The following is a 57,671-nucleotide window of genomic DNA, read 5'->3' as shown; positions in this document are numbered from 1 at the left end:
TAAGTCAATCTTGTTAATTACGGGCAAAATTTCAAGATTATTTTCCATAGCAATATATACATTTGCGATTGTTTGTGCTTCCACACCTTGACTTGCATCTACCACAAGTAAAGCTCCCTCGCAAGATGTCAATGAACGTGATACTTCATAGCTAAAATCCACGTGTCCAGGTGTATCAATGAGATTCAGCGTATAAATTTGTCCTTTATAAAGATAGCTTAGGCGCACAGATTGTGCTTTAATAGTAATGCCTCGCTCTTTTTCAATATCCATAGTATCCATAATTTGTGCAGTCATTTCACGCTCACTCACTGCTCCACATTCTTGTATAAGCCTATCTGCAAGCGTAGATTTGCCGTGGTCAATATGAGCGATAATTGAAAAATTGCGTATATATTCTTGTGGCGTATTTAAAGCTTCCATCGCTTTCCTTATTTACTCACTTTATAGAATCTTAGAGTGTTTAAATGTGTGATTGTATCACACTCGTAGGTATTTGTCTATATGCGATATTCTCTAAGAACCTCATTCGATGCCCTATTTTTTAGATTTTACTCTATTTAAAGGAAAATATCTTTTTATAACGCTCCTCTTGCGTTACATCACCCATAAGCCCACCGGAGAGAATAAACACAATGTCCCTGTGTCTAAATACTTCCAAATGCTTTTGTAAAACACAAAATGCAGGGCTATCATAGATTAAATCACAAGCTACACCCTTACTTGCAAGATACGCTCTCATCTCCCATATCTCTCTATATGGCTTAGCAAATTTAAAAGGAGATTGCAGAATCCGCATATGCTCCACATTATGAACCTTGCTTTTAGCCTTTAGTTCGCTTCCTGCGCAATCAATAGCAACTAAATCAGCTTGTGGAAAAAACCTATCCAAAGCCTTTTGAAGAGCAATCACCCCTACACCACTCCCACTTGTATAAAAAATCACAGGCTTACCACCAATACTTTGAGCTAACTCCATAGCAAGGGAATTCATACCTTCCAAAGCACCATCAATAATACCACCTTGCGGAATAAAAAGACTATTCTCATCGATGAGTTTTTTGGCATAAGATTCTAAACTTAAGCAATTACTCCCTGTTGGCAAAGTATAGGTTTGCATACCCCATTGAAGTGATGAGGCAAGATTCCCAACGAGTAAATCTTGATTGGTATGTAAGGAAGGAAGAGAAGGCATTACATACTTAAATACCACACCTTTCAAATGAGCAAGATAAGCAAGAGCAAACATTGCATTAGATTGATTACCCCCATAACTTATCCAAGTTGTGTATGGCAGAGATTGCAAAAGATAAGCAAATTTACGCGCTTTGTTGCCATTGCAAATAGGGTGGATAAGTTCATCGTGCTTAAGCCAAATTGAGCGTCCAAATAAAACTTTTTGTTCCATAATGGAATGTGAAAAATCAAATCTCATTTTCCTAGACAAAATGTGCCAAAAAGCTTATCAAGAAGCTCTGTGCTTTCATAAGGGTGCGTAATACGACTTATAAAATCTAGTGTATCACGAATACAATATGCAAAGAGTTCAATCTCACCACTTTCAAGCACTACATAAGATTTGCATAGAGAATCTAACGCGCTACTCATACACTCAAGTGCGTGAGTAGAAGTGAGGACAAGACTTTCATCGCCAACTTGTGTATGAACAATCTCTTGCAAAGATTCTCTCACCTTTTGTGCGCCATTATTTTGTATGCTTATATGCAAAGGATAAGGAAGCAAAGCTTTACTATGTGTAGCAAAAAAATCTTTTAAATACTCCTCATCGCAAAGCAATGGCAAATCAGTTTTATTAAAAATAATCAAAATATGCTTATCATTGCAAGTGTGGAGCATATCAAGCACTTCTTTATCTTTTTCATCAAATGGTTGAGAAGCGTCAAAAAGAGCAAGGATTATATCGCTTCGTTGCAATGCCTCTTTTGTTTTGGTAATTCCTATACGCTCAATCTCATTATCACTCTGCCTAATACCAGCCGTATCAACTAGACGCACCAAAGCACCATTAATATGCAAATTCTCTTCTATCGTATCGCGCGTTGTCCCCTCTACATTGCTTACAATGGCACGCTCATACATTAAAAGCGCATTCAGCAAAGAACTTTTACCTACATTTGGCTTTCCTACAATACTTAATGTATAGCCTTCAAGCAAAGCAGAGCGTGAGAGAGAAGATTCATAGACACGACTTAACTCATCTTTTATATTACCTAAACGCTTGAACATCTCATCTCTATAATCTTCATCAATCTCTTCGCTATAATCAATATTAACTTCAGCAAAAGCAAGAATCTCAAGTAAAGATTCTCGTATGCGATTTACAAAAACACCCACATCACCCTTAAGCTGGCGCATTAGAATTTTGTTTGATTCTATACTTTGAGAGGTGATAAGTCCTGCTATAGCCTGTGCTTGAGACAAATCAAGTCGTCCGCCCAAAAAAGCGCGTTTAGTAAATTCTCCTGCGTGAGCTATCCTTGCCCCTAATGCGATGCATAATTCAACAATCGCCCTAGCACTCACGAATCCTCCGTGGCATTGCACCTCACATACATCTTGTGTTGTATAACTATGTGGTGCAGGAAAATACAACACTATGGCTTCATCAAGGATTGTTTCTTGTATATCATAAATATGACATAAATGCGCATATCTAGGCTTAAGTTCCTCTCTGTGAGTCAAGCGTAGAGCAATACTATACGCACTTTTTCCACTTAATCGCACAATACTAATTGCTCCAACACCTACAGGTGTAGCAATAGCAACGATTGTGCTATCGTCTAAACTCATTGATGATGATATATTTTTCATCAGCCTCAGTTTGTCGCAAAGATACATATTTATCAGGGAATATATCACGCAATTTATTAAGCGCAATATAGACCAAAATCCCTTCAAGCGTTTTTGTTTGTGCCTTGCCATTTGCCTTGACAAGTCGCACAATATCTTTCAAATATACATCAATCATTTCTTCTTGATTTTTCAAAAATTCTGCAATTTCTAAGCGTAATGTGTAGCCATATTTTGGGTTAATCCAATTAAAAAGTAAGTAAGAAAGTGCTTTGTAACGATAACCTCTCTCGCCAATAAGCAACGCACAATCGCGTCCATCAATATAGACAGAAAGCTCATTATCCTCTCCTAAAAACACATCAAATTTATCAATTTCAAAAGGAAGCATTGCAAAAAGCTCTTTAATTTCTGCACAAATTTGTGCTACATTCGCCTCATCATCTTGATGCTCATCACTTTGCACAAAGATTTCTTGTTTGCCCCAAATATCTTGTGAAAAATCTTGTGTATATGATTCATAGTTTAGAGTTTTTGAAAAATCTCTAGGAGATTCTTTTTTCTCTTCAATGTGCTCTTGGTGGTATTTTGGCTCTTTATATTCTATAGATTCTAAAGATTTTGTATATTCTGCTTTTAGTGCCTTGGTATTTGCTTCTTTAGTTTTTGTATCTACAATGATAATTGCATTTTTTTTGCCTAGATTCAAAAAACCATTACTAGGATTTTGCACAATTTCATATTCTAAATCAGCAACTGAACAACCAAGCTCTATTGACGCCTTGATAAGGGCTGCTTCTAAAGTCTTTTCTTCAATTTTTTTCATTTTATTCCTTTTTTATTTGTGTTCTTATTTGTATGCTTTTCATTATGATGATGGTCATTATGATGTTCTGCAATCTCTTTTGCCTTACGTGACTCCATAACCTTATTTAAAAGGATTTGCTGGATAATAGAAAATACATTATTAATCGTCCAATATAGCACAAGCCCTGCTGGGAATGGAAAAATAATGAAAAATATCGTAAAAATAATAGGCAACATTTTAAAGATTTTCTCTTGCATAGGGTCTGTAAAATTTGAAGGTGTAAGTTTTTGAGAGAGATACATACTTGCCCCCATAAGCACAGGTAACACAAAATAAGGATCAATTGCAGACAAATCATTAATCCATAGAATCCAAGCCGAACTCTTAAGTTCTACAGCATTGTGTAACACACGATAAATTGCAAAAAATACAGGAATTTGTAAGAGTAAAGGCAAACAGCCCCCGAGTGGGTTTGCGCCGTGTTTTTTATACAAATCCATCATATGTATTTGAAGTTTTTGTGGGTCATCTTTATAACGCATTTGCAAGTCTTTCATCTTAGGAGCTAAATCCTTAAGTTTTTGCATTGACATCATACCCCGATAAGTGAGAGGATATAACACAATACGCACAATAAGTGTCAATAGCACAATCGCCCAACCCCAATTTCCACATAAATCATAAAGATACTCAAGTAAGACAAAAAGTGGTTTAGCAAAAAATGTAATGCGTCCATATTCCACGACATCAGTAAGTGTCTCATCAATACTTTGAAGTTCTTTATAAATTTTTGGTCCTATATACCCAGCAAAACTTGCATTACCTTCAAAACGCACATAGGGCATAGGATTATGTGCATTATCTCCACTTACTACTACATACAAACCTTGTGGGTTATCTGTAAAAAATAAACTCGCATAATATCTATCCACACTTGCTACAAAGCTCGAATGACGCACATCAAGTGCGGTTTTAGCAAGATAATCGCTACTTGCATCTCCATCTTCAATTTTTGTCAAAACAGAATCTAGAGTATTGCGAGTTATTACACCTCTAAACGCATAAGTATCAGGGTCAGCAGTCGGGCGCATACCATTGCTTACAAAATATTCTATATGAGGCTGATTAATCTCTATGCGCACATCATAGGCAAGATTAGGGTGAATAGTGAGATATTTTGTTAGCACAACATCATCAAGATTCTGTGTAAGAATAATCTCAATAGGAGCATTCTCTAAAGTGATATGCTTTATATTGGTCGTATATGGTGTATTAAAAGCTTTTTGGTTAAGACTAGAATCGCTAAAGCGCACTTCCATTGTATGCAAACCATTTTCATCAAATAAAGGAAGTTTTTCTAATGTCTCTCTATGAGATGATTTGAATCCTAAAACTTCACCAACCATACCAAAAAGACTTTTTTGCTCACCGCGAGTGAATTGCTCATCTTTGAGATAAACCTGCTTAATCCTCCCTAGCGCATCAATTTCAATGTCAAAATGTTCTGATTGAATATGTGCAATGATTGTCTGCTTAAGAGATTGTGGATTATTTGTTATAGGAGATTGTATAGCCTGTGCAGATTCTACTGAAGATTGATGAGGAATCTGCGATGAGGGAAAGGAAGGAGATGATATATCTTGGGTATTAGCATCTGTTTTTGCATCATTTGAAGCATTTATCTCTGTTTTTGTAGGAGTTTGTGTAGGTTTTTGTGGAAAAAAATATGCATAAACAGCAAAAAATGCAATAGATAAACCAACTGCGAGAAGCACACGCGAAAGTGATATACCATTATCTTGTTCATTTGGACGATACATAATTTTACCTTTAAAAAAGTGATTTAATAATATAAACTCGCACAATGTAAGTTTGATTAAAAGCATTTATTATATCTAAAAAACTTGTATTTGTAGTGGGGACAAACCAATATTTTACCTTTTTGGGGACAAACACAATATTTTTAAACAGAATCTTTGCTTGGGGATAAGCAATACCTCCTGCAAAAAGCTGATTACAACGCAAAATCCTCATAAAAGATTTACCTAAAGCATAAAAAGGATTATCAAACATTAAAAGCCACAAAGTGTATTCAGAACAGCTTGGATAATAACGACAAGCACCTATTGTGAGGGGAGAAAAATACTTTTGATAAAATCTCACACAAAGAATACAAATCCAACGCACTCTATACATCTAAAATTTTCTACCTTAATTAGGAATTGATAATCTCTTGTGTTTTATCAAGAGCAAAAAGTAAATCCTTCTTTAAAGTCGCAAAATCAATACAAGTAACACCTTCTTTTGCGACAAAAACGCACACAAGCCCCTCATATTTTATGCGGTTTTCATACATAATCGCTTTAACGCGTCTTCTTAATAAATTGCGTTTATTTGCCTTGCCAATTTTGCGAGAAATACTAAAACCAATATGAAGTGCTACTTGATGAGATTGAAGTGTGTGTAGGATTTTTTTTTCTTTAGGGTGATGAGAGTGATAATGAGAGATTCTCAACACATAAAGCACAAAATATTTATGAAAAAATTTCTTTGCATTCTTGTAGATAAAGTCAAATTCTGCCTTTGTTTTAAGAGAATCTAACCTCATCTAAGATAATTCCTACACAGAAAGTCTTTTACGACCTTTTGCTCTCCTTGCATTGATTACACGGCGACCATTTTTTGTTTTCATTCTTGCACGAAAGCCGTGTGTGCGTTTTTTTGGTGTATTGTGAGGTTGATAGGTTCTTTTCATATTTTAGCCTTAAAATTAGGATTAAAGTAAAGTGGGGGATTATGCCTATTTTATACTTAAAAATAGGTTATTTTAACTCAAAATCTTTACTAATATCAAGGATTTTAAGCAAATCTTTATTTGCTTTTGTAATCACTCTAAACTCCACTCGTCTTGATTTATCATCATCCTCAAGTGGTTTGGCAAAAGATAAACCATTAGCACGAAATACCTTAACCAGCCATTCTTTGTAAGAATTAATACTTTTAAGATTAAAACAATACTTTAATACTTCTAATGCTCTAGCTTGCGAGAGTTCAGCATTACCAAGATAACGCTCTTCAAGTGTATTTGCTGCAAACCAAACTTGCGAAGTATGTCCCTCAATACGAATCTCCTCAATACTATTTTGAAATTTCTCTAAAGCTAAAATCTTCACATATCTCGGAAAAAAATCATCTAAAATATCCTTAAAACGTTTTTTGACTTGCTTTGCTCCTATATCAAAAAGCACTTCAGGTTCGTTAAACCGAATTGTATTGTCTTCATCAATAGATGCGTCCCACACCTTCAAATCCTTACCAAATTCCTTCAATAGTGCTTCATACAATTCTTGACGCAAATCAGAATAATCTTTTGCAATGCTACTCATCGCCTCATTAATTTCTAAGAGTTTTTGATTTTGGACTCGTAAATCTTCTTGTGCTTTTTGCGTAATTAACATAAAAGACACTGTGATAAGCAAAAAAATCATCATAATACCAGCCATCATATCAGAAATACTAATCCATTGATTATACTTCATAGTTTATACCCTTTTCATTCTATCTTGAGCCAATAATCTCACGCACACGGCGTAAAAACCACTCATAATTCTCCTTGAAATTCTCCATACTTGCACTCATTTGCGTATCTAATGTATCAAATGTGCCCTTAATCTCTTTTTGCAAGGATTTATTGCCCTCTATATTTTCATTTATAGTATTTTGCACATTGCGATAAAGCTCAATAAGCTGCATACTATTATGTTGAATCTGTGCGTTGAGATTTCCCAAATGTGAAAGGAGATTATGCTGCAGTGTGCCAAAGTCTTTTACTACCTGCACACCCATATCTTTTGGAACTGCTACTGAATCCTTGGTGAGTTTTTGTATAATTTTTAAATATTCGGTTGCAAGTTTTTTAACAAATCCGCTTACTTGCTCATATTGAGCATTGACATAAGCATCACTTTTTGCGCTAAGCTCACCTAAACTTTCTAGCCTCACCTTTATCATCTCTTGCTCTTTATTTAATGTGCTATCCATATTGTTTTGCATAAGCACAAGATATTGCTCTTGCATTTCTTTTAAACCTTTTACCATATCTTGCATAATTACCTCATTATGTGAATTTACATAAGTAAGGCTAGATTCTAAACTTTGCACGATTGCGCTATGATTCTTGGCAATATACTCCCTTAAACGCGCAAACTCTTGAGCATTATTATCATTTAGCTCTGTATTTTGTGTAATATTTTGTTCCAAAAGTTTGCTCAAATCTACAAGATGTGTATTTGCACTATTTACAATCTCTTCAAAGAATCCTTTACTTTGTTCTGCAAACTTATTGCATTGTGAGCTAAATCCTGCACTATGAGTTTCAAGTATTGTGCTAATATTATCTTGTGCTACATTTGAGCTATGCTCTATGAACTTCTCCAAACGCTCCATATTTTGCTCCGCATATGAATCTAGCTGTGTAAAATAAGTGCTAACCTGCCCTTTTAGCTCATCAATATGTTTATTTGTGCTATCTTCTAATGCATCAAGATTCTGTGTGGCTTTTGTAAAGAAACTATCCATATTCTGAAGGCATTGCTGTGCGTGTGCGCCTAATGTAGCTACTTCTTGAAGTTTGGCATTCAAGATTTCACCTTTATTTTGCATATCCTCTATAAGTTTTAAAGTTTGTGCATAAAATTCCATTGCACTTGTATTTTGTGCGACCACAGATTCTAAAGTTGCTTGTGTATTATTCATCGCATTTGCACTATCTGTCATCATTTTGTTTGCTTGAGTAAGCAAATCCTGTGTTTGCTCTATACTTTGCTTGTAATTTTCCTGCCAAGAAAGAAGTCGTCCTACTGCGTTGTTCAGCTCCTTAAAATTCTCACCAAATTGATTCTGTAAGTTGTGATTAAAATCACGAATAACAAGCTCTAATGCACCGATGAGCTCCTTAGAAGCTCCTGAAGCAAGCTGTGTAATTGTCGCCTGCAATGAAGAATCTATCTTGTGTAAAAGAGCATTTGTATCTGCATTCATCATATGCATATCCTCTATACTAGGCAGGTCTTTAATCTTATTATTAATCTCTACAAGTCCCCTAAGATGGTCAAGATGTCCCATTTGTGTTACAACATAGTCCATATTCATATCTTGCGCACTTTTTATACCTTTTGCCCTCTGGATAATAGAAAGAGCAATCGCTAATCCCATACCCACAATAGAAGTATAGAATGCTGTTTTTAGCCCATCAAGAAGAAGAGGCACAGAATCTTGTAAAGCAAGGGTATCAAAACCCATAAGTCCTATAAAGATACCCACAAATGTCCCAAGCACCCCTGTGCTCATAATAACTGCCTTAAAATCCTTGTGTGTAGGCTCACCAAAGGTCTTAAAATCCCATACAAATAAACCCACCATTAAAATCGTAAAACAAATATTGAGAAGCCAAATAATTTCTTGCATATAACCCTCCTTGTATTAGATACTATTTATGCTCTGTGCTAACATATACATCATCAATACCTTTGTCGCGTAGCATTGTGGTAACTTCGAGAAAAAACTCCAAATTGCTTTGCCTATCGCTATAAATAATCACCTGTGTATTTTTATCAAACTGCCCCACTTGTGCCTTTAATTCATTGAGAGACAAAGGTTTATTATCGAGAAAAAAATGTCCTTGCTTATCAATAGTAATAGTATGAGATTCTTTTTTGTGCGTGCTTTGCCCCTGTGTATCTTCAAGGCGAGGCACATCAACTTGTATATATGAACGCACAACAAATGAAGCACTTGTGAGCACAATGACAAGCAATACAAGCATAATATCAATAAAAGGAATAAGATTAAGAGAATCTATTTTTTTCACACATCATACCTTGTTGTTATTTTAGTCTTTGGCGGGGGATTATGTGCAATATCCCAAAGTGCAAGGATAACCTCTGTTTTACGCAATAAAAAATTATAAAATACAATAGAGGGAATCGCCACAATCAATCCAGCCGCCGTTGCCTTAAGTGCAAGGGAAAGCCCCACCATAATGCTTTGAGTATCAATAAGTGCATTTGAGCCAATTTCCACAAAAGTTACCATAATCCCAAAAACCGTTCCTAAAAGTCCTATGTATGGTGCATTTGAGCCAATAGTTGCAATAAGAGTAAGCCGCTTATGAAGCAACAGCTCCAAGATTCTTTTATCATCAAAACGTGATACATCAATTTTATGATACACCCACAAACGCTCAAATGCCACACCAAGCACTACTATACTCAAAAAGAGTAAAAATCCAAGCACACCATAATCGACAACTTCCCTCACAAAACCACTCCTATATTTTTCTACCATAATCTTTCATATTTGCTCTTGCTTCGCGTTCAAGCATTTTTTTCTTAATACTTTCTCGTTTATCGTGTAATTTTTTTCCTCGCACAAGTGCAATGGTAAGTTTAATTCTATTTTTTTGATTGCAATAAATGTTTAATGGCACAATACTTAAACCCTGCGTGCTCACGCTACCAAAAAGTTTGTCAATTTCTTTTCTGTGAAGCAAAAGCTTACGTGGAGCGCGTTCATTTGGTTTAAAATATGTATAAGTATGCTCCAAAAATGAAATATGTGTATTAAATAAAAATGCTTCGCCCTTGATGATTTTCACAAAGCTATCTTTAAGATTCACACGTCCTGCACGGATACTTTTCACTTCACTACCAACTAAAACAATGCCGCTCTCTAAGGTTTGTAGAATCTCATAATCAAAATATGCTTTTTTGTTTTTAGCAATCATTTTTTGCTGCATTTTATGCCCTTAAGTTTAAAAAAACTACTACCACTACCGCTAAAATACCACTTATCTCCAAGCTCACGCGCAATATCTTTAAGCATAGGGTATATAAAAGTCGCACTCACAAACAAATCATTCATTACTTCTTTTGTTTCACCTCTATCAAGCAACTCTTTACTTGTAAGCTTAAAATACTCATTAGTAGGTGTGCTATAAGTAATACCTTGACTTTTAATAGCAGCCGCATAGTGTTGATATACTTTTGCTGTATCACAAAATATATTTGGTGTATAAATATCATAATTCAAAGGAGATTCTACAAAAGATTCAATATCTTCACCTCTCCCACGCACATTTGCACTCGCTGCACCACTTGCAAAAAAACTCACATCAGAACCTACACTTTGTGCTATTTGCATAAGCTCACCCTCTTTTAAACCAAGTGCTAAAAACTCATTCGCAGCTCGTAAAAATACTCCTGCATTTGCGCTTCCACCACCAAGTCCTGCACCTTGAGGAATAGCTTTTTGCACTTCTATATGAAGAGATTCTAAATCTTGCACTTTTTTTTCTTGTGTGCTTAAAAACTTCTGCATAGCACATTTTGCTTTAAATATTAAATTATCCTCCATAGCACAATTAAAATTGCCCTTGAGCACAAAGTGAGAATGTGCTTTTATTTCCATTTCATCATAAATCTCCCCATAAGCTTTCACAAAGCGAGAATTAATCTGATGGTATCCGTCTTGATACCCTATGATTTTTAAAAATATATTTAGTTTTGGGTAGATTCTAAAAACCACTTCGCACACCTATTTATCTTTGACCTTTAACAAAGATTGAATCTGTTTGAGAGAGTGTTTATCAGCATTTTGCGAAGCTTGTTTATTTGCTTGAGTAATAGCATCTTTAAGCTCTCCACGTAAAATCACATAAGATTCTGGAGCGGAGAATCCTAATCGCACACTGCCCTTATCAATAGAGACAACTTTTACCTCTATATCATCGCCTATTATTATACTATCATCTTGTTTGCGTGAGAGAATTAACATATTCTATCCTATTTAAAATATATTCGATACAACCATTTTCACAAACCTTTATTATAGAGAAAAATTCATCAAAACACACTATATATTTACCTTTTTGTATATTTTTTAGAGTGATTTTCTTTCCATTATACAAATCTTGCGCATAAAGAGACATATTGTCAAGCTGTGGATAAGGTAAATACTCCAAAGGATTAAGAATCTTAAATCCTTGATGAGATTCCACACTCATAGCTCCTTCACTTACGCGCTCTAAGCTTGATAATACGCCTTGTGTGCCTAATCTATGTGCTATCATCTCACCAATGCTCCGCACATATCCTCCCTCACTCACACTCACTTCAAAATGCACAAAAGGGTGGCGATATGATAGCAACTTCATAGAATAAATATCCATTTGCGTTTCCTTAAGTGTGAAATCTTGTCCTGTTCGTGCTAGCTCATAAGCCCTCTTACCATCAATATGCTTTGCACTAAACTTTGGTGGAATATAGGTAATTTTACCTCGTATAGAAGTAATGACTGAAACTATATCACTCTCATCATAGACTTGAGGGATACTCACAGATTCTATATTTTCAATGTCTAAACTCGCAGATTTCACGCCAAGCCATAAGGTTGCCCTGTAAATTTTAGGAGTCTTTTGCAAATGCGGAAAAAGTCGTGTATAAGAGCCAAATCCTACAACAAGTGTGCCTTTTGCAAAAGGATCAAGTGTGCCAAGATAACCTGCCTTTGAGATGCCAAAATACCTTTTTAAGTAAGAAAGATAGGCATTTGAGCTTATAAAAGGTGGTTTATAGGCTGCTATAAGCAACGAATCTCCCATAATACTCCTTTAATTTTACAAGGTATCACAAAAATCAAAAGTATATTATAGCATTTTGGTATTCTAAGGGAGTTTTTAGAGTGCTTGTGTAATAATCAAACTCTATCTACCACTTCAAGGAGCAATTATGGCACAAGAGATATTTCTCAAAGATAATACCCTCATCACTTCCAAAACCGATTTGAAAGGAATGATTACTTATGGCAATAGTGATTTTGTGCAGTTTAGTGGCTTTAAAGAAGATGAGTTTTTAGGCAAACCACACAATCTTGTGCGTCATCAAGATATGCCTCGTATCGCATTCAAGCTATTATGGGAGAATATACAAAACAACAAAGAATTTTTTGCTTTTGTGAAAAATTCCTCAAAGGATAAAAAAATTTATTGGGTGTTTGCCAATGTTACACCCTCTTACGATGATAATAATAAAATTATAGGCTACTATTCTGTGCGTCGCCGCCCGAGTAAAGATGGTGTAGCATTTGTGAGCGATCTTTACGCAAAGCTTTGCAAAGCAGAATCTCAAGGTGGTATGAAAGCCTCCTTAAAGCTTTTACAAGATACCTTGCAAGAAGCGCAGACAACATATGATAAGCTTGTTATCAATTTGCAAGAGTTAGGCAAAACACAAGGTTATCATTAAACTACTTTGCTCCAGATTCCAAAATAGAGAATCTACCAAAGTTTGAGTTCTGTGCTTGTTTTTTTATAAAGATTCTTATTTTTTCCCTCGAGGTCATATTCTACTGCAAAACCATACTTAATATCTGTTGTGCCGGATTTTTTAAGTCGGATTGCCTCATAAGTATCAGTAGGAATACTCAAACTCCCAACTGCTGCACTTGAATGTGGAGGAATTTTTTTATTTACCTCACTCTCACTTATTAAATCTCCATTAATATAGAGTGCCATATAGTTAATTGTGGCAAATTTCTCACTCTCATTGCTTATAGTGATATTTACACTTCCTTGTCCTAAATTAAACGCAGAAGCCTTTAATGTAATATCATTATTTTTAATACTCACAGCAGGTAAGGAGCGATTAGCAAGAATATAACGCGCTGGTGTATCTCCTTTAAAATTTTCTGCATACATATCCGCACCATTAGATAAAAGAAGTTTTATCATTTCTGGATTTTTTTTCATTACTGCATAATGAAGTGGTGTATTTCCTAAATGTTCATCAGCTACCCTTACCTTTGCCCCTTTATTAATCAGAGCTTGAGCAAACCTAAGATTATTAAGAGCCACAACCTTAAGTAAAGGTGTCTCACCGTGGCACACTGCATTTACATCAGCTCCACGTTCAATAAGTAAATGCAAAATCTCCATATTTCCCTTACGCGCTGCATCATAAAGCGGTGTGCTTCCACGCAAACGCGCTTCAATATCTGCACCAAGATTAATGCCTTTTCGGACTTCTGTATAATTATTGCTAAAAAGCAAATAGTTATATCTATCATTTGCTCCATAGCTTGATACACATATCCCCATAAATACACATATCCCCATAAATACGCGTGAAAAGAAATGATATTTTGCTTTCATTATATTCCTTTTTCAATAAAATATTTTGCACCTAATACCTTGATTTTCGCATACACACTATCAAAATCCATTCCATAAGTGCGTGCCTCACCAATACTTGTTATAAAATTAGTATCGCCTAGATAACGAGGCACAAAGTGCATATGCAAATGCTCGGGTATCCCCGCTCCACCTGCTTTTTTAATATTTAAACCCATATTAACACCTTGCGCACCATATTCATAAAGCACATTTGCTGCCTTATACGAGAATTTATGCAAATGTAGCCAAATCTCTAAAGGTAATTCTTCAGGTGAATCACAATGAGCCAAAGGAATAAGCATAAAATGTCCGGGCGTGTAAGGATAGAGATTCATAACGCCAAAAATCTTATCATCACGATAAATAACACGATTTTTCTCATCATCTTGTGGATTACTTGCAATAGTACAAAATACACAGCCTTGCGCACAAGAGCCAAAATACTTACTCCGCCAAGGCGCATAGATTCTATCCATTGCTTTCCTTTACCCTTAAATATAACTTGGTGCGTCATTACTAAAAAGCACCAAATCGTGAGGTTGTGTGCAAGATTTTAGCATATCTTCAAGTGCAGCAGCTTTATCTTTCAAAATAAGAATCTGCGCCCTATGAATATGCTCTCTTAGAATCTTACTATTAAGCTCACCTGTGATAATAGCAATATCAAATACCTCATCAATAGCTTGAGCAAGTTCAATATTAGCCTCTGGTGTGCTTTCTACTATACCGGGTGTTACAATAATTTTACGCCCATTATAAAGGGAAGAAAGCCGAATAGCCTCTTTCATACCCTTAAGATTCCCATTGAAACTATCATCGAGAATAAGTTTTTCATTTGCCTCTATCTTATGTAAGCGATGTGGGATTGGCTCTATACGTTTTGTCGCCTTTTGCATATCCTCTATCCTAAGCCCTAGTTCCACTCCTACATAAATAGCTGCGCTTAGATTTACAACATTAAATCTTCCAAGCACCATTGTCTCAAAGCGATACCATTCATCTTTGATAAAAAGCTCAAAACTTGTGCCATCAAGATTTGCCTCGATATTACGCACATTTTCAGGAAAATACTGAATCTTTTTCATCGTGCTTGGCTCTATGTGCGATGGCTTAGGATTATCTTTAAAAACAAAGGCTTTTTTTAAACGAGAACTCTCTAATAACTCAAATTTTGTTTCTACGATATTATCAAGTGTTTTGAAATATTCTATATGCTGCTCCCCTATCTCACCAATTACAGAATAATGAGGATTCAAAAATTGAGAAATAAGAGCAATATCCCCCTTACATCGCGCACCAGCTTCAGCAATATAAATTTCAGTAATATACTCAAGATTTGTATTAATATCTGCAACAATACCTGTATGCGTATTAACACTACGAGGTGTGGCATATACGCGATATTTTTCTTTTAGAATCTGTTCAAGAAAGTTTTTTATACTTGTCTTACCATAACTTCCTGTTACACAAATAATCAAAAGACGCGACATAACTTCAAGTTTCTCATTTGCTAAAGCTATAAAACGATTAAGCAAAACCCTTTCATAGATACGGGAAGTGATAAATGCAAAAACAAGAGACATAAGGTCAAGTAATGTGCTCTCTACCCCAAGGTTATAACACAGGGTTTCATTAAACACCATAAAAATAAATAAAACAACAAAAAACCTCACAATACGCTTTGTTGCATTGAGTTTTTTATCAAGCTTCAAATGCCATACAAGAATCATTACAGCATATATAGCACTTAAACCTATTAACACATAATCACCTACAGGATGTGGAATAAAAAATATACCTATATATACAATAAGAGGTGTTACAAAGTAGTAAATATGCCACATATACTTATGGTGCATAAAAACCACTCTCTTAAGGCTATAATTATACCATTGCAAATTTGTTGCAATATAAAATGCAACACAACCTACAAATACCCATTGTGCTAACATATCAACCAATAGCATTATCTCTATTTCTCCTGTCTTAGAATCTCAAAACCACTTAAATTCTCATCATTTTCTAAGAGTGTGGATTCTACACGCTCAACCACACTTCTAATTGTCCCGATTTTGAGGAGCTGTTCTAATTTATCTAACATTTGCACTTCTGATTGTGCTACTACACGCACACTCCCATCTTCAAGATTACAAATATGTCCGCTTATAAGTTCAATTGGTTGATTCATAGAATCTACTTTTGCTTGAATAAATCTACGAAAACCTACACCTTGCACACGACCAAATACCCTAAACTCCCTACATTCTTTCATACTTGCTCCTTATATAATTGCTCGACCTTAGCACCCTGCTTTAAAAAGAAATAGTGATCTCCTTCTAAAACAAAAAATCGACTTTTTGCCATAAGCTCCGCTATCTTTTTGCCACAAAAAAGTGGTGTAACATTGTCATCTTTACCCCAAAAAATACTTGTTTTACCCTTATACGCACTAAATTCTAAAGAAAAATCTTCATCAACAACATTTTTAAATGTTTGATACATTCCCTCATTCATTGTTTTTACATCACTTGAACGAAATATTTTATTGAATTTGCTTAATCCAAGCTTTCCCATAATTTTTGCAGTCATAATCTTAAATCGCACTTTTAAGCTTTTTGGCACTCTAATTCCAGCAGAAGAGAGCAAAATAAGCTCTTTTGGCTTACATAATACCCCCACTTTTCCACCAAAACTATGCCCCACAACAATAGAATCTTCTGTGGTAGGAGCGTTTATATCGATAAGAAATTGACATACAATTCCTGCATAATCCTGTGTATGCAAAGGCTTTTCATTAGGGCTATTACCAAAGCCGGGCATATCAAGATAAATATGCTCGTATTCAGCAAAACATTGATTAAAAGCAATTTTCATCACATCTTTATTGCTTCCCCAGCCGTGCAAAAAAAGTATCATCGGAATAGAACTCGATTCTATTATGTCTATATGCAAAGGTTTGCGCCTTTCATAACTTAACTCAAAACATTCACCTTGATACTCTATGCGCCTTTGTGCCATTAAATCATTTTCCTTTTGCGTGATGAATCTGCTCTATATAATTGTAGCTTACCTTGATAGAATGTCTTTTTGGCAAATTACAAGCTAAATCCTCTAGCACATTTGCAAAATCTTCAAATAAATAATTCGCCATAGAACCCGGAATTGGATTAATTTCATTAAGATACACCTCATCATCAATAACAAAAAAATCACATCGTATCAACGCACCCTCAAAAGCATTTTCATAAAGCTTAGCAAAATTATCTTTAATTTTATTTTCAAGACTAGGCGTAATGTCTGCTTTTAGAACTTGTGAAGTGCGTGAAAAATCCAAATATTTGTGCTCAAAGTCGAGCAATTCTTTTTTGCTTGGCTCTTCAATAATTGAATATTTAAAAACATATTCTGCACCCTGTTTTATCTTGCAGCCAGCAAGATTATATTCTTTAATCCCGCTTTTAAAATTCTCCACCACAATACTATCATCATATTCAAAAGCTAAATCCATAGCATAATCCAGTTCCTTTTCTTCATTTACCACACTTACCCCTATGGAACTTCCAAGTCGTGCAGGTTTTAGAATTAAAGGATATTGCAAATGGCGCACTTGTGAATCTTGACGCGTTAAAACCTCATAATCTAAAGTCTTTACTCCCCTTGCATTTGCATAAAGTTTTGTAAAAGCTTTATTAAAACTCATCACGCTAGATTCTATACGCGGACCAATAAAAGGAATATGGTAAAAATCAAGTAATGCACTTATAGAGCCATCTTCTCCATCTGCTCCGTGAATAAGATTCACAACACAATGTGGAGCAATAGGACTAAAGCCAAAAAAACCTTTTTTACAGAATCCACCTTGCTGTAAAAATAATTCTGTGCATTTCTTATACGCGCCAGAACTAAAAAATTTCGACTTCATACAATCAGTGGGAATAAAATAGAATCTATGGCTACTATCTATAAAAATAAAAGATGCAATCCTTTCTCCTAGCACTTTTTTAAGCGCAATTGCACTCACAATACTAATCTCGTGTTCAAAACTCACACCGCCAAACAATACATCAAATTTCATTTTCGCTCCTTTTTTGTATGTTTTGATAATGTTTTATCACGAGCCAACTCTTTAGCTAAATACTTACCTGTATAGCTCCCACTTTGAGTATAATTTTTACTCATATGCACTACAGATCCACAATCAACAACTTTTCCGCCACCTGCCCCACCTTCTGGTCCAATATCAACGATATAATCCGCATTCTTAATCATATCTAAATTATGTTCAATCACAATCACGGAATTTCCCAAATCCACCAAATGATGAAGCACTTTTGTCAATCTATCCACATCAGCAAAATGTAATCCTGTCGTTGGCTCATCAAGCACATAAAGCGTTTTTCCCGTGTCTTTACGACTTAATTCTTTAGCAAGCTTAATCCTTTGAGCCTCGCCACCACTTAGGGTAATAGCATTTTGCCCTAGAGTAATATAGCCTAGCCCAACATCTTGTAATGTTTGCAACCTTTGGGCAATTTTAGGCACTTTAGCAAAAAATTCTAGTGCGTAATCTACGCTCATCGCTAAAACATCAGCAATATTTTTGCCTTTATAAAGAATCTCGAGTGTTTGTGGATTATATTTTGCACCCTTACACGCATCACATTTCACCATTATGTCAGGTAAAAAATGCATTTCGATTTTAATCTCACCTTCACCTTGACATTTCTCACATCGCCCACCTTTGACATTAAAACTAAAACGTCCTACATTATATCCACGCACTTTAGATTCTTTAGTTTCTGCAAAAAGTGCGCGAATATCGTCCATTACTCCTGTATAAGTTGCAGGATTACTACGCGGTGTTCGTCCAATGGGACTTTGATCAAGATAAATGACTTTATCCAAATGCTCTAATCCTACAATTTCTACACCATCACATTTTTGCACTTTTTTAGCGTTATTAAGTAATTCTTGTGCTACAGGAAGCAATGTCTGTAAAATAAGTGAGCTTTTGCCTGAACCACTTACACCCGTTATACATACAAATTGAGAAAGCGGAATTGATACATCAAGATTATGGATATTATGGATATTCACATTATAAATCTTAAGCCACTGGATTATATTACGCTTATGCGGATAAGAGATAGTTTTCTCACCCTTAATATATTCTGCTGTAAGTGTATGAGATTGCAAAAGCTGCTCTACATTGCCACTAAAAACAACTTTTCCGCCACGCAACCCTGCTTCTGGTCCAATATCAACGATATAATCCGCATTTAAAATCGTCTCTTTATCGTGTTCAACAACAATTACACTATTGCCTTTTTCTTGCAAACTCCGCAAAGTTTTAATCAAGCGCAAAGTATCTCGCTCGTGCAAACCAATGCTTGGCTCATCAAGCACATACATCACACCTGTAAGCCCACTACCAATTTGACTAGCAATACGTATGCGTTGGGATTCCCCACCGCTAATACTTCGCGCATCTCTCCCTAAAGTAAGGTAACCAAGCCCTACATCATAGAGAAAAAATAATCTCTCGCGAATTTCTTTTAAAATAGGTTCAGCAATAAAGCGTGCTTGAGCATTGAGATAAGTAAAATTACTCTTTTTGTCAAAAAATTCATATACCTTTTGTATAGGCATATCAATAAGCTCTCCAATCCCAAGTTCGGCTACTTTCACGCTTAGAGATTCTCTTTTTAAACGATGTCCTTTGCAAGTAGGACATATCTTTTCGGTTGTGTAATCTCCCAAATCCTTATCGTCCTTAAACATATCGTGAGCAATTTGCAAAATCCCTTTCCACGGGCGTTTAATTGTGCTTGATTTCCAAACAATCTCTACTTCTTTTTCACTTCCATACAGCAACGTGCTCTGCTGCGAATCGCTCAATTCATCAAAACTCAAACTCGGGTCGATATTCGCACTTTTGCAAAATGCATAAAAAAGCTCGGCATAATAATTGCGATTAAAACCAAAAATAATTTTAATGCCTCCCTTATTTAAAGGCTGTGATTTATTGAGAATCTTTTTTAAATCAATGGCGTATTTTGCCCCAAGCCCCAAACAATCCTCGCACGCACCTTTAGGAGAGTTAAACGAGAATCCAAGCGGTTCTAGCTCCTCAAAACTCACTTTACATTTAAAACACGCGAAATGTTCAGAATAATGCAAATATGTCTTTTTCTCATCTTCTATAAGCTCTATTTCAATCTCACCATAAGATTCTTTCAGAGCCTTTTCCACACCTTGCGCGATACGCGTATGATTATCCACAGAATTTACCACCCTATCAATGACTGCCTTAATGGTATGTTTTTTGTTTTTTGCAAGATTCACTTCTTCATCAAGTCGCACCATTACACCATCAATCATTGCACGCACATAGCCCTTTTGACGCAAAGATTCTATTTTGTCATTAAAACTACCTTTTTTTTCTTTTACAATCGGAGCAAGAAGAATCATCTTAGCATTTTGAGGAAGGGCAAGGATTTGCTCAATAATATCTGTTGCACTCATATGTGAGATTTTCTCTCCACAAATATGGCAATGCTGCACTCCCACACGCGCATAAAGGAGGCGAAAATAATCATAAATTTCAGTAATTGTGCCAACGGTTGAACGCGGATTCTTACTTGTTGTTTTTTGGTCAATAGCAATGGCAGGAGTAAGTCCCTCAATTTTATCCACATCGGGTTTGCCTACCTTATCTAAAAACTGCCGCGCATAACTCGAGAGGGATTCTATATAGCGGCGTTGCCCCTCTGCATAAAGTGTGTCAAAAGCAAGTGTAGATTTACCAGAACCTGACAAACCGGTAAAAACAACAAGTCGGTTTTTAGGAATGCTAAGATTGATATTTTTTAGGTTATGTTCGCGTGCACCGCTTATATGAATATGATTATAATCTCTCAATCTCTGTCCTTAAGATAAAAATTAGGAATATATTATATCGTGCTTAATATGTTTTTGTGCTAATAGGGTATGAATAGATTCTATAAACTCTGCTTTATTATCTTCTTGAGAATCCTCACTCCATTTTAGAAGCACAGCAAGATTGCAATTGTTGCTATATTCCCTAGGCGTAGGGACAAGTTCTAGGCTAAAGTTATATTCAGAAAGAAGGGGGGAACTTAGGATTCGTTGAGTGGCAAATGCGCTTGTTGAATCTTCAAAAATAAGATAAACCTGACAATGCAGAGAATCTTGCATAAGCCACCAAAAATATGTGATTTTAGGTTCTACAAATTAAGCATTTTCACATTAAGTGCAGCAGGTATTTCTCCAAGCTGTTTTAATGCTTCAGCAGGCACTTGAGAATCTACTAAAATAACTGCCATTGCCTCTTTATTTTGACGAGCAAGGCGGAAATCTGCAATATTAACTTTATGATTGCCTAAAATACTTCCCACAAGTCCTATTACACCAGGCACATCGGTATTTCTAAAGAGAATAATGCTTCCCTTTGGCTCAATATCAAATTGAAATTGATTAACAGAAGTGAGACGCAAATGCTTATCTTCAAATACCGTGCCACTAAGTGAAATACTCTCATTTTCTGTGCTTAATGTAATGCAAATACGATTTTTATAAGTATCACTCTCTTGTTTTGAGCAAACCTTCACATCAATACCACGTTCTTTGGCAACAAAAGGTGCATTTACATAATTAATCTTATCTCCTAAACTTGCATTAAGCGCACCTACAAGGGCAAAAGTTTGCAAAGAATCCGCATACTCACCCACTTCACCTTGTGCCTCTATATATATAGAAGTAATCACACCCCTATTCGCCTGTGCTGCCAAAAAGCCAAGTTTTTGCATAAGCTCAAAATAAGGCTTCATCATACTTGGCATTTCAGATTCTTTTATAGGGAGATTGAGTGCATTAGGATAGCTTGAGCCACGTGCTGCTTCAATAGCTGCTTCTGCTGCTTGAATAGCAATTTGCTCTTGAGATTCTAATGTATTTGCCCCAATGTGTGGAGTTACATAAACATTTGGCAAATCAAGCAGAACATTATCAATAGCTGGCTCTTTATTAAACACATCAATCCCTGCCCATTTGATTTTACCACTCTTAAGCGCATCATAGAGATCTTTTTCATTATACAAACCGCCTCGTGCGCAGTTAATCAAAATCACGCCATCTTTCATCTTTGCGATTTGGGCAGCCTTAATCATATCCTTAGTTTCAGCATTTTTAGGAGTATGAATAGTGATAATATCACAAGAGAGAATCTCATCAAAATTTTTCGTATAAGCGATGCCTAAATCAGTCGCTTTTGAAGCTAAAATATAGGGGTCATAAGCCACAACCTCCATCTCAAATGCCTTAGCACGAATCCCAACGCGAGAACCGATATTCCCAAAACCAATAATACCAAGTTTTTTGCCTTTAAGCTCAATACCATACCAATCCTCACGCTTCCATTTGCGCTCATTTTTAAGTTGTGCGTTTGCACCGGGAAAATTCCGCACAGAATTGATAAGATGAGCCATTGTAAGCTCTACTGCAGCAATTGTATTTGCAGTTGGAACATTCATCACGACAATACCTTTGCGAGAACAACCATCAATATTGACATTATCCACGCCCACACCAGCACGCACTACTGCTCGTATATTTCCAGAAGATTCTAAAAACACCTCATCAACATCGGTAGAGCTTCGTGTAATCACCACATCGGCATCAGCAATTTTAGTAAGTAACTCACTTTTAGGTAAAGAGGCGAGATTTTCCATTTGAATATCACTCTGTGTGCTAAGCAAGTCAAGCCCACTTTGATGGATATGATCACATACTATGACTTTATATTTCATATTCACTCCTTTTGTGGTTTAAATTATTGTATGCTAAATTCTAAACGATAATACTTCAAATCTGCCAAAAGCTTCTCATACATCGCTTCATCACTCACAAATACCATCAGCTTAAGCATATTTCCAGATTTGTAATAAGCAGATTCTATATTATTTTGTGCTAATACCTGCTTAACACAAGCAAATTTATATTCATCAAGGTCATCAATGCTAATAACTGAAGGGGTAACGCGTTTAGAATCTGTCGGAGCAAAATCAAAACGAATGCTAAGTTCTGTCGCAGGATAAGCATAAGGAAGCTCGTTACTATCAGGAACTAAACTAAGCCAATGCTCATCTTTATGTTCTACTTCACCACCTACTTGAGGGAGTGTCATAGGTTGAGCCTCAAAAGGTGGTGGAGCTGATATTTTATCTAAATGCAATACACCATAAATTGCCCCACCTATAACGATTAAAAGCCCTACAAGAAACGCAAGCTTTTTCATTATCTCTTACAATCTCCTATAAGCGATTTTTTAGCTTATCGCCGAGTGTCATTTTTTCTTCAGAGTTACTAAATGCCTTAAGTGCCTCTTTCTCTTTTTGTCTCTCGAGCTTTTTAACAGAAGCACGCACTTTATTATTCTCCTCATCAATATGAGCTATCACGCAAGAAATCTCCTCATCTAGCTTAATTTCTTCTTTTTTAAGTGGATAAATATCTTCATTACGAATAAGTGCTTCCATTTCATCGATTTTAACAAAAATACCAAAATCTTTTATATCTATTACTTTACCTTTCACAATCTCATCAACTTTATGTTTTTGTGCAAATTCTTTTGCTGGAGAGCGCAAGAGAGCTTTTTGAGATAAAGAAATTTTCTCATTTTCCTTGTCAATCTTAATAATTTTTACCTCTATCTCATCACCTTCTTTTAGCTTGTCTTTACACTTAATATTTTTATCCCAATATGCATCTTCATTATGAAGCAAACCATCGACACTACCCAATTTAATAAATGCACCAAAATCTGTCAAAGTAGCTACTTTGCCCTTAATAATGCTTCCAACCTGATATGCTTTAATAAATTGTGCAAAAGGCTTTTCAAGAAGTTTCTTAAGTGAAACACGCAATCTTCTGTTTTTTGTATCGATTTCAATAATCTCAACATCAATTTCTTGCCCTTCCTTGAGATAGCGAGAAGGATGCTTGATATTTTTATCCCACGAAATTTCTGAAATATGCAAAAAGCCTTCAATATCATTCCCTAAATCCACAAAAGCCCCGTAAGATTCAATATTGCTCACACTCACTTTAATAGCATAACCCACTTCAAGCTCTTTTTCTATTTCTGTCCAAGGGTCATCACTCAATGCTTTCATTGACAAAGAAAGTCGTCTCTTTTTTTCATCAAAACCAAGCACTTTTACCTCAACCTTATCACCTAGCTTGAATTTTTTTTCTGGATTGATAGGTCCCTTATGGCTAAGTTCAGTATAATGCACAAGTCCTTCTATACCTTCTACATCAACAAATATTCCAAAAGGAGCAATTTTTGTAACAATACCCTTTTGCACAGCATTATTTGCAAGGAGTTTATTACTTATTTCTTTACGTTTCTCGTCATCAATTTCAAAAAATCTCTTGCGTGATACAATAATTGAATTATTTTCTTTATCAATTTTGATAATAGCTACTTTGTAAGTTTTGCCTGCAACCTTAGAATCTTCACGAATAGCAGAATCTCTACGAGGCATAAATACATCTATGCCATCATATTCCATTATGTATCCACCCTTGTTTTTCTTTATCACTTTTGCTTCAATCACTTTATCCTTGTAATCATCTGCAAGCTGTGCAATTTTTTCGGCAACTCTTTTCATCTTTTGTGCTTTTACATATGAAGCAATTGGTCCTTGCCTACTGGGTGATACAAAAACTTCAATTTTATCATTTTTCTTAAAAAGCACATTACCATCTTTGTCAGTAATTTCAGAAACCCTAAGTTTTGCTTCACGTTTTTCATTTGCAATAGCTACCATTGCGTATTCATCACCAATTTCTACAATCTCGCCATTTTGTATTGCACCTTCAATAACCCTATTCTCACTCGCTTGAAGCAAACTTACAAATTCCTCTTCTCCTTCGACAGCATCACACAGATTCACTAACATCAATACCCTTTTATCTAAAAAATTAAAATCTAAAGCATTTTACCAAAGCAAACCTTGTCATAACTTAAGAAATGACACTCACTTAGAATAAAATCCCAACAAAAACTCCTAAATTTGCTCAATCTTGTCCTTTACATCTTTAATAATCCAATCAGGCGTAGAAGCACCTGCTGTAATGCCACATAGCTTCTTATCTCTAAACCATTGCATATCTAACTCATCTTTATCCTCAACCAAATAGCTGTCTTTGCAATGCTTTTGAGCAATCTTTAAAAGTTGCTTCGTATTTGAGGAGTTTTTACCCCCTACCACAACCATTACATCAACTTCTTTGCTTAATTCAAGCACAGCTCTTTGATTTTCAAAAGTCGCATTGCAAATTGTGTTAAAAATACGCACCTCATTCGCTCTAGAGACAAGAAAGGCAGCGATTTTGCCAAATTGTTCCGCCTGTTTAGTTGTTTGAGATACAAGAGCTACTTTGTTTTTCAAGGCATATTGAGCTATTTCATCAACATCTACCGCAATCACAACATCTTTTCCATAACTTGCTACACCTTTTACTTCTGGATGATCTTTATCACCAAAAATAATAATTTGATAGCCTTCTTTTGACATTTTTTTGACAATATTTTGAGGCTTTGTTACAAAAGGACAAGTGGCGTTAATCACATTATTACCACCCTTTTTTAGAATCTCCAAATCTCCCTTTGTAATACCGTGTGTGCGTACAATCACATCTTTATAACCCTGCACCTCCTGCAAGCTCTCCCCTAAATCTACACCAAAATTCTCTTTTAAGCGTCCTATCTCTTTAGCATTATGTATAAGCGGACCAAAAGTGATGGCACCACGATTTTCTTCTGCAATTTTAATAGCTCGCTTTACACCAAAGCAAAAGCCATACTTTTCAGCAAGTTTTATTTTCATTGAATATATCCTTTATTTACTATATCAATCCTCGTTGATATTTTCTACAGATGTGATTTGAGCCAAATAAGTAAGAAATTGTGGAAAAGATACATCAATACACGCACTATCTTGTATCTCCCCACCACATAAAAGTTGGGCTATGGCAAAACTCATTGCGATACGATGGTCTCCAAAAGAATCTACCCTTGCCCTCTTTAGTTCCCCACCACGCACACTGAATCCATCTTCAAATTCCTCACATTCTATCCCCATAGCACGTAGATTTGTAATTGTAGCGTGGATTCTATCACTCTCCTTAACGCGTAATTCTTTAGCATTAGCTACCCTTGAAGTCCCATTTGCCAAAGCAAAACAAATACTTAAAGCTGGTATTTCATCAATAAGCCACGCTATCGCATTTTCTACATTTACAGCTTTCAGGCTATTGCCATGCACTTCAATATCCCCCACTTCTTCATAAGAAGAACTATAAAAAGTATAGATGACTTTTGCACCCATAGATTCTAGAATCTTAAAAGCCTCAATACGTGTTTTGTTTAAAAGCACATTTTTAAGTTTTACTTTAGATTGAAGCACACACGCTGCTACCGCAAAATAAAATGCACTCGAAGGGTCAGCAGGCACTTTTATATGAAAAGATTCTAATTTTTTATGCGGTTGTCCTTCAAATATAACCTCATACTCTCCATTTTCTCGCTCCTTTGTGTGCATTTGCACTCCCATACCACATAGCATATTTTCTGTGTGATTACGACTTAAAAATGGTTCTATAAATTTTGATTGCCCATTTGCTTGTAATCCTGCAAGTATCATCGCACTTTTTACTTGTGCTGAAGCAATCTTGCTTGTATAGTTAAAAGATTCTAATTGCGCCCCTACAATACTTAAAGGTGCATAGGCACTATCTTGTCGCCCTACAATATGCGCTCCTATACTATTTAAGGGCTCAATTATACGTTTCATCGGACGTTCATTTAAATATTCATCGCCACTTAAAACAAAATGTCCTTTGATACCGCTAAGCAATCCCGCATAAAGGCGCATTCCTGTCCCTGCATTGCCACAATCAAGCACTTTGTGTGGCTCTTTAATCTCTTTTGGAGGAGTGAGTTTTAGCTTATTGGCTTTTTGCTCTACTATAAGCCCTAACTCACGTGCAATCTGTAATGTATGTAGTGTATCCTCCCCCATAAGATAATCTTCCACCTCACAAGATGTATGAGCTAAAAGCGCAAACATAACACTACGATGCGAAATTGATTTATCTGTAGCAATCCCCTCAAATTCACGCTCAAATCGCTTAGCAGGGGCAATTTTTGTAACACGCATTTTCTCTCCTCAAAATGAGCTAACGCATTATAACAGCAAGTTTATTAGCTTTTGGCAATTTTCACATAAAATATCTTTTCATCTTCACTCTCATCAAGCGAAATAGAGCCATTATGCGCATTCACAATCTGCTGACATAGTGCCAGACCCAAACCATTACCCTTAAGTTTAGTTGTTTTAAATGGCTCAAAAAGTATATTTTTGTCAGTAATGCTTTCTCCATTATCGCTAAAAATAAAACACCAATACTCACTAGATTCAGTAAATTTCACACTCACGATGCCATTTTCACACTCACCCTCTTCAATCGCATCAATCGCATTTGATAAAAAATTTTGTAACACCATACTAAGCAAATCAAAATCCGCGTAAATATTCACATCAGATTCTAATTCAAACACAAAATCAATAGGTTTAGAATAGGTGTAATGCTCCACATTTTGCATAAGTTCATTATGAAAATCCCTTAGGCTATGCGATGTGCGGTTTGCTTTCACACCCTTTGTCCAAAGTAAAGTTGTATTAATCAAACGCTCTACACGCCAAATTGCCTTTTTTATCTCTAGCACGAGGGGTTTAATTTGCATTTCACCCCGTTTTAAAAGCGTAGAAGTAAGAAGTGAGATAGAGCCTATGGGATTACGAATCTCGTGTGCAAGATGAGCAGAAATTTGCCCCATAGAAGCTAATCGCTCTTGTCTTTTTTGGTTTGTGATATTTGTCGCACTCATCACTTTTTTATCATTTTTTATACTTATTTGCAAGAGATAAAACTGCTCTTTGTAGGCTACCTCACTCTCGCATTCCTGTAAATGTGCAACATTTTCAAACATATCTGCAATTTTACTCGCCTCTGCATTTTGGTAAAACACACTACCATCAGATTCAAATACACAAATAGCTTGAGGAATAAGCTCAAGCACCCATTCATAAAGTGCCTTAAGACTATTAAAATCATTTTGTAGCTTAATAAACTCCTGCTCCGTGCCATAAGTGCTTTGGATAAGCGTAGCTAAAGATTCTAATAATACAGCCTTATCATCACTGCTTAAATGCTCTAAAATATGAGGATCTATGAGACTATTTTGATTGTCCATAAGGATTACGTGTCCCTTTGTGCGCAAGACTATCTATCCTGTTAGCTTTGCCTACATTTGCTTGCTCTTTAAGAAAGTTAAACAATAGCTCACTATACCCAAATCCTCCACTTAACTCCTGGCTTAATTGATCAATATACATAGAATGATAAATATCACTTCCTGCTTGTTTAGGATAGAGTGTTTCCTCATTTTTTATCGCATTTTCAAGCATAAATTTAAGCAATATAGATTCAAATTGATCAGTTTGCTCCTTGAGTGCTTTGTCTTCTTTTATCTCATTTAAACGCGCTTGAGAGAGTTTAGAATCTTGCGCTTTTTGATAGCTCATCATCGCCATAGAAGTATTTACAGAATTTATCATATATGCTCCTTTAACTTAAATTTTATCACATCACTTCAATATCAGCACGTAATGCGCCAGATTTTCTCATACTTTCAAGAATTGAAATCACATTACGTGGTGTTGCACCCATTCTTTGCAATGCTTTAACTACACTTGAAACCGTTGGTTTTGTGCCATTTGTGCTACTAATCGTGCCTTGAGCCCTACTCATCATTGTGCCATCTTCAAGCTTAATAGCTTCAGGGTCATCGGGCATCTCATCAGTAACCTTAATCGTAATGTCCCCGTGTGTTACAATCACAGGTTCAATTGTAATACCTACTCCCGCCACAATTGTGCCAGACTTTTCATCAATGACAATACGCTCTTTGTGTGTATAGTCTATTTCCACCTCTTCTACTAACGCTAAAAATTCTACCATACTTAGATTCTCTGGCTTTGTAAGCCTAATCGTGCGTGCATCAACCGCCACTGCAATAGCATCAGAAAAAACCTCATTTAAAGCTTGTTGAATCTTAATAGCATTCTGCAAATCAGAATTTTTAAGACTTAGCGTTGCACTTTGCTGATTGTAGAGATTATAGCTCACTTCACGTTCTACACTTGCTCCACCCATAATTGTTCCAGATAACGCACTCCCGCTCTCACCTAAGACAATATTGCCTTGTGCCAACGCATAAATATTCCCATCAACACCTGTAAGCGGTGTCATTATGAGTGTTCCACCAGCAATAGATTTTGCATCGCCAATAGAAGACACAAGAATATCAAGTTTATCACCTTGTCTTGCAAATGCAGGAAGATTTGCTGTTACCATCACTGCAGCAACATTTTTTGATTTAATATCATTTGCAGAAAGTTTCACATTAACACTCTCTAGCATATTTGCCACACTCTGCATAGTAAATTTTGAGCCACTCTTGTCTCCTGTGCCATTTAACCCTATCACTAAGCCATAGCCTACGAGACTATTCTCTCGAATACCTACAATTTGTGCTATTTGAGAGATTTTTTGTCCATAAAGAAAAGTTGAACTTGCCACTATCCCTAGGAATGCACACAATACGAATCTCACCATTTTACTCATACACGCTTCCTTGCCTTTATAAGTTTTACAATGTAAAAGCAAATTATATTCCTTAAAATCCCTTAGTCTCAACTCGGATTCATTAACAAAATTCGCTATAATAAAGCCCTTATCTTCTATAAACGGAGTATAGCGCAGCCTGATTAGCGCGCACCCTTGGGGTGGGTGAGGTCGTGGGTTTGAATCCCGCTACTCCGACCATTACGAAAATACTTCAAAATCTTAAATTATCTCTTGCAATATTTTATACTATCTCACTCAAATAACCTCTAAAACCTTTATTCTATGATATATGCTTCTTTTGATTTTGAGAGACAATCACGCATAATCTCATTAAGATTACAAAAAATACCACAAAATATTTTTTTAGTGGGGACAGATTGGAGACAGAAAAACTATATTATCAACACTGCTTGTTCTCTTATTATATTTTCTTTAATGTGATTGGGTTAATCTTTATATCTAAAAATTAAAGATATGGGAAATTTTATATAGTTTTTGGCAGATATTTAAGAAAAAAATCAAATTTTACATTTTACAATATAAAAAATGGCACGATTTTTTCTTATTTACAACATATAAATGTATTAGGAGCAGATAAAGCAATGTTGAGATATTTCACTCTATCAAGCCTATTAGTATTAGCAATAAGCACGAGTTTTAGCCTAGAGTTTGGCTCAATGGGGCAAGTATCTGCTGGTATGGGTGGAGCAGGAGTAGCACTTAAAGATTCTGCTTGGGGATTGTATTATAATCCTGCACTACTTGGAGCAGATAGACGTTCAAAGGCAGGTTATAGCTTTGGTGCGCAATTTAAAGAACAAAATCTCCTTCAAATGGCAGCAATTAATGTAGATAATCTTAACGACCTTCCAAATACGCTTAATGACCAACTTCTAAGCGGGAGTGGCAAAAGCGTAACGATTAATGGGACAATCATTGATGGCGCACTAGGTGGCGCACTCGATGCGCTTTTTCCAAATCCCCAAACTCCCGGCACAATTAGTGCAAGTGATTTATCAAATCTCCTTCAAGAGCTTGACCATACAACTGCTGCTTGCAACGATTTCAAGGCTTGTGCGACAACCATTAGTGGCAATATAAACTTAGCAAATAAACTTAAAGACAGACTCACCGATGCAGCAAATAAAGGTGGTAGCCCTTTGATAGGAGATATTATCTCTGGTATTGATGCAACTAAACTTGGTGATGTGCTTGATGGACTTAACACTGCAGGTGGCACAGCTGATGTTGCTGAAAAAATTTTAGAAAGTGCTGGCACTCTCACGATTAAAAAAGGTGCAGATTCTGTTATTGATAAACTTTTAAATGATTTTGGTGTTATTGATAGAGCAATGAAAGGCAATGATGTCGTGCTTAATACACAAAATGGCTTTGTCTTTCAATTTGCTGGAGACAAAAAGCAAAGACGGATAGAGAGTGATATTGTAGGGAGTATCGATATACAAGAGGTAGATACAGGACGCGGAGCCGTAGGCATAGGGCTTTTTGCTTCTGCATTTTCTAATGCTTCTGTGGCACTTGACCCAAATAATAATCAGCTTATTTTTGAGCTAGGTGGCAAATACTATACTGCAAATGCAAATGGAGATAGCGTCTCCCTAACATACGATGCAAACAAAAGTGACCTACAAGGTTCAGTTATGTATGACCAAGCACAGCATACACTTTATGCAAATGCTCTCGCACTCATAGAAATCCCCATAGGCTATGGACATACACTCTTTACACCTCTAGGCGATGTAAATGTTGGTGTAGCCGTGAAATTTATACAAGCCATAGGTTACGGACAGAATCTTAAATTTAGTGTGGGTAGTTTTCCTGAAGTGTCTTTTAATAAAGATGACACAGATATGGCACAAACTTTTGGATTTGATTTAGGTTTTCTCTATACGCCAAGAACAAACAAATCATTAAACTTTGGACTTGTAGTGAAAAATCTCAATGCGCCTGTTATTAAGCGCACAAATAATCTTGCAGACATCACACTTAATCGCCAAGTGCGTGCAGGTATAAGCTATAGCCTAATGAATTTCCTTACCTTTGCCTTTGATGCGGATATTATGCCTAATGATACTCTCTCTCTCTCAAGCCCAAAAAGTCAATATATCGGCGGAGGAGTAATGGCAAACTTCAAAATGATAGATTTTAGATTGGGAGCTATGCGAGATTTACGCTCAAATAGTGGTGAAGGCACAATACTTACCGGTGGTGTAAATCTCCTTGGATTCTTAGATATAGCACTTCAATATGGACTAGGACAAAACATTACCCTTTATGATGTGAATGTATCAAACTATATGAGTCTGCGTGTAGGTGGGCAGTTTAGCTTCTAGTTGGTAGCCAATTCAAACAAATTTGCTCATTTTTATTTTCCTAGTCTCTGCAATCTCTTTCTTGCTCCATCAAAGCCCATAAGTTCTATTTGTGAAGTGTGAATATAGCCTATGATTGCTTTATGCACATCTTTTATACGAGGTGGAAAATACAACACTTTTATCCATTTATCATTTGCATTATTAAAAGAAAATTTCTTATCAATCAAATACTGCCACGACTTGCGCGTATTATAAATACCAATAATCAATACATTTTCTTTATCTTTCGTATAAATGCGCTCTAAAATCTTACCATTTGGAGTTTCTCGCAGATTCACAAACTCATCTGTTACGCTTATCTCATAACCTCTTAGTCCTAGCATCAATACATTTTCATACGCGTCTCTATTACTTGGTTTTTCAGAGATTTTTTTGATAGTGAAATTTGACACATTGATTTTATCATAACTGCCACCATTACAAGTGTGATGCTCATATTTAAGTGCTACTAAATCGCTATGTGGCACAATATTTTCTGCACCATCACCATCAAATATAACACGTTCTTTTCTATTTTCTATTTCAAAACTCACTTGGAATCTCACCTCGCCAAGCAATCCATCTAAAAACCATTTGGGCAAAAGATTTTCTATTTGTTTTATATCCTTATCTGCCACACTTAAACGCGCGGTTTGTAAAAATGAAAAACCTCTTCTTTTTGGATAAAAGATTGAGGACATCGTTTCATTATCATCACATTCACTAGGTTCTATGTTCGCAAAAACAATCTCACCACTTAAGCTCAAAGGCTTTATAAGCTTATAATATGTATAGGAATCTCCTGCTGCGTCATTATTACCCTTGCAAAGTTGTGTATTGCAATTGAGCTGCCCCCAATTACAACCCTGCAAAAGCTTAAAATATGTAGAATCTATCTCATCGTTTGCCACCAAAAAATAAAAGCAAAAACAAGAACCCACAATAACCTTAACTAAACCCTTCATTAATTCCTACTATTGATTTGATAATCTCACAAACTCCTCTAGCACATCAAAAACGCGTTTAGATTCTATAATGTCCCTTGCTAAAAAATATCCCTCTTTAATACTTTCTGCCTTACCTGCAAGGTATAATGCTGCACCGGTATTAAGCGCAACAAGCTGTGTTTTAGGAGAACGTAATGATTGGGGCGAGGCAGAAAAAATATCGAGGCTAATGCGCTTATTTTCCTGCACATCTCCCCCACAAAGCTCTGTATAAGGGACAAAACTAAGCCCAATCTCACTTGGATTAAACACATAACTTTTAATCACACCATTATTAAGCTCTGTAATTTGTGTGGGTGCGCAAAGTGAAATTTCATCATAATAATCAAATCCGCTTACAACCATTGCCCTTTTTATACCCAAAATATCAAGTGCGCGCGCCATAATCTCGGTATATGCCTTATCAAATACACCAATAAATTGATGCGTAACATTTGCAGGATTTGAGAGAGGACCGATAAGATTAAAAGCTGTCTTAAAACCAAGCGAAGATCTTGCAGGAGCAGCAAAACGCATAGCAGCGTGAAACTTTTGAGCAAACAAAAATGTAATACCAATATTTTTATAAACATCAATACAAGTTTGCACCTCCATATTGATATTTACGCCAAGTGCGCTTAGCAAATCTGCTGAACCAGACTTTGAAGTAATCGCCCTGTTGCCGTGTTTGATAATCTTTACTCCAGCAGTTGCAAGAAGCAATGCACTTGTGGTAGATACATTAAAGGTTTTATGAGGAGAGCCTCCTGTGCCTACCATATCAAGACGCACCTCATTGCTTAGTGGTAAAGGAAAGGCAATGGCTTTTTTCTTCAATACACTTGCAAATCCCGCTAATTCCTCTGCATTCACACCTTTAATCTCAAGGCTTGTCAAAATACTGCCAATTTGTGCATCGCTCATATTACCCTCTGTGATTTCGTCCATCACATCATAGGCTTGTTTAAAGCTAAGACTTTCACCCTTTAGAGTGCTTTTGAGATATTGCTTGATAGGAATAATCTCACGCGTATAGTGCAAGAAATTTAAAAGCATTTTCTCACCCTCAATTGTGCCAATAGATTCAGGGTGGAACTGCACACCCACAAGATGATGAATCTTGTGCTCAATCGCCATAATTTCTCCATCTTCACTCCACGCACTCACCTCAAGGCAATCAGGCAGTTGATGAGATTTACCCACAAGTGAATGATAGCGCACAATAAGCGTTAGCGGAGTGATATGTCTAAAAAGCCCTTTTTGATTATGATGAAGTGGCTCAACTTTACCGTGTGCAATATTTTTAGCATTGACAATATCCATACCAAAAGCCGCCATAATCGCCTGATGTCCTAGACAGATTCCTAAAATTGGATACACACCTTGAAACTCCTGCACGATTTGGATAGAAATACCCGCTTCTTTTGGTGTTTTTGGACCCGGACCGATAATGATATATTGAGGATTGATTTCCCTTATCTCTTCAATGCTAATTTTATCGCTTCTTGCTACTTTAATAGGAAAACCAAAACGATAAAAAGCTTGATAAATGTTATAAGTAAAAGAATCATAATTATCAATAAGCAAAATCATTTTTTATCCTTTTGTATGCCAAGCATATCAAGCTGGGAACGAACTTTATTTTGTGTTTCAATATATTCCACACTAGGAATTGAATCCTGCACGATTCCCGCACCTGAACGCATATAATATATACCATTTTGATATACTGCGGTGCGAATAGCAATAGCAAAATCCATATCTTCATCATAAGTAAAATATCCTATTGCCCCACCATATATACCTCTGGCGTGAGATTCTAAAGATTCAATAGTTTTAATTGCTTGTATTTTTGGCGCACCACTAAGTGTCCCTGCAGGGAAAACAGATTTAAACACATCATTTTTAGTAAAATGTTTAGAATCTAGCTCACCTTGCACTTCGGATACAATGTGCATAACGCGCGAATATCGCTCAATTTTATTACGTGCTAAAACTTTCACTCCTCCACCCACACTCACTTTACCCGCATCATTACGCGCCAAATCAAGCAACATTAAATGTTCTGCTTTTTCTTTTTCATCATTTAAAAGTTCTTTTTCAAACTCTAAATCTTGTGCCACACTCTCTCCCCTAGGGCGTGTGCCTGCGATTGGGCGAAGTGTAAAAAATGATTTGTCCTGTTTAGTTTTAAGTCTTAACATAATCTCCGGACTAGCCCCAAGTATAATAAAGTCATCAAAATCATAATAAAACATATAAGGACTAGGATTTTGATGTCTAAGATTCCGATAGGCTTGAAGTGGGGGTAAAGAAGAGCGGATAGACATATATTGACTTGGCACACATTGGAGCAAATCCCCTGCATAAATAGATTTTTTGATTGTCTCCACCATAGTTTCATACTCACTTTGACTTGTAGCACTCTCAATGATATATTCATCTGCATTATGCGCTGAATGAGGAGTGAATGAAGTTTGAGGGAGATTCTGTAATCTTGCAATAATATGCTCTATGCGTTCATTCACATCTATACTTTCTTTTTCGTGCGCATAGCCCACACTCACAATATGCAATCTATCAAAAAGATGGTCAAAAATTAAAAAATCTCGCCCAAAGATAAAGGCACATTCTGGTGCATTATAAAGCGGTGGATTGCTAAAAGTTACCTCCTCAATCTCGGCAAAAAACTCATAGCCGATATACCCTGCTCCGCCAAGAGGCAAGGGCAAATAGGCTGGAATCTTGTCAGTAGGATTTGGTGCAAGAGTGCGTATAAATGCAAGAGATTCTAAAAAACCCACTTTATCTACGGACGATAAGAGAGAATCTAAAAATGTATAATCTGCCAACGCTTCCTGTAATGGTATTTTTTGCTCTTGATAAATAAGAAAATATATGCTATTTTCTTTATAGATTCTAAAGGCTTCGTTTAAAATTACAATAGAAAATCTATCCTTGCCGGTTTCATTATATGCAGATTCTAAAAGCACTTTTGCATTTAACCCTCCAAGCACTGCTAAGGGTGTAAGGTTATCGCATAATATCTCTTTGTGAGCAATTACCGCCTTATGTGTATTAGCAAAATCAAACATCAAATACTCCTTTTATACTATCACTTGCCTTTATAGTAATCTCATTAGCGTGTGCTTATCTCGACAATCTCAACGCCTTTTGGTGGAGAAAAATGAAAAACTTTATCATTGATTGTGCCATTTATTTTAACATTACTCAAAGTCAAAATACTCTTTGCTCCCATAGAATCTATAAAAACTATGCGCTCGGGCTTGTTATTTTTATCAACAAAAAGCGTGTATTCTATGCCTTCAATAGTTGTATGATAACTTCCATCTGTTTGTTTTTTGGCAGATTTTAAAATAGATATAAAATCGCTCTTTGTCCTTAATCTTGAGTAACTCACCTGTTCAAGACTTGGCTCATAAATCATCACCTCATTATCAATCATATAAATTTCCTTTTTAAGAGGTATTTGATAATCCCATCTTGCTTTGTTTGGCGATTTACCCAAAATCTTGCCTCTATAAAACATATCCATACCATCTTCATTTTCAATGCGCTGTTCAAAATCAGCCTCTATGCTTTGTATATTCTCACCCCACGCAAAAGCTACTTCACAAAAAGCAAAAACAAGTATAAAACACATTCGTAGAATACACATTTATCTATTCCTTTATGTCTATCTTAAAGGATAGAGATTGTAGCAAAACTCTCTAAAAATGTGCTAAAATTACACGCAATTTTTTCTAAAAGGCTTAGTATGATTCAAACTCTTGTCTCAAAAATTTTAGGCTCACGCAATAATAAACTTATTAAACTTTACAACAAAGAAGTGCAAATTATCAATGCTTTAGAATCTACCTATCAAGCCTTGAGTGATGAGGAACTTCAAAACGCTTTCAATGAGTTAAAAACAAAAATCCAAAGCGGTGAGGAAACGCTTCAGTCAATCCTACACAAAAGTTTTGCCATCACGCGAGAAGCGAGTAAGCGCACACTTGGTATGCGACATTTTGATGTGCAACTTATCGGTGGTATGGCACTTAATGATGGGCGCATAGCAGAGATGAAAACAGGAGAGGGAAAAACGCTTGTGGCAACTCTTGCAGCCTGTCTTAATGCACTTTGTGGGCGAGGTGTGCATATTGTAACCGTTAATGATTATCTAGCAAACAGAGATGCGAGGGAACTAGAACCACTATATAATTTTCTAGGCTTTAGTGTGGGTGTGATTACAGGTGAGATACACGATGATAATGAGCGTCTAAAAGCCTATGCGTGTGATGTGGTATATGGCACAAATAATGAGTTTGGTTTTGATTATTTGCGTGATAATATGAAATATGATTTAAGTCAAAAGGTGCAAAGAGAGCATTATTTTGCAATTATTGATGAAGTAGATTCTATTCTTATTGATGAAGCACGCACGCCTCTTATCATCTCTGGACCTGTCAATCGCACATTAGAACACTATCAACTTGCTAATAGCGTAGCTCAAAAACTTAAAAATGGAGAGGATTTTAGCATTGATGAAAAAAATCGTGTCATTCTTCTTAATGAAGAAGGCATTAAAAAAGCCGAGAATCTTTTTAAAGTGGATAATCTATATAGCATTGAAAATGCGGCACTTTCTCATCATCTTGACCAAGCACTTAAAGCCAATTATCTTTTTATCAAAGACAAAGATTATGTCGTGCAAAATGATGAAGTAGTCATTGTTGATGAATTTACAGGACGACTAAGCGAAGGTAGGCGATTTAGTGAAGGACTGCATCAAGCCATAGAGGCAAAAGAAAAAGTAGATATTAAAGAAGAAAGCCAAACACTTGCAGATATTACCTTTCAAAACTATTTCCGACTCTATGAAAAACTCTCTGGTATGACAGGCACAGCACAAACTGAAGCAAGTGAATTTTTGCAAATCTATAATCTTGAGGTTGTGAGTATTCCTACAAATGTCCCTGTGCAACGCAAAGACCTCAACGACCTCATTTACAAAAGTGAAAAAGAAAAATTTAATGCTGTGGTAAGTAAGATTCAAGAACTCCACAAAAAAGGACAGCCTGTGCTTGTAGGAACTGCAAGTATTGAAAAAAGTGAGATTTTACACGAACTCCTTAAAAAACATAGAATCCCTCACACCGTGCTTAATGCAAAACAGCACAGCAAAGAAGCTGAAATCATTAAAGATGCAGGAGTAAAAGGAGCAGTAACAATTGCTACAAATATGGCAGGACGTGGCGTAGATATCAAAATCAATGATGAAATACGCGAACTTGGAGGATTGTATATTATTGGGACTGAAAGACACGAGAGTCGCCGCATTGATAATCAATTGCGTGGAAGAGCTGGAAGACAAGGCGACCCAGGTATTAGTCAATTTTATTTAAGCCTTGAAGATTCTTTGCTTAGAATCTTTGGGAGCGATAAAATTAAAGGCATTATGGAAAGGCTTGGGCTTAAAGAGGGAGAACATATAGAATCTGGGCTTGTTACACGTTCTGTAGAAAACGCACAAAAAAAGGTAGAAAGCCTACATTTTGAATCAAGAAAGCATTTGCTTGAATACGATGATGTCGCTAATGAGCAACGCAAAGCTGTATATAAGCTAAGAAATGAATTACTTGATGAGCATTGTTCTTTAGAAGAACGCATAAAAACTAATCGCGAACTTAGCGCACAAACATTGCTTTATAAAGCACAGATTCTACCTGGTGATGATAGTGCGGATTTCAATCTCTCATCACTCAAGGCTCAAGCATTAGAGGATTTGGGACTAGATATAGGAAATTGTGAGAATCTTGGCTATGATGATTTACTTACAAAAATTATCACACAAATGGAGCAAGGCTACGAAGACAAAATGTCAAAGGTTGGCACAGAACAAAGGGCTCAAATTGAGCGTATCATATATTTGCAAGTGCTTGACAACTCGTGGAGAGAGCATCTTTACACAATGGATAATCTCAAAACAGGCATAGGACTAAGAGGATATAATCAAAAAGATCCACTCGTTGAATACAAAAAAGAAAGCTATAATCTTCTTTTGGAATTTGTAGAAAATCTTAAATTTGAAACAACCAAAATGCTTCAAATCATTCAACTTAAAGAAAAAGAGGAAGAAGAAACCAATAAAATGCTTCAAAATATGCAAGAAGAGCTTGAAGAGAATTTGCAAAATGTTAGCACAAATGCAGATTCTAGTCCTGCACCTAAGGTAAAAGTATCACGCAATGACCCTTGTCCTTGCGGAAGTGGTAAAAAATACAAAGTGTGCCACGGTAAAAGCGGACCTAAAAAAGGTTTGCTTGCATAATGAAAACGCTTATTCTCTATCTTTTACCGCGTTATTTGCGTTTTGATAAAACACAACCTTTTATCTCTATTACTGCACTACTTGCATTTTTTGGTGTAGGTATTGGCGTTATGGTGCTGTGTGTAGCAATGGCTATTATGAATGGTATGTCAAAAGAATTTGAGCGCAAACTCTTTGTGATGAATTATCCTTTAAGCGTGTATTCTATGACTTATCAAGGCGTAGATGATAAAATACTTGAATCTTTAAAAAAACAATTTCCTCAATTTCTTTTTAGCCCGTATTTGCGCTATCAAGCAGTAAGTAAAGTAGGTAATAGTATGAATGCGGCTATGGTTTTTGGTGTAGATATGAGTGCAGAATCTCAACTCAATGAAGTTGTAAATAGAGCCTTTGAGCCTCAAAATAGCGAATCTCTCACGCAACAAGAGAGGGAAAAGCTAAAGGCAGAAAATATTGCAAGATTCAAAGAAAGGACTTTTTCAATTCTCATAGGCAAAGGTTTTGAAGATTTTTTTAATCTTGAAACAAATGACAAAATTGACTTATTCTTTACGCAGCTTGAGCCTTCAGGCTTTAGCTATACACCCATCAATAAGCGATTTCATATCGCAGGATTCTTTGAATCTGGATTGCGTGCTTATGATGAGGCTTATACCTATACAAATTTAAGTGCCTTGCAAAAAATTCGCCGCTTAGATGAGGGTATATATGATGGCATACATATTTTTACGCCAAAGCCTATGCAAGACATTCACGCCATTGCCGATTTTCTTATCACAGAATTTCCAAATCGTGCAGGAATTGAAGGTTGGTGGCAACAAAATGGCAATTTTTTCTCGGCGTTAGAGCTTGAAAAACGCGCACTTTTTATTGTGCTTATGCTGATTATCGTAATGGCAAGCTTAAATATCATTAGCTCCTTGCTTATGGTTGTTATGAATCGCCGTAAAGAAATTGCTTTGCTTCTCTCACTTGGTGCAAGCAAGCAAGAGATTAAGTCTGTATTTTTTTGGGTAGGGAACGCTATTGGGCTAAGTGGTATCGCGCTTGGTATAATCCTTACAGGCATTGCGATGTATGTGCTTGATACCTTTCCTATTATCTCACTCCCTGCAGATGTTTATGGTAGCTCAAAACTTCCACTTGATTTGTCTTTTCTTGATTTTTTTCTCACAATCATAGGAGCAATTATTATCGTATGTCTTTCATCATATTATCCTGCAAAAAAAGCTTCATCGGTAGATACTTTGCAAGTTTTACGCAACGAATAACACATTCAAGGCTGTTTTAAGAATTTTGTAAGTAAATAAATCATAGCATATAAACACACCTTTACTAATAATAATGCAGGGGTTGATTACTTTTTTAGGAGTTCCTTTGAAAACACTTTATGTAGGAAATTTGGTTTATGCAGTTACGCGCGATGAGCTTAAAGAGCTATTCTCTCAATTCGGTGAAGTCTCTTCTGTAAAACTTATCAATGATAGAGAGAGCGGCAAACCAAAAGGTTTTGGTTTTGTAGAAATAGACGATGAAGGCGCACTAAAAGCTATTGATGCATTGAATGAAAAAGATTTTCGCGGACGCAATCTCCGTGTCAATGAAGCACGACCACGTGAATAAACTAAGACTAGAGAGATTCTAACAAATTCTAGGGAGAAGTTCTCCTTGTGGATATTCCAAATAACGTTTTCCACCCCACGCATTATACAAAATAACACGTGCTTGATTTATATCTTGCACTTTATGTGATACGCGACCAATGACACAAGCATTTGCACCAAGCGGGTGAGATTTAAGTAATGCTAATACTTTTTCACTTTCACTTGGGGGGACAGCCATCACGCATACCCCCTCATTTGCCAAACTCAATGCTTCAAGTCCTAAAATCTCACATACACCTTTGACTTGCTGTAATATGGGGATATTCTCCTCTTCAATGATAATCTCTGTCTGCGTAGCCCTAACCCATTCGTTGAGCACTGCAGCCAACCCACCTCGTGTCGCATCGCGCATTGTATGTATATGATAGTTATGGAGGGATTCTACCATTGGATACAGTTGCGCACAATCACTTTGCAAATCACTCTGTAAAGCAATCTCATTTCTTGAGCAAAATATTACTGCTCCGTGTGTGCCAACAGGTGCGCTCACAATAATCTCATCACCCTCTTGTATATTTTGGACACACCAATTTACTTTACTCACCTCACCTATGGCGGTCGTATTGATATAGATTCTATCTGCCGCACCTTTTGGCACAACTTTTGTATCGCCCGATAGAATCTTTAAGCTTCCATTTACCGCTTCTGTGCGTATAGAATGGAGAATCTTCTCTAAATCTGCCACACTAAATCCCTCTTCTAAAATAAATCCTAAGCTTAAATATCTAGGCTTAGCCCCGCGCATAGCAATATCATTACTTGAGCCACATACACATAGCTTACCTATATCACCACCAGGGAAAAATATCGGACTTACCACATAGCTATCTGTGCTTAGTGCTATTTTTCCTTTGCTTTCGCACACTCCAGCATCTTCCCCGCCATCTACAATTATATCCCCTAGAATCTTATAGATAACCCCCTCAATAAGCGCATTAGATTCCACACCTCCACTACCCTGTGAGAGAGTAATACACTGCTCTTTCATTGTCGCTCCTTTTTAATTGATTGCACTCATATTATTAATTACGTGAGCGTGCTGTAAAATCGCCCAAATCAACTGCCCTTTTTGCTTACTCCAAAATGTATAATCGCATACAATAAAAAAGCGTTTTTTAGTGCGTGAAATTGCTACATTCAGCGCATAAAGTGCGTGAGTTTGGTTAGAATCTGTGAGGTGGTAATGCAAACTCACAGGAGAAAAAATAACATTATCAAACTCTTGTCCTTGAGAGCCGTGAATGGTAAAGATTCTCTCTCTTGGCATATGGCGCATAAGTCTTTGCCTTTGCTTAACAAAAGGTGTAATTATTGCATAGCTTTCTTGGTTAAATTTTGCACATAAATACTCGCACGCACGAGCTTCACTCTCACTTATATGCTTATCTTGCTCACTCTTTTTCCCACTATCAAGCACAAAAAGCTCCATTTGCTCTCCATTACCCTCTAATCCAATATGATAAATATATGTATCAAGAATATGTGCGAGATTATCTCCATAACGATAAGTTTTGCTTAATTTACTCATACGCATTAAAGAAAAATAAGGTATATCGCAAGTTTGCCCATATTTTTTTATAATTTCTTTTATAGATGTGCCTTGACACAGAGATTCTATAAAAAGTGCAGAGAGATTCCATATATGCGCACTTTCATTTTTTGGCTTCATAAGCTCATTAAGAGGCATTTCGCACACAGGAGAGAGTTGTTTATGGTCGCCAAAAAGTGCAAGAGGCGTGTTATCAATACATAATGCACAAGTCTTAATCAGCGGGGCATAGGCACATTCATCTAAAAAAATATGTGAAAACTTAAGCTCTAAAATTTCATATCTTTTAATAAAGCCATCAAGCGTTACTCCTACGACAAAAGCATTTTTAAGACGAGTTTTGAGCGTATCTTGAAAATTAAAAAGATTTGCTCCATCTTTTTGCTCCAATAAGCTCGGGTCGCAAGTTTGTGGAAATTCTTTCATATAATGTAAAGTAGGTGTGCCTAATCGCAAAATATTCTTACGCTCTAATCCTAGAGCATCAAATTGCTTAATAAGTGTGCGAAGAACCTGTTCTAGTGCATTATTTGTAGTAGCAATAACAGCAACTTTTTTGCCTTGCTTGATATAATACAAAAGTGCCTCAAAAAGCACTGCTTGAGTTTTGCCTGTGCCCGGAGGTCCCCATACATAGCTCAAAGGATTTGTAAGCACCATAGATAGTGCTTGGTTTTGCTCCTCGCTTAAAGCTGATATATAAGGCACTTCATTGGCTACAATAACCTGAGGCAACGTAACTTTGTGTCCATATTTACTAAAAAAATCCTCTACATTCTTCACTAAAAACTTCAAATCACTAAAAAGTGCAAATGCAATATTATTCTTTTGTGCCTTGGATAGAATCTTTGCCATATCAAGAGATAAAGAAAAATAAAGCACTTTTTGTTTCTCATCATAAAAATGTAATTGTATAGGCTCTTCTTCTGCAATATTATAGAGCTCTTCCCCCACACGTAATAACAAAGCCCCCGTAATCTTTAAATCCATATCTACTACATTGTTTTTAAGCCATAGTATCAATTCATCATTTTTTAATTCATAACGCGCAATAGCAACTTCGCTTAATCCTAGATTCTTATCCTGCAAATATTCATAATATTGCTGCGCTGCTTTTACGAGGACTTCTTGCAAATCTTCCATTGATTACATTACACTACCATATTTATAATACGCTGCACAAGCTCCCTCGCTACTTACCATACAGCTTCCCAAAGGATTGCTCGGCGTGCAAGCCTTGCCAAACACCTTACAATCAAGCGGTTTTGCTACACCTCGCAAAATATCACCACAGCGACACGCCTTATTATCAGGGATTGGTTCTTTACTCAAAATATTTTCAAACATAATTTCAGCATCTAAGGGGGCATATTCTTTTTTAAGTTTGAGTGCGGAATGCGTTATGTTTCCAAGCCCTCGCCACTCAAAATTCTCTCTTGTCTCAAAATACTTCTCTACCATTGCTTGAGCTTTAAGATTCCCCTCCATAGTAACTACACGTTTATACTGAATCTCAAGTGCTACCTTTTTTTGTGCTGCAAGTTCTGTAAGAATATAAATACTCTCCATCATATCCACTGGCTCAAATCCACTCACCACAATAGGCAAAGAAAATTGACGCATAATATCTTCATAAATTTTTGCCCCACTTATTACACTTACGTGAGAGGGAGCAATAAGCGCATTAACGCGGCATTGCTTAGAATCTAAAATTGCTTTTACAGGTGGTGGCACAAGCACGTGATTAATATGAAAAAACACATTTGTAAGCTGAGATTCTATAACTTTTTCAATTAATGCCGCAGTCATAGGTGTAGTCGTCTCAAAGCCAATAGCAAAAAACACAATGCGCTTGTGTGGATTTTCTTTTGCAATTTTTAGCACCTCAAAAGGTGAATATAAAAATCGCACATCAGCTCCTTTTGCCCTTGCACTTGCTAGGCTTCCGTTACTGCCGGGCACTTTTATCATATCGCCCAGAGTGAGTAAAATTACATCTTTTTGCATAGCCATTTCATAAGCTTGATTAATGCGATTTTTGGGCATTACACACACAGGACAACCCGGTCCGTGTATAAACTCAATATTTTTTGGAAGCAGATGGTGTAATCCATAGCGCATAATCGTATGTGTATGTCCTCCGCATACTTCCATAATATAAAGTGGCTCACTTAAACATTGTGCTACCTTTTCTATACGCTTGGCATAGGCTAAGATAACATCTTTATCACGAAAATTTTGTATGAAATCTAATGGTTTTACACTTTTAAGCACGATATACTACCCCCCCCCCCCGCTGATAGAATCTAAAGCAACTTTGGGTATAATGAGGCTTTTTTTGTTAAAAGTTAAATATATTAATCTTTTAACTTGAAAAATTAAGCGGGTGCATTCTCTTATAATTTTTAAAGGCAGTGGCGGCTTACTCCATCGCCCTGAAATAGTGCTTTCTATCTCTACTTCACCCATTATAGATTTTATACAAATTGTAGGAATATTGTGAATATAAAACATTCCCATATAATCATCTACAGGACGATACCACATTTTAGCAGATTCTATAAAAGCTTTTGCCCCAATAGGCGTAATATAATAACCTTGTGTTCCTACGATTTGTCCAAAAGTGATGTAAAAATTATCAGGCAAAATAAGAGCTTTAACTTGTTTATTTAAAAACATTAATCGCACATACGCATATTCACTCTTGCTTATACGAGCAATTTCTGTCCAAAAATTCTTAAGAAACAAAACATCATCTTCTAAAACAACAATAGGCTCATTAAGTTCTACACATTTTTGCCATAGACTATAATGACTTGCAAAACACGCCCTCTCTCCATCGCTCATTTCTTTCCCACGAAAAAGCAAACTTGCAATTTTAGAATATTGGCTAAAACGCAAATGCTCTCCCGCTTTCGCATCAATAGCATCAAAAAAGATAATCTCAAAACCTTTTTTTTCCTCATTACTCATTCTATCAAATTGCTCTTGCATAAGTTTTCTACGCTCTTTAGCTCGTTTGAGATTCACAATAAAAATTTTCATCTATTCTTTTTAAGCCTCCTCTTTTTCAAAAACTCACTAACTTTTTACCACTTTTAAAATCTTATTGATTTGCCCTTGCTAATTCCTCTTCCTCTTCTTGCATAGATTCCAAAATCTGCTCATACAGCCTTAAACTCTCTCTTGCACTCTCTTCATCAATCTTACTCATTACATAGCCAATATGCAATAATACCCAATCACCTATTGCTGCCTTTTCATCGAGCAAATCCAAACTCGCCTCACGTTTGACACCTAATGTATCTACAACTGCCATATTATTCTCTTTCAATTCTATAACTTTAGAAGGGATAGCTAAGCACATAAAATCTCCTTAAAATTGATGAAGTGAGTGATAATTTTGTGCTTTTTTTTGCATTATAAAATCACGCACTTTTGCAATACTCTCACACTCTTTTTTATTTGTTAAAAAAATTGGCACATTTGCCTTAAGACGTGCTAAATCATTTTGCACTCGCTCCAAATTAAAATCAAAATATTCTATCATATCCGCCTTACTTATAATCACCGCATCAGCACACATAAACATAGTAGGATATTTTAAAACCTTATCATCGCCTTCAGGTGTGGAAAGCAACACGATATTAAGACTTGCACCCACATCATAGCTTGCTGGACATACAAGATTGCCTACATTTTCAATAAACAAATAATCCATTTGCTGCATATCACACTGCTTTTGTAGCTCAAAAAGAGCAGATTCTATCATTGAGGCTTCTAAATGACAAGCCTCTCCAGTGGTTATTTGATATGCGCTCACACCTTTTGCCTCTAACCTCTGCGCATCGCGGTTTGTTTGCAAATCTCCTTCAAGCACACAAAAAGCAAAATCCTTAAACTCGCTCAAAGCTTCTAAAAGTGTTGTTTTACCACTGCCCGGAGAACTCATAAGATTTATCACATACACACCTAAATCTGCATATTGCGCACGCAATTCATTCGCTTTCATATCATTTTTGGAGAGAATCTTTTGTGCGACTTGAATCGATTTTTTATTTAAATTTGGATTATTTTCTAATCGCTCTTTGCGACTTAGATTCATTATTTTCTCCTTGTTAATGTGCTAAACACTGCTTGTCCAAAGCTAATGTTTGCGTCATTGCACGGTATTCTTTCGTGCATATAAAAAGGAAACTGATTATTGACAAACAAAGTATAGATTCTATCACAAAGAAACTTATTTGCAAATACGCCACCACTAAAATATATGTTTAATGGCATATTTTTTTGCTGTTGAGCTTTTTGAGCAAGGGCAAGGGCAATATGTGCAAGTGTATGTAAAAAACGATGAGCCGCCCTCTCAACTCCTTGTGTATCTCTATCATCAAGCACTCCTTGAATAATCCCTCTAAAACAAATTGTGTCTTTTATAAAATTAAACTCATAAGGCTCTAGCTTGCTTCCATATTTGCTACAATCGCGCAATGCGTAAGATTCTATTAATGCTCCACTTTGCCCCTCATAACTTTGCACCTCTAAAAGTCCGAGCAAATAAGCAACAGCGTCAAAAATCCTACCTACTGAACTTGTTTGTGGATAAATTCCACTTTTAAAGCTACTTTGCAAAAGTGCCAACTCTGCGGGAGTAAAATGCACTCTATTTTGCGCATTATCCAAACCATAGTGCCATATAAGACTTAAGGCAAGTTTGCCAATATCTTTTATCGCACTCTCTCCTCCTAAAAGAGTAAATTCCTCAAAATACCATAATCTTTTCATATCTCCTGCATTCTCATTTGGCTCATAAATAAAACACTCTCCTCCCCAAATATGCCCATCTTCGCCAAGCCCTGTGCCGTCCCATATAATACCAATCCCCGCTTTATCTAAATCATTAGATTCTGCAAGGATTGCATAAAAATGCGCCTTATGATGAGAGAGGGAATATTTTTTTACTCCTTGAGATTCCACCTCTGTGGCAAAATGTGTAGAAGCATAATAAGGATGCAAATCACAACCTAATGCCTTAATCTCTTGCGTATAAAGCTTGGTAAAAAAATCATAATGCAATGTATAGCGTATGAGTGAATCTACACTATGTAAATCCCCAATATATGGGCTAATCACAGCTTGACAATCCACATTTGAAGTTGTATTTATAAAGCATAGAGTTGATTTTTGTTGCGCACCCACACCTATGATAACACCCTCTTGTGTATCGTGGTGCTGATAAAAAGAGGTGTTTTTGTTATCTAAGGGAAGCGTAAAGCTTAAAGAAGCAGGTGCATAACCTCTTGCTAAGCGCAAAATACGCATTTTCCCTGCCATAAAACGCACAATGCTATCATCAATAGGATTACAAATACTACGATTATAGTCAAGTGCAACATCATATACTGCATTTACACCCCCTAGCTTTTGTTCTAGTGCTGAAAAATCAGCAATGATTGGCTCACCAGAGAGATTAGCACTCGTGAAGATAAGAGGCATATCAAGGTAGTCAAAAAGCAAGTGCATAATGCCATTATAAGGCAAAATTGCTCCTAAAGTATGCACTTGTGGGGCAATAAGTTCTAAAACTTCCTCATTGAGAATCCCACCCTTAGTAAAATGTTTCTCTAAAAGCACAATAGGAGCTTGTGGGGATAATAATGCACTTTTTTCCTCTTCGTTTATATGGGCGACAGAGTTTATATCTTGCAGATTCTTAAACATAATCGCAAAGGGTTTTTTTGGACGATTTTTACGCTTACGCAGAGTTTTAATTGCTTGAGCGTTGTTCGCATTTGCAACTAAATTGAATCCACCTACACCTTTTATTGCAATAATCTTACCTGCTTTGATTTTTTGTGCGATGAGTTCTATAAGCTTTATAGCATCTTGAGATTGGCTAAAAGAATGCTTTGTGCCATACTCATCAATCACACACATTTGTATAGCACACCTATGACAGGAGTTTGGTTGGGCGTGAAATCGCCGATTAAGTGGATTCTCATATTCACTTTGACAAGATTCACACATTACAAAATCACTCATAGAAGTGTGGATTCTATCATAGGGCAAGGCTTTAATAATAGAATATCGCGCCCCACATTCCGTGCAGGTAGTAAAAGCATAATGCAAAAAACGCTCCTTACTTTTCATATCATTTAAACACTGCTCACAAATACGCATATCAAGCGGTAAAAGTGTCGGTAAAAGTGCAGAACAATCAGCAGATTCTCTAATTTCAAAACAATCACTTAAAATATGAGGAGTGCTTATAGGTGTGATAGAATGTCGCGTAATGTGTGCATTAGGGGGAGGAGAAGAAAGAATATGCGATATAAACTCCCCAAGTTGCTCTTGAGATGAGACTTCAAGCACAATAAAAAGCTTATCATATTGATTTTGCACATAGCCCTTTAAACCCATTTTATGTGCAAGGCGATACACAAATGGGCGAAAACCCACACCTTGTATAATACCAAAAAGTTCTATTGCGTATGTGTTTTTCATATACAAAGTATAACACCTCTTCTCAAATCAAAATCTTCTATAAAAGACTTTTATTTCTCAATATTCTATGCTACAATAAATGCAAGGCAATTTAAAAATTTCTTAGATTTCATAGAAAGGCTTTTATGCAAGAGAATTTTACATCACCGATTCTTGATAAACATCGCGTCATCTCCATAGCACTTTTAAATCAACATATCAACACAGATTCACTTAAAGCTTTAAGCCTGCGCTTGAAACAGAGGTTTGCATATTTTGAGATTCTCTTATTAAATCCTATTTTGAGCCTCAATACACCAAATAATAAAAAATATGCTAAAAAGGAATATATTACTACCCCCCCCCCCCGATAGCATAGATTCAAGTGATAATGCAAACGCGAAAAATCTCACAAAAAATTCTCATATAGATACACTTCTTAGCTCTGTGGCAAATGTGCGGATTCTGGAGATTATCTCTCCTGTTGGGAGTTATGAGAATCTCGGCTCATTGCAATATGAGATTTTTTTGCAAAACTGCATTGGCGATTATTTATTATTTATGGATTTATCAAGTGATAGCCTTGATGATTGCCTCGCTATGCTTACACTTGCACAAAACTATGATATGGTGATTGCCACAAGAAAAGTCAAGCCTCAAAGCTTTATGCAAAAAATAGGCTCGAAGCTTTTTTACAAAACACTTGCACTCTTTGGTGAAAGAGTAAGAGAGGATTATAGTGAGTTTTGTGTCATTTCACGCAAGGTTATCCACACGCTTTTATCAAATCACCACGACATTAAACTTTTAAGACTATTACATTTTGATGCAACACTCAATATTTATGAATATCCCTATACGCCCTCGCATTCACCAAAAAGAAAGTTTTTAGATTCGCTCTTTCTTGGACTTGATATAATCTTTGGAGAATCTTACAAGCTTTTAAGGCTTGGCACTTGTATGTGTCTGCTCCTTGCTTGTGGAAACGCACTCTATGCACTCTATATCCTCTGTGCTTTTTTCTTTCTCCCCTCTATCGCAAGTGGCTGGACTTCTACTTCGCTCTATATGGTGGCAATGAATATTGGCTTATTTTTAATGCTTTCAATCATTGGTGAATATGTACGTATCGTGCTTTTAAGGCTAAAAGATACGACACCCTATGAAATCATAGACGAAAAAAGCTCTGTCGTGCTTGATTTTCAAGAAAAAAACATACAAAAGGTGCTGCAATGATAGAATCTAAGAATGCAATTTTAAATATCATCATTCCTGTTTTAAATGAAGAAAAACGATTACAAAATGGCATACAAAAAGCCATTTGCTTTTTGAGAGCAGAAAAAATCCCCCATATCCTTAGCATTGTAGATAATGGCTCAACAGATTCTACACCACAACTTGCAAAGACATTATGTGAGAATCTCAACAAAGAGGCAAGTTCTACCTTTTCTTGTGTAGAGTATTTACGCTTAGAGGAAAAAGGTGTTGGTTTAGCCTTAAGAAGCGCGATAAAGCACAATGCTGCAAGAAGTGAGCCTTGTTCTTTCATTGGTTATATGGATTTAGATTTATCAACGGATTTATATCATTTAAAAGAAGTATATGAAAATCTATGCAATGGAGTAGAGATTATTGTCGGCTCTAGGCTTTTGCAAGATTCTCAAGTTATTGGGAGAAGTTTGACAAGAGAAATACTCTCAAGGGGGCTAAATTGTATTGTAAAAATTGCGCTCAAAACGACATTTAGCGATGCAATGTGTGGCTTTAAGTTTTATCAATCCTATATTGCTGAAAGGCTTAAAAATTTGTGTAATGAGGATAAAAGCTGGTTTTATTGCGCACAAATGCTTATCATAGCGCAATATCAAGGTTTGCCTATTAAAGAAATTGCGGTCAAATGGGAAGATGAAACAACAGAATCTAAAGTCAAAATCTTTTCACTCTCGCGCATTTATTTGAGTGAAATTTGGCGTTTATATAAGCTTTTACATAGAAAATAAAGGAGGAGTATGCAAAAGGCAGTATTGATAGGCAGAGGCTATTGGGGCAAGATTTTGCATTCATACATACAAAAGCATTATGAAATATGTGGCATTTTTGGCAGTGATACGCAAGAGCAGATTCTCAAACAAGCATTAAACAAGGCAGAATCTGCATTTATTGCCACGCCACTTGCTTCACATTTTATGCTTTCAAAACTCGCTTTAGAACATCACTGCAATGTCTTTGTTGAAAAGCCAAGCTGCGCTACACAAGATGAGTTTAAAACTTTGCAATTACTCTCAAAGGCGCATAATAAGATTTTCTTTACAGATTATATTTATACACTTTCACAATCTATCCTCTATGCTATGCAAATGTTGCAAGATGACAAAGCTCAAATACAAGCCATTGAAGCGACAATCACACAATATGGTAATTTCTATGAAAATGAGAGTGTGTTAGAAGTCATTGGCGTGCATTATTTGAGTGTGTTTGCCTTAATGCAAGAGATTGGCTTATTAGAGAATCTCTGTGTGCAAGAGTGCAAGTTTTTAGATTCTAAAAAACAAAGTGCGTTACTTAGTCTTTACGCACAACAAGGCAAGAGGCAGATTCCACTAAAGATTCTCTGTTCATTACTTTCAAATGAGAAAAAGCGGATTTTAAGTATTCAAACGCAGGATTTTACACTCCATATTGATATGCTTTCACAAAATCCCTTACAAGTATATATTATAAAACAAACGCCCTTACAAGATAAAATATTACCAATCTTTGATGAGAGTAATAATCTTAACTTTGCACTTAAAAATTTTAAGGATATGTGTGAAAATAGACACGACTATAAAAGGCACTTAAATTTCTCTCAAACAACGCTCAATCTACTCGCACAAGCCCATAGTAAAGCTATTTGAAAGTCATATAATGCCAAAACACAACACATATGATTGTATCATTATCGGTGGCGGATTCTTTGGTGCATATATTGCGCTTTATCTCAAGCAAAAGTTTCAATCTATTTTGCTCATTGAACAAGAAAAAGATTTGCTTTTGCACGCAAGTATCAATAATCAAGCTCGCGTGCATAATGGCTACCACTACCCACGTAGCCTTAGCACAGCTATAAGCAGCTCGCGTCATTTTCAAACTTTCTGCAGGGATTTTAAAGAATCTATCAAAGATGATTTTCAAAAATATTATGCGATTGCAAATATTGGCTCAAAAACCTCTAGCACACAATTTTATAGACTTTTTAAACAATTTAATATTTATATACAATCTGCTCCCTATCATATTAAAGCAATGTTTAATCCTAATTTTATAAGTGATGTATTTTGCGTGCGTGAATACGCATTTGATGCTACTATCTTACGCGCAATGCTAAGGGATAATCTTGATTGCAAACATATAGAAATAGCCACAAACACTCAATCTCTTTATGTGAAAGAGGATAAAAAGGGTTTATACGTTGCGATTACCCCATATACAGAGCAAAACAAAATACAGCAAACAGATTCTAGGAATCTCTATGCACCTTTAATATTAAACTGCACTTATGCTGGGATAAACAGCTTACTCAAACGCTCACATTTACCATTATTACCACTCAAATACGAAATGACAGAAATGGCTTTGGTAAATATACCTCCTGCCCTTAAAAATATGGCTATAACAATTATGGACGGAGCATTTTTCTCTCTTATGCCCTACCCACCAAAGCAATGCTATACTCTAAGCCACGTGCGATATACACCGCATTTTGCTTGGCAAGATTCTAATGCCATAGAATCTTATAACCCTTATGCAACACTCAATGCTTTTAAGCAGAAGGCAAAAAGCAATTTTCCACTTATGTTGGCTGATTGCAGACGCTATATGCCACTATTAGAATCTTTAGATTATAGAGATTCGCTTTATGAGATAAAAACTTTACAGATTCAAAATGAAATTGATGATGGCAGACCTATTGTGTTTGCAAAGGATTATGGACTAAAAGGCTTTTGCATAATTATGGGCGGTAAAATTGACAATATCTATGAGATTCTTGAACTGCTTGCAGTAGAGTTTAATATTTAAACTGCTAAAATAGCATAAAACTTTCTCAAGGAGCAGTTTAATGAAAGAAACAGGCATTGAACTTATGAAAAATACAAAAAGTGTGCGAGATATTGAAATAAAAGATAAAAGAGTGCTTATTCGTGTGGATTTTAATGTACCAATGGATGAGGATTTTGATATTTCAGATGACACACGTATCCGTGAGGCACTGCCAACTATCAACTACTGCATTGATAATCACGCGCAAAATATTGTCCTTGTAAGCCATTTGGGACGCCCTAAAGGAAGAAGTGCGGAATTTTCGCTTAAACACGTGCTTAAACGTGTAGAACGCCTTTTGGGGCGAGATATAGCTTTTGCAGAGAGCATAGAAAATGTAGAATCTTTACAACAACAAAGTGAGAGTGGCAGTGTAATTTTACTTGAAAATATCAGATTCTATGAGGGAGAAGAAAAAAATGATGATGAACTCTCTGCTAAACTCGCTTCACTCTGTGATATATATGTCAATGATGCCTTTGGGACAAGTCACCGTGCTCATTCAAGCACTTGTGGTATTGCCAAATATGCTAAAGAGCGAGTAGCAGGACTGCTCCTTAAAAAAGAAATAGATTCATTTGCTAAAGCTATGGCAAATCCGCTCAAACCTGTGTTGCTTATCGTTGGTGGAAGTAAAGTTAGCTCAAAACTTGCTCTTTTGCATAATATCCTTAATGTTGTGGATAAAATTATTATAGGTGGTGCGATGAGCAATACTTTTCTTAAAGCACGAGGCTTTGATATGCAAAAATCTCTCGTGGAAGATGATTTAGTAGGTGATGCACGAAAAATACTTGATAAAGCAAGGGAAGGAAAGGTCAAAATCTATCTTCCCGTAGATGTGGTAAGCACCGATGATATAAAAGAACATCGCAATATTAAGATTACTCCCGCACAAGATATTCCAGAGGGCTTTATGGCAGTAGATATGGGACCTGCGACAAGCAAGCTCTTTAGTGAGGTGGTGCGAGATTCTCAAACAATTATTTGGAATGGTCCGCTCGGTATTTATGAAATACAAGCTTTCTCGCGTGGAACATTTAATCTAGCTCACGCTGTGAGTGATACCTATGCCTTTAGTCTCATAGGTGGTGGGGATACTGCTGATGCAATAGATAAAGCAGGAGAACGTGATAATATGAGCTTTATCTCTACAGGAGGTGGAGCAAGTTTGGAGCTTCTTGAGGGAAAAATCCTCCCTGCTTTTGAGGTGCTCGAGCATAAGTAAATTTTAAAGTATAAAAATGGGCGCAAAAGCGATAATTAGCATTGTTTATATAGCAATCGCAACGCTTTCAAGTGTTTATATCCCGCAACCGCTTTTGCCTCTTTTGGCACAAGAATTTCATACCTCCACACAAAGTGCTTCAGCAATTATCTCCATTACACTTTTGCCTATGGCATTTGCACCACTTTTTTATGGATATTTCTTAGAAAACAATCAGCCTAAAATAATTCTTGCATTTTCTTTGCTTGTTGCAGGAGGTTTTCAAATTCTCCTTGCTTGGTGCGATAATTTGCAGCTTTTTTTATATCTGCGTTTTATACAATCTCTCTTTTTTCCGGCGATTCTTACGACCCTTTTAACCATTCTCACACGCTTACAAAGCTTCTCCTTGCAATTTAATGTCAGTATTTACATCGCCTCTACGATTGCTGGGGGCTTAGTTGGCAGAATGGGCGGGGCATATCTCACAGAAATATTTTCGTGGCAAATATGCTTTATCATTCTTGGTATATCTTTGATTTTGGGAGGTTTTTTTACATTAATTTGGATTGGCACAACACAACAGATTCTTTCAAAAATCTCTTTCAAACAAATGCTTCCTTTTCTCACCAACACAACCTCGCTTATTATCTTAGGCAGTGTTTTTGTAATGTTTTTTAGCTTTCAAGCTGCACTTAACACGCTTCCTTTTCACGCGAGGGATATTTTCCCACATATCAGTCAAAACGAGATTGGGCGACTCTATCTAGGGTATAGTGTGGGGATTGTCGTCTCACTTTTAGCTAGTCATATCACGAGGTTATGGGGTGGCAAAGAAAAAACAATTTTTATAAGCCTTAATGTATTTTCGTTCGGGTTGTGCGTATTTTTGATAGATTCTATTGCGTGGGTATATGTGGGAATGTTTGTAATGTGCTTTGGTTCTTTTATCGCACATTCCGTGCTTAATGCACTTAATAGCTCCCTGAGCACACAACACAAAGGCGTATTAAGTGGCTTGTATTTGAGCTTCTACTATACAGGCGGCGCACTTGGCTCTTATCTTTCATCTTTTATTTTTGAAGAATTTGGTTGGCAGATTCTTATCATCTCCCTTGCCGTGCTTGTGAGCCTCACTTCAATCATTTTTTACATACACACTAGAAAGGGCATAAATGTTTTTTGATATGCTTTTTGACACACTCAATGCCAGCACACCAGAACAAAAATGCGCACGATTAAACGCATTTGCCACGCGCTACAAAGATACTTTAGAATCCGCGAGTATTTTAGAATCTCATCAAATGTTAGAATCTACCCATATTTCAAAACATCATATTTTAGATTCTCATAGTGCCACAAAACCTACCAAAGAGTTAAATTCTCAAATTTTAGAATCTAACCTTGAATTTTTAAATGATAAAAATGTCCCCATCTATCCGCTTCAAAATCCATCTTATGCAGGATTTTGCACCATTACTCACCCCACAAAAATCCGCCGACCAAAGCACATTAAGAGTGAGCAAAGCCTCGCTAAAGTCCTACATTCTATTGTGCATATCGAGTATAGCGCGATTGATTTAGCCCTCGATGCAATGTATCGCTTTAGAGGATTACCGCCATCTTATTATTATGATTGGCTTATAGTGGCACTTGAGGAGGAACTACACTTCCGCCTGCTGCGCGAGTGCCTCAATGGATTAGGTTATGAATATGGCAACTTTCCGGTGCATAGCCAACTTTTTGATGCACAAAAGGCAACTTCTCACTTAAGCGATAGAATGGCTTTGCTTCATCGAGGATTAGAAGCAAATGGGCTTGATTCCAATCCATTTATTGTTCATAAGGTGCAAGAATTTGAGCATACAACCACACCACAACTCCTTGAAGCGTTGGCAATTATTTTGCGTGATGAAATTTCACATGTAAAAAAGGGTGATAAATGGTGGAAATATAGCTGTGCTTCCCCTACAACACAAAATTTTTTGGCGACTTTGCAACATTTTCGCACTTTTTATCACACTCCCAAAACATTAAATATTCAAGCACGCCTTCAAGCTGGTTTTTTACTTGATGAGATTGATGCAATGCAAATGTATTTTCAAAATAAAATCCTATAAACACAAGAATCAACAATTAAAAACCTCATAACTTTGTGCCAAAAATATCTTTGTATTTAAGCAATAATTGTAAATAATAAGTATAATTAACATTTTACAAATAGATTCTAATGCTTACAAACCATAAGGAGGGTTGTTATGGAAGAGACTAAACCATCTCGTTTGCAATATTTTCCTGTGATGATGTTTGCTATTACAATGGGGCTTGGAGGACTTGCGCTAGACTATAAAAAAGCTATTGAAGTGCTTTCTTTTCCACCTATTTTATTTCAGATTCTTTGTGTCATTGTTTCAGCTCTTTCATTGATTATTTTTTGCTTTTATATGCTTAAATTTTTGAAATATCCACGAGCCATTTTGAGTGAATTTACTCACCCTGTAAAACTCAATTTTTTTGCTACAATCTCTATGTCGGCTTTACTTCTTTCAAATATATTTCACAACATTGCCCCTCTTTCTCGCACACTTTTTTTCCTCGCTGCAGGATTCCAAATCTTCATCGCCCTTTATGCCATTACTTATTGGCTCAACAAAGATATAGAATTTGCGCATTCTAATCCTGCTTGGTTTATTCCCGTTGTTGGAAACCTTCTTGTAACAACGGCTGGGGTAGGATTTGCCAATCACACTCTCTTGATGTTTTTCTTTTCTTTAGGAATCTTTTTTTGGATTATCCTTACGGCAATTTTATTTAATCGCATTATTTTTCACGGAATGTTAGCCCAAAAATTTCTCCCCACACTTGCTATTTTTATTGCCCCTCCTGCTGTTGCAATGCTAGGCTATCTTAGAATCAACAATGGAGAATTTGATTTATTTGCTGAAATTCTTCTAAATATCGCCATCATTTTTGCCCTTATTCTCTTTGCCCTTGCAAAAAGCTTCTATAAAATTAAATTTTTTATCTCGTGGTGGGCATTTACCTTTCCCTTTGCTGCCCTCACATTAGCACTCCTTGTAGCATATGAAAAAACCTCTATCTTGCTATATTATTTCTTAGGTTTCTTTTCTCTTATACTCACAACCTGTATTATCATATTTGTAGGAATAAAAACAATTCAAGCAATTTTTCGTGGAGAAATTTGCAAAGAAGAGTAAAAACAAAATAGAACTTCTTTAATTTGAGATTTAAGATATACGCATTTAACCCTATAGCTTTAAAATTTAATCCTTATAAATTCACTATGAAAGTGAACCAATTAGGCTTTTTTTCTCTTCAATATTATAAATACAATTACAATAAAAG

At 36.2% G+C, this 57,671-nt stretch carries 57 protein-coding genes and 1 tRNA gene (1 of these 58 running past the window's edge); 15 read left to right on the top strand and 43 right to left on the bottom strand.

Features of this window, described 5'->3' with window-relative positions; genetic code table 11:
- From lepA to truB, 16 genes are all read right to left on the bottom strand, one after another.
- A protein-coding gene (gene lepA, locus LS65_RS04930) for a translation elongation factor 4 (protein ID WP_138129778.1) crosses the window boundary here: on the bottom strand, window positions 1–423 show its start. The gene continues 1,389 nt to the left of window position 1, outside the view; 423 of the gene's 1,812 nt are visible here — the first part of the coding sequence; it begins with the start codon at window positions 421–423; its stop codon lies beyond the left edge, outside the window.
- A 133-nt stretch (window positions 424–556) separates the two neighbouring features.
- Window positions 557–1,435, bottom strand: a complete 879-nt coding sequence (locus LS65_RS04925; protein ID WP_034360932.1) for a pyridoxal-phosphate dependent enzyme — start codon at window positions 1,433–1,435, stop codon at window positions 557–559.
- Entirely contained in the window at window positions 1,432–2,832 is a 1,401-nt protein-coding gene (mnmE, locus tag LS65_RS04920) for a tRNA uridine-5-carboxymethylaminomethyl(34) synthesis GTPase MnmE (protein WP_034360934.1), read from the bottom strand. Before mnmE ends, LS65_RS04925 begins: the two co-directional genes overlap by 4 nt.
- Complete coding sequence (locus LS65_RS04915) at window positions 2,795–3,637, bottom strand: Jag N-terminal domain-containing protein (RefSeq protein WP_034360936.1); 843 nt, start codon at window positions 3,635–3,637, stop codon at window positions 2,795–2,797. Before LS65_RS04915 ends, mnmE begins: the two co-directional genes overlap by 38 nt.
- Window positions 3,634–5,439, bottom strand: coding sequence for a membrane protein insertase YidC (gene yidC, locus LS65_RS04910; protein ID WP_034360938.1), 1,806 nt, complete (start codon window positions 5,437–5,439; stop codon window positions 3,634–3,636). The genes LS65_RS04915 and yidC overlap by 4 nt, the downstream gene beginning before the upstream one ends.
- 10 nt (window positions 5,440–5,449) lie before the next feature.
- Window positions 5,450–5,815, bottom strand: a complete 366-nt coding sequence (gene yidD / locus LS65_RS04905) for a membrane protein insertion efficiency factor YidD (protein WP_084707882.1) — start codon at window positions 5,813–5,815, stop codon at window positions 5,450–5,452.
- A gap of 19 nt (window positions 5,816–5,834) precedes the next feature.
- Window positions 5,835–6,227, bottom strand: a complete 393-nt coding sequence (gene rnpA, locus LS65_RS04900; protein ID WP_034361876.1) for a ribonuclease P protein component — start codon at window positions 6,225–6,227, stop codon at window positions 5,835–5,837.
- 12 nt (window positions 6,228–6,239) lie between these two features.
- Window positions 6,240–6,374 carry a 50S ribosomal protein L34 gene (gene rpmH, locus LS65_RS04895; RefSeq protein ID WP_034360941.1) on the bottom strand — a complete coding sequence of 45 codons (135 nt, stop codon included), beginning with the start codon at window positions 6,372–6,374 and terminating at the stop codon, window positions 6,240–6,242.
- A gap of 67 nt (window positions 6,375–6,441) precedes the next feature.
- Window positions 6,442–7,158, bottom strand: coding sequence for an OmpA/MotB family protein (locus LS65_RS04890; RefSeq protein WP_034360942.1), 717 nt, complete (start codon window positions 7,156–7,158; stop codon window positions 6,442–6,444).
- Window positions 7,159–7,177: 19 nt separating this feature from the next.
- The gene (locus LS65_RS04885) at window positions 7,178–9,085 is read right to left on the bottom strand and encodes a hypothetical protein (protein WP_034360945.1); all 1,908 of its coding nucleotides are present in this window, start codon (window positions 9,083–9,085) and stop codon (window positions 7,178–7,180) included.
- Between the two features lie 22 nt (window positions 9,086–9,107).
- Window positions 9,108–9,488 (bottom strand): biopolymer transporter ExbD, encoded by a 381-nt coding sequence (locus LS65_RS04880; protein WP_034360947.1) that lies wholly within the window; start codon window positions 9,486–9,488, stop codon window positions 9,108–9,110.
- On the bottom strand, window positions 9,485–9,937 hold the full coding sequence (gene exbB, locus LS65_RS04875) for a TonB-system energizer ExbB (RefSeq protein ID WP_034361878.1): 453 nt from the start codon (window positions 9,935–9,937) through the stop codon (window positions 9,485–9,487). The genes LS65_RS04880 and exbB overlap by 4 nt, the downstream gene beginning before the upstream one ends.
- A 10-nt stretch (window positions 9,938–9,947) precedes the next feature.
- Window positions 9,948–10,415, bottom strand: coding sequence for an SsrA-binding protein SmpB (gene smpB / locus LS65_RS04870; RefSeq protein ID WP_034360949.1), 468 nt, complete (start codon window positions 10,413–10,415; stop codon window positions 9,948–9,950).
- Window positions 10,400–11,212 (bottom strand): 4-(cytidine 5'-diphospho)-2-C-methyl-D-erythritol kinase, encoded by an 813-nt coding sequence (locus tag LS65_RS04865; RefSeq protein ID WP_236096635.1) that lies wholly within the window; start codon window positions 11,210–11,212, stop codon window positions 10,400–10,402. Before LS65_RS04865 ends, smpB begins: the two co-directional genes overlap by 16 nt.
- Window positions 11,213–11,452 carry a carbon storage regulator gene (locus LS65_RS04860; protein ID WP_034360951.1) on the bottom strand — a complete coding sequence of 80 codons (240 nt, stop codon included), beginning with the start codon at window positions 11,450–11,452 and terminating at the stop codon, window positions 11,213–11,215.
- Window positions 11,424–12,278, bottom strand: coding sequence for a tRNA pseudouridine(55) synthase TruB (truB, locus tag LS65_RS04855; protein WP_034360953.1), 855 nt, complete (start codon window positions 12,276–12,278; stop codon window positions 11,424–11,426). The genes LS65_RS04860 and truB overlap by 29 nt, the downstream gene beginning before the upstream one ends.
- Before the next feature lie 127 nt (window positions 12,279–12,405).
- On the opposite strand from truB, the gene LS65_RS04850 reads away from it, so the two are divergent.
- Entirely contained in the window at window positions 12,406–12,921 is a 516-nt protein-coding gene (locus tag LS65_RS04850; protein ID WP_034360955.1) for a PAS domain-containing protein, read from the top strand.
- Window positions 12,922–12,953: 32 nt separating this feature from the next.
- On the opposite strand, the gene LS65_RS04845 is transcribed toward LS65_RS04850, so the two are convergent.
- The 16 genes from LS65_RS04845 to LS65_RS04770 all read right to left on the bottom strand — a co-directional run bounded on the left by LS65_RS04845 (window position 12,954) and on the right by LS65_RS04770 (window position 29,624).
- Window positions 12,954–13,826, bottom strand: a complete 873-nt coding sequence (locus LS65_RS04845; RefSeq protein ID WP_034360957.1) for an ankyrin repeat domain-containing protein — start codon at window positions 13,824–13,826, stop codon at window positions 12,954–12,956.
- Window positions 13,826–14,323 carry an HIT family protein gene (locus tag LS65_RS04840; protein WP_034360958.1) on the bottom strand — a complete coding sequence of 166 codons (498 nt, stop codon included), beginning with the start codon at window positions 14,321–14,323 and terminating at the stop codon, window positions 13,826–13,828. Before LS65_RS04840 ends, LS65_RS04845 begins: the two co-directional genes overlap by 1 nt.
- Window positions 14,324–14,338: 15 nt before the next feature.
- A complete protein-coding gene (locus LS65_RS04835; protein WP_034360959.1) occupies window positions 14,339–15,814 on the bottom strand; it encodes a Mur ligase family protein in 1,476 nt (491 codons plus the stop codon).
- 5 nt (window positions 15,815–15,819) lie between these two features.
- Entirely contained in the window at window positions 15,820–16,119 is a 300-nt protein-coding gene (locus tag LS65_RS04830) for an acylphosphatase (RefSeq protein WP_034360960.1), read from the bottom strand.
- Window positions 16,116–16,865, bottom strand: coding sequence for an alpha/beta fold hydrolase (locus tag LS65_RS04825; RefSeq protein ID WP_034360961.1), 750 nt, complete (start codon window positions 16,863–16,865; stop codon window positions 16,116–16,118). Before LS65_RS04825 ends, LS65_RS04830 begins: the two co-directional genes overlap by 4 nt.
- Window positions 16,866–16,869: 4 nt before the next feature.
- Window positions 16,870–17,922, bottom strand: coding sequence for a D-alanine--D-alanine ligase (locus LS65_RS04820; protein ID WP_034360962.1), 1,053 nt, complete (start codon window positions 17,920–17,922; stop codon window positions 16,870–16,872).
- Complete coding sequence (gene uvrA / locus LS65_RS04815) at window positions 17,919–20,768, bottom strand: excinuclease ABC subunit UvrA (protein WP_052061006.1); 2,850 nt, start codon at window positions 20,766–20,768, stop codon at window positions 17,919–17,921. The genes LS65_RS04820 and uvrA overlap by 4 nt, the downstream gene beginning before the upstream one ends.
- A gap of 21 nt (window positions 20,769–20,789) precedes the next feature.
- The gene (locus LS65_RS04810; protein ID WP_034360963.1) at window positions 20,790–21,065 is read right to left on the bottom strand and encodes a putative Se/S carrier-like protein; all 276 of its coding nucleotides are present in this window, start codon (window positions 21,063–21,065) and stop codon (window positions 20,790–20,792) included.
- A 29-nt stretch (window positions 21,066–21,094) separates the two neighbouring features.
- On the bottom strand, window positions 21,095–22,675 hold the full coding sequence (gene serA, locus LS65_RS04805; protein ID WP_034360964.1) for a phosphoglycerate dehydrogenase: 1,581 nt from the start codon (window positions 22,673–22,675) through the stop codon (window positions 21,095–21,097).
- A 23-nt stretch (window positions 22,676–22,698) separates the two neighbouring features.
- Entirely contained in the window at window positions 22,699–23,163 is a 465-nt protein-coding gene (locus tag LS65_RS04800) for a hypothetical protein (protein WP_034360967.1), read from the bottom strand.
- Window positions 23,164–23,179: 16 nt separating this feature from the next.
- A complete protein-coding gene (locus tag LS65_RS04795) occupies window positions 23,180–24,832 on the bottom strand; it encodes a 30S ribosomal protein S1 (protein WP_034360969.1) in 1,653 nt (550 codons plus the stop codon).
- Window positions 24,833–24,940: 108 nt separating this feature from the next.
- Entirely contained in the window at window positions 24,941–25,762 is an 822-nt protein-coding gene (locus LS65_RS04790) for a 4-hydroxy-3-methylbut-2-enyl diphosphate reductase (RefSeq protein WP_034360971.1), read from the bottom strand.
- A gap of 24 nt (window positions 25,763–25,786) precedes the next feature.
- Window positions 25,787–27,094 (bottom strand): 3-phosphoshikimate 1-carboxyvinyltransferase, encoded by a 1,308-nt coding sequence (aroA, locus tag LS65_RS04785; RefSeq protein ID WP_034360973.1) that lies wholly within the window; start codon window positions 27,092–27,094, stop codon window positions 25,787–25,789.
- Between the two features lie 44 nt (window positions 27,095–27,138).
- Entirely contained in the window at window positions 27,139–28,191 is a 1,053-nt protein-coding gene (locus LS65_RS04780; protein ID WP_034360975.1) for a sensor histidine kinase, read from the bottom strand.
- The gene (locus LS65_RS04775; RefSeq protein ID WP_034360977.1) at window positions 28,175–28,555 is read right to left on the bottom strand and encodes a rod-binding protein; all 381 of its coding nucleotides are present in this window, start codon (window positions 28,553–28,555) and stop codon (window positions 28,175–28,177) included. The genes LS65_RS04780 and LS65_RS04775 overlap by 17 nt, the downstream gene beginning before the upstream one ends.
- A 25-nt stretch (window positions 28,556–28,580) precedes the next feature.
- A complete protein-coding gene (locus LS65_RS04770) occupies window positions 28,581–29,624 on the bottom strand; it encodes a flagellar basal body P-ring protein FlgI (protein ID WP_138129777.1) in 1,044 nt (347 codons plus the stop codon).
- Between the two features lie 123 nt (window positions 29,625–29,747).
- On the opposite strand from LS65_RS04770, the gene LS65_RS04765 reads away from it, so the two are divergent.
- Together LS65_RS04765 and traF are read left to right on the top strand one after the other, a co-directional pair.
- Window positions 29,748–29,825: transfer RNA gene (locus LS65_RS04765), tRNA-Pro, on the top strand.
- A gap of 404 nt (window positions 29,826–30,229) precedes the next feature.
- Window positions 30,230–31,981, top strand: a complete 1,752-nt coding sequence (traF, locus tag LS65_RS04760; RefSeq protein ID WP_034360671.1) for a conjugal transfer protein TraF — start codon at window positions 30,230–30,232, stop codon at window positions 31,979–31,981.
- A gap of 32 nt (window positions 31,982–32,013) precedes the next feature.
- Here traF and LS65_RS04755 read toward each other — a convergent pair whose 3' ends face one another.
- From LS65_RS04755 to lolA, 4 genes are read right to left on the bottom strand one after another with little or no spacing between them, the layout of a single operon-like run.
- Entirely contained in the window at window positions 32,014–32,967 is a 954-nt protein-coding gene (locus tag LS65_RS04755; protein WP_034360673.1) for a hypothetical protein, read from the bottom strand.
- Between the two features lie 9 nt (window positions 32,968–32,976).
- A complete protein-coding gene (locus LS65_RS04750; RefSeq protein WP_034360675.1) occupies window positions 32,977–34,581 on the bottom strand; it encodes a bifunctional anthranilate synthase component II/anthranilate phosphoribosyltransferase in 1,605 nt (534 codons plus the stop codon).
- The gene (locus tag LS65_RS04745; protein WP_034360678.1) at window positions 34,578–36,083 is read right to left on the bottom strand and encodes a chorismate-binding protein; all 1,506 of its coding nucleotides are present in this window, start codon (window positions 36,081–36,083) and stop codon (window positions 34,578–34,580) included. Before LS65_RS04745 ends, LS65_RS04750 begins: the two co-directional genes overlap by 4 nt.
- Window positions 36,084–36,127: 44 nt before the next feature.
- Window positions 36,128–36,667, bottom strand: a complete 540-nt coding sequence (gene lolA / locus LS65_RS04740; RefSeq protein WP_034360680.1) for a LolA-like outer membrane lipoprotein chaperone — start codon at window positions 36,665–36,667, stop codon at window positions 36,128–36,130.
- 99 nt (window positions 36,668–36,766) lie between these two features.
- On the opposite strand from lolA, the gene secA reads away from it, so the two are divergent.
- The 3 genes from secA (at window position 36,767) to LS65_RS04725 (ending at window position 40,948) form a co-directional block, all read left to right on the top strand.
- Window positions 36,767–39,322: a preprotein translocase subunit SecA gene (gene secA / locus LS65_RS04735; protein WP_034360683.1), complete on the top strand. Its 2,556-nt coding sequence runs from the start codon at window positions 36,767–36,769 to the stop codon at window positions 39,320–39,322.
- Window positions 39,322–40,596, top strand: coding sequence for an ABC transporter permease (locus tag LS65_RS04730; protein WP_034360685.1), 1,275 nt, complete (start codon window positions 39,322–39,324; stop codon window positions 40,594–40,596). The genes secA and LS65_RS04730 overlap by 1 nt, the downstream gene beginning before the upstream one ends.
- A gap of 106 nt (window positions 40,597–40,702) precedes the next feature.
- Window positions 40,703–40,948, top strand: a complete 246-nt coding sequence (locus tag LS65_RS04725; protein WP_034360687.1) for an RNA recognition motif domain-containing protein — start codon at window positions 40,703–40,705, stop codon at window positions 40,946–40,948.
- Window positions 40,949–40,966: 18 nt separating this feature from the next.
- On the opposite strand, the gene hypE is transcribed toward LS65_RS04725, so the two are convergent.
- The 7 genes from hypE to hypF all read right to left on the bottom strand — a co-directional run bounded on the left by hypE (window position 40,967) and on the right by hypF (window position 49,039).
- Window positions 40,967–41,977 carry a hydrogenase expression/formation protein HypE gene (gene hypE / locus LS65_RS04720; protein ID WP_034360689.1) on the bottom strand — a complete coding sequence of 337 codons (1,011 nt, stop codon included), beginning with the start codon at window positions 41,975–41,977 and terminating at the stop codon, window positions 40,967–40,969.
- A 12-nt stretch (window positions 41,978–41,989) separates the two neighbouring features.
- On the bottom strand, window positions 41,990–43,681 hold the full coding sequence (locus LS65_RS04715) for an AAA domain-containing protein (protein ID WP_034360691.1): 1,692 nt from the start codon (window positions 43,679–43,681) through the stop codon (window positions 41,990–41,992).
- A 3-nt stretch (window positions 43,682–43,684) separates the two neighbouring features.
- The gene (gene hypD, locus LS65_RS04710; protein WP_034360693.1) at window positions 43,685–44,812 is read right to left on the bottom strand and encodes a hydrogenase formation protein HypD; all 1,128 of its coding nucleotides are present in this window, start codon (window positions 44,810–44,812) and stop codon (window positions 43,685–43,687) included.
- Between the two features lie 6 nt (window positions 44,813–44,818).
- The gene (locus LS65_RS04705; protein WP_138129776.1) at window positions 44,819–45,583 is read right to left on the bottom strand and encodes a glycosyltransferase family 25 protein; all 765 of its coding nucleotides are present in this window, start codon (window positions 45,581–45,583) and stop codon (window positions 44,819–44,821) included.
- Between the two features lie 61 nt (window positions 45,584–45,644).
- A complete protein-coding gene (locus LS65_RS04700) occupies window positions 45,645–45,905 on the bottom strand; it encodes a HypC/HybG/HupF family hydrogenase formation chaperone (protein ID WP_034362993.1) in 261 nt (86 codons plus the stop codon).
- Between the two features lie 9 nt (window positions 45,906–45,914).
- Window positions 45,915–46,643 carry a hydrogenase nickel incorporation protein HypB gene (hypB, locus tag LS65_RS04695; RefSeq protein ID WP_034362995.1) on the bottom strand — a complete coding sequence of 243 codons (729 nt, stop codon included), beginning with the start codon at window positions 46,641–46,643 and terminating at the stop codon, window positions 45,915–45,917.
- Window positions 46,643–49,039 (bottom strand): carbamoyltransferase HypF, encoded by a 2,397-nt coding sequence (gene hypF, locus LS65_RS04690; RefSeq protein ID WP_052061142.1) that lies wholly within the window; start codon window positions 49,037–49,039, stop codon window positions 46,643–46,645. Before hypF ends, hypB begins: the two co-directional genes overlap by 1 nt.
- Before the next feature lie 125 nt (window positions 49,040–49,164).
- Here hypF and LS65_RS04685 point away from each other — a divergent pair, with 125 nt between their 5' ends.
- The 9 genes from LS65_RS04685 (at window position 49,165) to LS65_RS04645 (ending at window position 57,523) form a co-directional block, all read left to right on the top strand.
- Window positions 49,165–49,392, top strand: coding sequence for a hypothetical protein (locus LS65_RS04685; protein WP_138129775.1), 228 nt, complete (start codon window positions 49,165–49,167; stop codon window positions 49,390–49,392).
- Window positions 49,352–50,254 (top strand): glycosyltransferase family protein, encoded by a 903-nt coding sequence (locus LS65_RS04680; protein ID WP_236096634.1) that lies wholly within the window; start codon window positions 49,352–49,354, stop codon window positions 50,252–50,254. Before LS65_RS04685 ends, LS65_RS04680 begins: the two co-directional genes overlap by 41 nt.
- On the top strand, window positions 50,251–51,018 hold the full coding sequence (locus LS65_RS04675) for a glycosyltransferase (RefSeq protein ID WP_236096633.1): 768 nt from the start codon (window positions 50,251–50,253) through the stop codon (window positions 51,016–51,018). Before LS65_RS04680 ends, LS65_RS04675 begins: the two co-directional genes overlap by 4 nt.
- A 9-nt stretch (window positions 51,019–51,027) precedes the next feature.
- Complete coding sequence (locus tag LS65_RS04670; protein ID WP_052061044.1) at window positions 51,028–51,915, top strand: Gfo/Idh/MocA family oxidoreductase; 888 nt, start codon at window positions 51,028–51,030, stop codon at window positions 51,913–51,915.
- A 10-nt stretch (window positions 51,916–51,925) separates the two neighbouring features.
- Window positions 51,926–53,077: an FAD-dependent oxidoreductase gene (locus LS65_RS04665; RefSeq protein WP_034361395.1), complete on the top strand. Its 1,152-nt coding sequence runs from the start codon at window positions 51,926–51,928 to the stop codon at window positions 53,075–53,077.
- 40 nt (window positions 53,078–53,117) lie between these two features.
- A complete protein-coding gene (locus tag LS65_RS04660) occupies window positions 53,118–54,326 on the top strand; it encodes a phosphoglycerate kinase (RefSeq protein WP_034361396.1) in 1,209 nt (402 codons plus the stop codon).
- Window positions 54,327–54,342: 16 nt separating this feature from the next.
- Complete coding sequence (locus LS65_RS04655) at window positions 54,343–55,491, top strand: MFS transporter (RefSeq protein WP_034361397.1); 1,149 nt, start codon at window positions 54,343–54,345, stop codon at window positions 55,489–55,491.
- Window positions 55,481–56,425, top strand: a complete 945-nt coding sequence (locus LS65_RS04650) for a ferritin-like domain-containing protein (RefSeq protein ID WP_236096632.1) — start codon at window positions 55,481–55,483, stop codon at window positions 56,423–56,425. The genes LS65_RS04655 and LS65_RS04650 overlap by 11 nt, the downstream gene beginning before the upstream one ends.
- Window positions 56,426–56,563: 138 nt before the next feature.
- On the top strand, window positions 56,564–57,523 hold the full coding sequence (locus tag LS65_RS04645; RefSeq protein ID WP_034361398.1) for an SLAC1 anion channel family protein: 960 nt from the start codon (window positions 56,564–56,566) through the stop codon (window positions 57,521–57,523).
- The last annotated feature ends 148 nt before the right edge of the window (window positions 57,524–57,671 follow it).

Origin of the sequence: Helicobacter japonicus (assembly GCF_000762845.2) — a bacterium.
Lineage (GTDB): Bacteria > Campylobacterota > Campylobacteria > Campylobacterales > Helicobacteraceae > Helicobacter_C > Helicobacter_C japonicus.
Note: the sequence above shows the minus strand (reverse complement) of the source record. Positions and strands in the feature narration are given on the sequence as shown.

Bases quoted from the DNA above. Each gene is read 5' to 3' on its own strand.
- LS65_RS04775 (WP_034360977.1), bottom strand. From the start codon at position 28,555: ATGATAAATTCTGTAAATACTTCTATGGCGATGATGAGCTATCAAAAA.
- hypB (WP_034362995.1), bottom strand. From the start codon at position 46,643: ATGAATCTAAGTCGCAAAGAGCGATTAGAAAATAATCCAAATTTAAAT.
- truB (WP_034360953.1), bottom strand. From the start codon at position 12,278: ATGGGAGATTCGTTGCTTATAGCAGCCTATAAACCACCTTTTATAAGC.
- LS65_RS04915 (WP_034360936.1), bottom strand. From the start codon at position 3,637: ATGAAAAAAATTGAAGAAAAGACTTTAGAAGCAGCCCTTATCAAGGCG.
- hypE (WP_034360689.1), bottom strand. From the start codon at position 41,977: ATGAAAGAGCAGTGTATTACTCTCTCACAGGGTAGTGGAGGTGTGGAA.
- LS65_RS04835 (WP_034360959.1), bottom strand. From the start codon at position 15,814: ATGCTATTGGTTGATATGTTAGCACAATGGGTATTTGTAGGTTGTGTT.
- LS65_RS04715 (WP_034360691.1), bottom strand. From the start codon at position 43,681: ATGGAAGATTTGCAAGAAGTCCTCGTAAAAGCAGCGCAGCAATATTAT.
- LS65_RS04925 (WP_034360932.1), bottom strand. From the start codon at position 1,435: ATGAGATTTGATTTTTCACATTCCATTATGGAACAAAAAGTTTTATTT.
- LS65_RS04890 (WP_034360942.1), bottom strand. From the start codon at position 7,158: ATGAAGTATAATCAATGGATTAGTATTTCTGATATGATGGCTGGTATT.
- LS65_RS04780 (WP_034360975.1), bottom strand. From the start codon at position 28,191: ATGGACAATCAAAATAGTCTCATAGATCCTCATATTTTAGAGCATTTA.
- LS65_RS04755 (WP_034360673.1), bottom strand. From the start codon at position 32,967: ATGAAGGGTTTAGTTAAGGTTATTGTGGGTTCTTGTTTTTGCTTTTAT.
- yidC (WP_034360938.1), bottom strand. From the start codon at position 5,439: ATGTATCGTCCAAATGAACAAGATAATGGTATATCACTTTCGCGTGTG.
- serA (WP_034360964.1), bottom strand. From the start codon at position 22,675: ATGAAATATAAAGTCATAGTATGTGATCATATCCATCAAAGTGGGCTT.
- aroA (WP_034360973.1), bottom strand. From the start codon at position 27,094: ATGCGTGTTACAAAAATTGCCCCTGCTAAGCGATTTGAGCGTGAATTT.
- LS65_RS04860 (WP_034360951.1), bottom strand. From the start codon at position 11,452: ATGTTAATTCTCTCACGCAAACAAGATGATAGTATAATAATAGGCGAT.
- LS65_RS04820 (WP_034360962.1), bottom strand. From the start codon at position 17,922: ATGAAATTTGATGTATTGTTTGGCGGTGTGAGTTTTGAACACGAGATT.
- hypF (WP_052061142.1), bottom strand. From the start codon at position 49,039: ATGAAAAACACATACGCAATAGAACTTTTTGGTATTATACAAGGTGTG.
- LS65_RS04730 (WP_034360685.1), top strand. From the start codon at position 39,322: ATGAAAACGCTTATTCTCTATCTTTTACCGCGTTATTTGCGTTTTGAT.
- LS65_RS04665 (WP_034361395.1), top strand. From the start codon at position 51,926: ATGCCAAAACACAACACATATGATTGTATCATTATCGGTGGCGGATTC.
- LS65_RS04645 (WP_034361398.1), top strand. From the start codon at position 56,564: ATGGAAGAGACTAAACCATCTCGTTTGCAATATTTTCCTGTGATGATG.
- LS65_RS04660 (WP_034361396.1), top strand. From the start codon at position 53,118: ATGAAAGAAACAGGCATTGAACTTATGAAAAATACAAAAAGTGTGCGA.
- LS65_RS04845 (WP_034360957.1), bottom strand. From the start codon at position 13,826: ATGAAAGCAAAATATCATTTCTTTTCACGCGTATTTATGGGGATATGT.
- LS65_RS04830 (WP_034360960.1), bottom strand. From the start codon at position 16,119: ATGAAAGAATGTAGGGAGTTTAGGGTATTTGGTCGTGTGCAAGGTGTA.
- LS65_RS04700 (WP_034362993.1), bottom strand. From the start codon at position 45,905: ATGTGCTTAGCTATCCCTTCTAAAGTTATAGAATTGAAAGAGAATAAT.
- mnmE (WP_034360934.1), bottom strand. From the start codon at position 2,832: ATGAAAAATATATCATCATCAATGAGTTTAGACGATAGCACAATCGTT.
- LS65_RS04825 (WP_034360961.1), bottom strand. From the start codon at position 16,865: ATGGCACAAAGGCGCATAGAGTATCAAGGTGAATGTTTTGAGTTAAGT.
- secA (WP_034360683.1), top strand. From the start codon at position 36,767: ATGATTCAAACTCTTGTCTCAAAAATTTTAGGCTCACGCAATAATAAA.
- LS65_RS04790 (WP_034360971.1), bottom strand. From the start codon at position 25,762: ATGAAAATAAAACTTGCTGAAAAGTATGGCTTTTGCTTTGGTGTAAAG.
- LS65_RS04795 (WP_034360969.1), bottom strand. From the start codon at position 24,832: ATGTTAGTGAATCTGTGTGATGCTGTCGAAGGAGAAGAGGAATTTGTA.
- LS65_RS04680 (WP_236096634.1), top strand. From the start codon at position 49,352: ATGCTAAAAAGGAATATATTACTACCCCCCCCCCCCGATAGCATAGAT.
- LS65_RS04800 (WP_034360967.1), bottom strand. From the start codon at position 23,163: ATGAAAAAGCTTGCGTTTCTTGTAGGGCTTTTAATCGTTATAGGTGGG.
- lolA (WP_034360680.1), bottom strand. From the start codon at position 36,667: ATGTGTATTCTACGAATGTGTTTTATACTTGTTTTTGCTTTTTGTGAA.
- traF (WP_034360671.1), top strand. From the start codon at position 30,230: ATGTTGAGATATTTCACTCTATCAAGCCTATTAGTATTAGCAATAAGC.
- smpB (WP_034360949.1), bottom strand. From the start codon at position 10,415: ATGCAGCAAAAAATGATTGCTAAAAACAAAAAAGCATATTTTGATTAT.
- LS65_RS04885 (WP_034360945.1), bottom strand. From the start codon at position 9,085: ATGCAAGAAATTATTTGGCTTCTCAATATTTGTTTTACGATTTTAATG.
- LS65_RS04675 (WP_236096633.1), top strand. From the start codon at position 50,251: ATGATAGAATCTAAGAATGCAATTTTAAATATCATCATTCCTGTTTTA.
- LS65_RS04745 (WP_034360678.1), bottom strand. From the start codon at position 36,083: ATGTTTGATTTTGCTAATACACATAAGGCGGTAATTGCTCACAAAGAG.
- LS65_RS04655 (WP_034361397.1), top strand. From the start codon at position 54,343: ATGGGCGCAAAAGCGATAATTAGCATTGTTTATATAGCAATCGCAACG.
- LS65_RS04750 (WP_034360675.1), bottom strand. From the start codon at position 34,581: ATGATTTTGCTTATTGATAATTATGATTCTTTTACTTATAACATTTAT.
- LS65_RS04705 (WP_138129776.1), bottom strand. From the start codon at position 45,583: ATGAAAATTTTTATTGTGAATCTCAAACGAGCTAAAGAGCGTAGAAAA.
- LS65_RS04770 (WP_138129777.1), bottom strand. From the start codon at position 29,624: ATGAGTAAAATGGTGAGATTCGTATTGTGTGCATTCCTAGGGATAGTG.
- LS65_RS04840 (WP_034360958.1), bottom strand. From the start codon at position 14,323: ATGGATAGAATCTATGCGCCTTGGCGGAGTAAGTATTTTGGCTCTTGT.
- rnpA (WP_034361876.1), bottom strand. From the start codon at position 6,227: ATGAGGTTAGATTCTCTTAAAACAAAGGCAGAATTTGACTTTATCTAC.
- yidD (WP_084707882.1), bottom strand. From the start codon at position 5,815: ATGTATAGAGTGCGTTGGATTTGTATTCTTTGTGTGAGATTTTATCAA.
- LS65_RS04810 (WP_034360963.1), bottom strand. From the start codon at position 21,065: ATGCAAGATTCTCTGCATTGTCAGGTTTATCTTATTTTTGAAGATTCA.
- LS65_RS04670 (WP_052061044.1), top strand. From the start codon at position 51,028: ATGCAAAAGGCAGTATTGATAGGCAGAGGCTATTGGGGCAAGATTTTG.
- LS65_RS04685 (WP_138129775.1), top strand. From the start codon at position 49,165: ATGCAAGAGAATTTTACATCACCGATTCTTGATAAACATCGCGTCATC.
- LS65_RS04850 (WP_034360955.1), top strand. From the start codon at position 12,406: ATGGCACAAGAGATATTTCTCAAAGATAATACCCTCATCACTTCCAAA.
- LS65_RS04650 (WP_236096632.1), top strand. From the start codon at position 55,481: ATGTTTTTTGATATGCTTTTTGACACACTCAATGCCAGCACACCAGAA.
- rpmH (WP_034360941.1), bottom strand. From the start codon at position 6,374: ATGAAAAGAACCTATCAACCTCACAATACACCAAAAAAACGCACACAC.